The organism is Micromonospora sp. NPDC000121, from assembly GCF_042899165.1.
Lineage (GTDB): Bacteria > Actinomycetota > Actinomycetes > Mycobacteriales > Micromonosporaceae > Micromonospora.
The window spans coordinates 56218-112295 of record NZ_JBIAZP010000011.1; the positions used below are offsets into that span (position 1 = coordinate 56218).

At 73.8% G+C, this 56078-nt stretch carries 54 protein-coding genes (2 of these 54 only partly in view); 18 read left to right on the forward strand and 36 right to left on the reverse strand.

Annotated elements, in window-relative coordinates; genetic code table 11:
• Positions 1-41: the end of a glutamate--cysteine ligase gene (locus ACFY23_RS25950; protein WP_350679202.1), read on the forward strand. Its footprint begins 1096 nt before the window's first position; the window shows 41 of its 1137 coding nt (coding positions 1097-1137); its start codon lies off the left edge, out of view; the stop codon is at positions 39-41.
• Positions 42-326: 285 nt separating this feature from the next.
• On the opposite strand, the gene ACFY23_RS25955 is transcribed toward ACFY23_RS25950, so the two are convergent.
• Complete coding sequence (locus tag ACFY23_RS25955) at positions 327-2111, reverse strand: N-acetylglutaminylglutamine amidotransferase (protein ID WP_350679200.1); 1785 nt, start codon at positions 2109-2111, stop codon at positions 327-329.
• 125 nt (positions 2112-2236) lie between these two features.
• Between ACFY23_RS25955 and ACFY23_RS25960 the strand changes: the two genes are divergently transcribed.
• Positions 2237-3457, forward strand: a complete 1221-nt coding sequence (locus ACFY23_RS25960) for an RNA-guided endonuclease InsQ/TnpB family protein (RefSeq protein ID WP_387038129.1) — start codon at positions 2237-2239, stop codon at positions 3455-3457.
• A 149-nt stretch (positions 3458-3606) separates the two neighbouring features.
• Here ACFY23_RS25960 and ACFY23_RS25965 read toward each other — a convergent pair whose 3' ends face one another.
• Positions 3607-4032 (reverse strand): MarR family winged helix-turn-helix transcriptional regulator, encoded by a 426-nt coding sequence (locus ACFY23_RS25965; protein ID WP_350687005.1) that lies wholly within the window; start codon positions 4030-4032, stop codon positions 3607-3609.
• A 78-nt stretch (positions 4033-4110) separates the two neighbouring features.
• Between ACFY23_RS25965 and ACFY23_RS25970 the strand changes: the two genes are divergently transcribed.
• Both ACFY23_RS25970 and ACFY23_RS25975 read left to right on the forward strand, forming a co-directional pair.
• A complete protein-coding gene (locus tag ACFY23_RS25970) occupies positions 4111-5904 on the forward strand; it encodes an ABC transporter ATP-binding protein (protein ID WP_350687009.1) in 1794 nt (597 codons plus the stop codon).
• Positions 5905-5986: 82 nt separating this feature from the next.
• On the forward strand, positions 5987-9103 hold the full coding sequence (locus ACFY23_RS25975) for an NACHT domain-containing protein (RefSeq protein ID WP_350819704.1): 3117 nt from the start codon (positions 5987-5989) through the stop codon (positions 9101-9103).
• 144 nt (positions 9104-9247) lie between these two features.
• Here ACFY23_RS25975 and ACFY23_RS25980 read toward each other — a convergent pair whose 3' ends face one another.
• Complete coding sequence (locus ACFY23_RS25980; protein WP_350687208.1) at positions 9248-9976, reverse strand: TetR family transcriptional regulator; 729 nt, start codon at positions 9974-9976, stop codon at positions 9248-9250.
• 108 nt (positions 9977-10084) lie between these two features.
• Here ACFY23_RS25980 and ACFY23_RS25985 point away from each other — a divergent pair, with 108 nt between their 5' ends.
• Positions 10085-11026, forward strand: a complete 942-nt coding sequence (locus tag ACFY23_RS25985) for an ABC transporter ATP-binding protein (protein ID WP_350687206.1) — start codon at positions 10085-10087, stop codon at positions 11024-11026.
• Positions 11023-12648: an anibiotic ABC transporter gene (locus tag ACFY23_RS25990; protein ID WP_350819705.1), complete on the forward strand. Its 1626-nt coding sequence runs from the start codon at positions 11023-11025 to the stop codon at positions 12646-12648. The genes ACFY23_RS25985 and ACFY23_RS25990 overlap by 4 nt, the downstream gene beginning before the upstream one ends.
• Before the next feature lie 117 nt (positions 12649-12765).
• Here the strand turns inward: ACFY23_RS25990 and ACFY23_RS25995 are convergent, their stop codons facing one another.
• From ACFY23_RS25995 to ACFY23_RS26015, 5 genes are all read right to left on the reverse strand, one after another.
• Positions 12766-13761, reverse strand: a complete 996-nt coding sequence (locus ACFY23_RS25995) for a transketolase C-terminal domain-containing protein (RefSeq protein ID WP_350685222.1) — start codon at positions 13759-13761, stop codon at positions 12766-12768.
• Positions 13758-14651, reverse strand: a complete 894-nt coding sequence (locus ACFY23_RS26000) for a transketolase (protein ID WP_350685223.1) — start codon at positions 14649-14651, stop codon at positions 13758-13760. The genes ACFY23_RS25995 and ACFY23_RS26000 overlap by 4 nt, the downstream gene beginning before the upstream one ends.
• Before the next feature lie 19 nt (positions 14652-14670).
• The gene (locus ACFY23_RS26005; RefSeq protein WP_350685224.1) at positions 14671-15993 is read right to left on the reverse strand and encodes an MFS transporter; all 1323 of its coding nucleotides are present in this window, start codon (positions 15991-15993) and stop codon (positions 14671-14673) included.
• 17 nt (positions 15994-16010) lie between these two features.
• Positions 16011-16985, reverse strand: coding sequence for an NAD(P)-dependent oxidoreductase (locus ACFY23_RS26010; RefSeq protein ID WP_350685225.1), 975 nt, complete (start codon positions 16983-16985; stop codon positions 16011-16013).
• Between the two features lie 61 nt (positions 16986-17046).
• Complete coding sequence (locus ACFY23_RS26015) at positions 17047-17745, reverse strand: FCD domain-containing protein (protein ID WP_350685226.1); 699 nt, start codon at positions 17743-17745, stop codon at positions 17047-17049.
• Positions 17746-17943: 198 nt separating this feature from the next.
• Here ACFY23_RS26015 and ACFY23_RS26020 point away from each other — a divergent pair, with 198 nt between their 5' ends.
• On the forward strand, positions 17944-20280 hold the full coding sequence (locus ACFY23_RS26020; RefSeq protein ID WP_350685227.1) for a hypothetical protein: 2337 nt from the start codon (positions 17944-17946) through the stop codon (positions 20278-20280).
• A gap of 83 nt (positions 20281-20363) precedes the next feature.
• Here ACFY23_RS26020 and ACFY23_RS26025 read toward each other — a convergent pair whose 3' ends face one another.
• The 4 genes from ACFY23_RS26025 to ACFY23_RS26040 are packed head-to-tail and all read right to left on the reverse strand — an operon-like array spanning position 20364 to position 24301.
• A complete protein-coding gene (locus ACFY23_RS26025) occupies positions 20364-21152 on the reverse strand; it encodes a DeoR/GlpR family DNA-binding transcription regulator (RefSeq protein ID WP_350685234.1) in 789 nt (262 codons plus the stop codon).
• Between the two features lie 41 nt (positions 21153-21193).
• Positions 21194-22099: a carbohydrate ABC transporter permease gene (locus ACFY23_RS26030; RefSeq protein ID WP_350685228.1), complete on the reverse strand. Its 906-nt coding sequence runs from the start codon at positions 22097-22099 to the stop codon at positions 21194-21196.
• 5 nt (positions 22100-22104) lie between these two features.
• Positions 22105-23031 (reverse strand): sugar ABC transporter permease, encoded by a 927-nt coding sequence (locus ACFY23_RS26035; protein ID WP_350685229.1) that lies wholly within the window; start codon positions 23029-23031, stop codon positions 22105-22107.
• A gap of 37 nt (positions 23032-23068) precedes the next feature.
• Positions 23069-24301, reverse strand: coding sequence for an extracellular solute-binding protein (locus tag ACFY23_RS26040; RefSeq protein ID WP_350685231.1), 1233 nt, complete (start codon positions 24299-24301; stop codon positions 23069-23071).
• Positions 24302-24882: 581 nt separating this feature from the next.
• Between ACFY23_RS26040 and ACFY23_RS26045 the strand changes: the two genes are divergently transcribed.
• On the forward strand, positions 24883-26331 hold the full coding sequence (locus tag ACFY23_RS26045) for a Gfo/Idh/MocA family oxidoreductase (RefSeq protein ID WP_350819707.1): 1449 nt from the start codon (positions 24883-24885) through the stop codon (positions 26329-26331).
• Positions 26332-26504: 173 nt separating this feature from the next.
• On the opposite strand, the gene ACFY23_RS26050 is transcribed toward ACFY23_RS26045, so the two are convergent.
• The 3 genes from ACFY23_RS26050 to ACFY23_RS26060 form a co-directional block, all read right to left on the reverse strand.
• Positions 26505-27404: a hypothetical protein gene (locus tag ACFY23_RS26050; RefSeq protein WP_350681973.1), complete on the reverse strand. Its 900-nt coding sequence runs from the start codon at positions 27402-27404 to the stop codon at positions 26505-26507.
• 342 nt (positions 27405-27746) lie between these two features.
• Complete coding sequence (locus ACFY23_RS26055) at positions 27747-28787, reverse strand: ADP-ribosylglycohydrolase family protein (RefSeq protein ID WP_350681971.1); 1041 nt, start codon at positions 28785-28787, stop codon at positions 27747-27749.
• Positions 28788-29057: 270 nt separating this feature from the next.
• Positions 29058-29351, reverse strand: a complete 294-nt coding sequence (locus ACFY23_RS26060) for a DivIVA domain-containing protein (protein ID WP_387038017.1) — start codon at positions 29349-29351, stop codon at positions 29058-29060.
• A 319-nt stretch (positions 29352-29670) separates the two neighbouring features.
• Here ACFY23_RS26060 and ACFY23_RS26065 point away from each other — a divergent pair, with 319 nt between their 5' ends.
• The 4 genes from ACFY23_RS26065 to ACFY23_RS26080 all read left to right on the forward strand — a co-directional run bounded on the left by ACFY23_RS26065 (position 29671) and on the right by ACFY23_RS26080 (position 31543).
• Positions 29671-29910, forward strand: coding sequence for a winged helix-turn-helix domain-containing protein (locus ACFY23_RS26065; protein WP_350681969.1), 240 nt, complete (start codon positions 29671-29673; stop codon positions 29908-29910).
• Between the two features lie 182 nt (positions 29911-30092).
• Positions 30093-30764: a restriction endonuclease gene (locus tag ACFY23_RS26070; RefSeq protein WP_350819708.1), complete on the forward strand. Its 672-nt coding sequence runs from the start codon at positions 30093-30095 to the stop codon at positions 30762-30764.
• 175 nt (positions 30765-30939) lie between these two features.
• Entirely contained in the window at positions 30940-31281 is a 342-nt protein-coding gene (locus ACFY23_RS26075) for a hypothetical protein (RefSeq protein WP_350681965.1), read from the forward strand.
• Between the two features lie 76 nt (positions 31282-31357).
• Positions 31358-31543 (forward strand): hypothetical protein, encoded by a 186-nt coding sequence (locus tag ACFY23_RS26080; RefSeq protein ID WP_350681963.1) that lies wholly within the window; start codon positions 31358-31360, stop codon positions 31541-31543.
• Between the two features lie 28 nt (positions 31544-31571).
• Here ACFY23_RS26080 and ACFY23_RS26085 read toward each other — a convergent pair whose 3' ends face one another.
• The 11 genes from ACFY23_RS26085 to ACFY23_RS26135 form a co-directional block, all read right to left on the reverse strand.
• On the reverse strand, positions 31572-32300 hold the full coding sequence (locus ACFY23_RS26085) for an HD domain-containing protein (RefSeq protein WP_350681961.1): 729 nt from the start codon (positions 32298-32300) through the stop codon (positions 31572-31574).
• Positions 32301-32390: 90 nt separating this feature from the next.
• Positions 32391-33164 (reverse strand): hypothetical protein, encoded by a 774-nt coding sequence (locus ACFY23_RS26090; RefSeq protein WP_350681959.1) that lies wholly within the window; start codon positions 33162-33164, stop codon positions 32391-32393.
• Positions 33165-33181: 17 nt separating this feature from the next.
• A complete protein-coding gene (locus tag ACFY23_RS26095; RefSeq protein WP_350681958.1) occupies positions 33182-33640 on the reverse strand; it encodes a hypothetical protein in 459 nt (152 codons plus the stop codon).
• The gene (locus tag ACFY23_RS26100; RefSeq protein ID WP_350681956.1) at positions 33637-34566 is read right to left on the reverse strand and encodes a hypothetical protein; all 930 of its coding nucleotides are present in this window, start codon (positions 34564-34566) and stop codon (positions 33637-33639) included. Before ACFY23_RS26100 ends, ACFY23_RS26095 begins: the two co-directional genes overlap by 4 nt.
• Entirely contained in the window at positions 34563-35078 is a 516-nt protein-coding gene (locus tag ACFY23_RS26105; RefSeq protein WP_350681954.1) for a phage tail protein, read from the reverse strand. The genes ACFY23_RS26100 and ACFY23_RS26105 overlap by 4 nt, the downstream gene beginning before the upstream one ends.
• Positions 35059-37653, reverse strand: a complete 2595-nt coding sequence (locus ACFY23_RS26110; RefSeq protein ID WP_350681952.1) for a putative baseplate assembly protein — start codon at positions 37651-37653, stop codon at positions 35059-35061. The genes ACFY23_RS26105 and ACFY23_RS26110 overlap by 20 nt, the downstream gene beginning before the upstream one ends.
• Positions 37650-38132 (reverse strand): GPW/gp25 family protein, encoded by a 483-nt coding sequence (locus ACFY23_RS26115; RefSeq protein ID WP_350681950.1) that lies wholly within the window; start codon positions 38130-38132, stop codon positions 37650-37652. The genes ACFY23_RS26110 and ACFY23_RS26115 overlap by 4 nt, the downstream gene beginning before the upstream one ends.
• Entirely contained in the window at positions 38129-38467 is a 339-nt protein-coding gene (locus ACFY23_RS26120; RefSeq protein WP_350681948.1) for a hypothetical protein, read from the reverse strand. The genes ACFY23_RS26115 and ACFY23_RS26120 overlap by 4 nt, the downstream gene beginning before the upstream one ends.
• Positions 38467-40056 carry a contractile injection system protein, VgrG/Pvc8 family gene (locus tag ACFY23_RS26125; RefSeq protein ID WP_350681946.1) on the reverse strand — a complete coding sequence of 530 codons (1590 nt, stop codon included), beginning with the start codon at positions 40054-40056 and terminating at the stop codon, positions 38467-38469. The genes ACFY23_RS26120 and ACFY23_RS26125 overlap by 1 nt, the downstream gene beginning before the upstream one ends.
• Positions 40053-40796 (reverse strand): hypothetical protein, encoded by a 744-nt coding sequence (locus tag ACFY23_RS26130; protein ID WP_350681944.1) that lies wholly within the window; start codon positions 40794-40796, stop codon positions 40053-40055. Before ACFY23_RS26130 ends, ACFY23_RS26125 begins: the two co-directional genes overlap by 4 nt.
• Positions 40796-41161, reverse strand: coding sequence for a hypothetical protein (locus tag ACFY23_RS26135; RefSeq protein ID WP_350681942.1), 366 nt, complete (start codon positions 41159-41161; stop codon positions 40796-40798). The genes ACFY23_RS26130 and ACFY23_RS26135 overlap by 1 nt, the downstream gene beginning before the upstream one ends.
• Positions 41162-42148: 987 nt before the next feature.
• On the opposite strand from ACFY23_RS26135, the gene ACFY23_RS26140 reads away from it, so the two are divergent.
• On the forward strand, positions 42149-42343 hold the full coding sequence (locus tag ACFY23_RS26140) for a hypothetical protein (protein ID WP_350681940.1): 195 nt from the start codon (positions 42149-42151) through the stop codon (positions 42341-42343).
• Positions 42344-42470: 127 nt separating this feature from the next.
• Here ACFY23_RS26140 and ACFY23_RS26145 read toward each other — a convergent pair whose 3' ends face one another.
• From ACFY23_RS26145 to ACFY23_RS26175, 7 genes are all read right to left on the reverse strand, one after another.
• Positions 42471-42953 carry a phage tail protein gene (locus tag ACFY23_RS26145; protein WP_350681938.1) on the reverse strand — a complete coding sequence of 161 codons (483 nt, stop codon included), beginning with the start codon at positions 42951-42953 and terminating at the stop codon, positions 42471-42473.
• 1 nt (position 42954) lies between these two features.
• A complete protein-coding gene (locus ACFY23_RS26150; RefSeq protein WP_350681936.1) occupies positions 42955-44178 on the reverse strand; it encodes a phage tail sheath subtilisin-like domain-containing protein in 1224 nt (407 codons plus the stop codon).
• A 56-nt stretch (positions 44179-44234) separates the two neighbouring features.
• A complete protein-coding gene (locus tag ACFY23_RS26155) occupies positions 44235-44930 on the reverse strand; it encodes a carboxypeptidase-like regulatory domain-containing protein (protein WP_350681934.1) in 696 nt (231 codons plus the stop codon).
• Positions 44927-45535 (reverse strand): glycine zipper family protein, encoded by a 609-nt coding sequence (locus ACFY23_RS26160; RefSeq protein ID WP_350681932.1) that lies wholly within the window; start codon positions 45533-45535, stop codon positions 44927-44929. The genes ACFY23_RS26155 and ACFY23_RS26160 overlap by 4 nt, the downstream gene beginning before the upstream one ends.
• A gap of 11 nt (positions 45536-45546) precedes the next feature.
• Positions 45547-45891, reverse strand: a complete 345-nt coding sequence (locus ACFY23_RS26165; protein ID WP_350681930.1) for a hypothetical protein — start codon at positions 45889-45891, stop codon at positions 45547-45549.
• Between the two features lie 129 nt (positions 45892-46020).
• Positions 46021-46860, reverse strand: a complete 840-nt coding sequence (locus ACFY23_RS26170) for an LppM family (lipo)protein (RefSeq protein ID WP_350681928.1) — start codon at positions 46858-46860, stop codon at positions 46021-46023.
• A 155-nt stretch (positions 46861-47015) separates the two neighbouring features.
• Complete coding sequence (locus tag ACFY23_RS26175; protein ID WP_350681926.1) at positions 47016-47948, reverse strand: AraC family transcriptional regulator; 933 nt, start codon at positions 47946-47948, stop codon at positions 47016-47018.
• 130 nt (positions 47949-48078) lie between these two features.
• On the opposite strand from ACFY23_RS26175, the gene ACFY23_RS26180 reads away from it, so the two are divergent.
• A complete protein-coding gene (locus tag ACFY23_RS26180; RefSeq protein WP_350681924.1) occupies positions 48079-49551 on the forward strand; it encodes a multicopper oxidase domain-containing protein in 1473 nt (490 codons plus the stop codon).
• Positions 49552-49578: 27 nt separating this feature from the next.
• Here ACFY23_RS26180 and ACFY23_RS26185 read toward each other — a convergent pair whose 3' ends face one another.
• Positions 49579-50283 carry a phospholipase gene (locus ACFY23_RS26185; RefSeq protein ID WP_350681922.1) on the reverse strand — a complete coding sequence of 235 codons (705 nt, stop codon included), beginning with the start codon at positions 50281-50283 and terminating at the stop codon, positions 49579-49581.
• 259 nt (positions 50284-50542) lie between these two features.
• Between ACFY23_RS26185 and ACFY23_RS26190 the strand changes: the two genes are divergently transcribed.
• Complete coding sequence (locus ACFY23_RS26190) at positions 50543-50878, forward strand: hypothetical protein (RefSeq protein WP_350681920.1); 336 nt, start codon at positions 50543-50545, stop codon at positions 50876-50878.
• Between the two features lie 19 nt (positions 50879-50897).
• Here ACFY23_RS26190 and ACFY23_RS26195 read toward each other — a convergent pair whose 3' ends face one another.
• Positions 50898-51617, reverse strand: a complete 720-nt coding sequence (locus ACFY23_RS26195; protein ID WP_350819377.1) for an MBL fold metallo-hydrolase — start codon at positions 51615-51617, stop codon at positions 50898-50900.
• Between the two features lie 169 nt (positions 51618-51786).
• Between ACFY23_RS26195 and ACFY23_RS26200 the strand changes: the two genes are divergently transcribed.
• Positions 51787-53031: an MFS transporter gene (locus ACFY23_RS26200; protein WP_350681916.1), complete on the forward strand. Its 1245-nt coding sequence runs from the start codon at positions 51787-51789 to the stop codon at positions 53029-53031.
• Positions 53032-53114: 83 nt separating this feature from the next.
• Here ACFY23_RS26200 and ACFY23_RS26205 read toward each other — a convergent pair whose 3' ends face one another.
• Complete coding sequence (locus tag ACFY23_RS26205) at positions 53115-54563, reverse strand: serine hydrolase domain-containing protein (RefSeq protein ID WP_350681914.1); 1449 nt, start codon at positions 54561-54563, stop codon at positions 53115-53117.
• A gap of 109 nt (positions 54564-54672) precedes the next feature.
• On the opposite strand from ACFY23_RS26205, the gene ACFY23_RS26210 reads away from it, so the two are divergent.
• Together ACFY23_RS26210 and ACFY23_RS26215 are read left to right on the forward strand one after the other, a co-directional pair.
• The gene (locus ACFY23_RS26210) at positions 54673-55824 is read left to right on the forward strand and encodes a sensor histidine kinase (RefSeq protein WP_350681912.1); all 1152 of its coding nucleotides are present in this window, start codon (positions 54673-54675) and stop codon (positions 55822-55824) included.
• Positions 55817-56078 carry the beginning of a response regulator transcription factor gene (locus tag ACFY23_RS26215; RefSeq protein ID WP_350681910.1) on the forward strand. The gene runs 395 nt beyond the window's last position, so 262 of the gene's 657 nt are visible here — the first part of the coding sequence; its start codon is at positions 55817-55819; the stop codon falls past the right edge of the window. The genes ACFY23_RS26210 and ACFY23_RS26215 overlap by 8 nt, the downstream gene beginning before the upstream one ends.

Consider the following 56078-nt stretch of genomic DNA (forward strand, 5'->3'; position numbering starts at 1 on the left):
CCGTCCTGGACCACCTGGCCGCCGAGACCCTCACCTGCTGACGCCGCCCGGTGGAACGCCATGGGTGTCACCAGCCGCGGGTGACACCCATGGCGTTCCACTCGTGAACGCACCGCCCTCTTCCCGCCGGCTCAACCGGAGCCGTGGTGGCCGTCGGTGTCGACGCCGTGCTGGCTGCCGGTGTCGGTGCCGTGCTGGCCGCCGGTGTCGGCGCTGTCGGCTGTCTGGGGCGGCGGTGTGACGCTGTGGGGATCGCCGCTACCGAAACCGGGCCGAGGGGTCGGAGGGGTGCGGGTCCGGGCCGGGGCGGAGCGGGGCCGTGCCGGTCAGCGGATGTCGTGGGACTGGAGCCACAGCTCCAGCAGGCCGAGCTGCCACAGCTTGTTGCTGCCGGCGGCGGCCTGCGCCCGGTCCGGCTCGGCGAGCAGGTGGTCGACGTACTCGCGGCGGAACAGGCCGCGTTCCCGCGCGGCGGGAGCGGCGAGGGCCTCGGTCACGAGCTGCCTTACGGGGCCGTCGACGTTGCGCAGCGCCGGCACGGGGAAGTAGCCCTTCGGCCGGTCGACCACCTCGGCCGGCAGCACCTCCCGGGCGATCTCCTTCAGCACGCCCTTGCCGCCGCCGGCCACCTTGTGCTCGGGCGGGCAGGCCGCCGCGAGGGCCACCAGGTCCTGGTCGAGGAACGGCGTACGCACCTCCAGCCCCCACGCCATGCTCATGCTGTCCACCCGCTTCACCGGGTCGTCGGGGAGCATCAGGTGGGTGTCCAGGCGCAGCACCGCGTCCAGCGCGGTGTCCGCCCCGCTCGCCGCGAGGTCCGCGGCGAGCAGTTCCCGGCTGGCGTCGCGGTCGCAGGCGTACGCGGGGCTGACCACCCGGCACAGCTCGGCGTGGTCCCGGTCGAAGAACGCGTTGGCGAACGCGTCCATCGCGCCGTCGCGGGGCACCAGGGCGAGGGGCTGGTGGTAGCCGTAGCCCGCGAAGACCTCGTCGGCGCCCTGCCCGGACTGGGCCACCTTGACGTGCCGCGCGACCTGCTCGGACAGCAGGTGGAAGGCGACCACGTCGTGGCTGCCCATCGGCTCGGTCATCGCGTGGACGGTCCGGCGTACCGCCGGGACCAGGTCGTCGTCGGCGAGCCGGATGCGATGGTGGTCGGTGTCGAAGGCGCGGGCGACGAGGTCGGAGTAGTGGAACTCGTCGCCGGCCTCGCCGCCGCGGCTGTCGAAGCCGATGCTGAAGGTCCGGAGGTGCTGCTGCCCGGCCTCGGCCAGCAGCGCCACGATCATGCTGGAGTCCAGGCCGCCGGAGAGAAGCACACCGACGGGCACGTCGGCGACGAGCCGCCGTCGGACCGCCGTGCGCAGCGCGCCGCCGATCGCTGCCCGCCAGTCCCGCGCGTCCATTTCGCTGTGCGCGGGGTCCCGGGCGTAGTCGGGCCGCCAGTAGACGTGTTCGCGGCTGCGCCCGTCGGCCTCCACGACCCGCACGGTGGCCGGGGGAAGCTTGCGCACGCCGCGCAGCACGGTGCGGGGCGCCGGCACGATCGAGTGCCAGGACAGGTAGTGGTGCAGCGCCACCGGGTCGATCGTGGTGTCCACCCCGCCGGCGCGCAGCAGCGCGGGCAGCGTGGAGGCGAACCGCAGCCGGCCGGGGGACTCGGCCAGGTAGAGGGGCTTGATGCCGAGCCGGTCGCGGGCCAGCACCAGCCGCCGCCGCTGCCGGTCCACCAGGGCGACGGCGAACATGCCGACCATGTGGTCGACGAAGCGTTCGCCCCACTGCGCGTACGCCGCCAGGATCACCTCCGTGTCGCTGGTGGAGTGGAAGGTGTGCCCGGCCGCCCGCAGCTCGTCGCGCAGTTGGGGGTAGTTGTAGACGCAGCCGTTGAAGACCAGCCCCAACCCGAGGTCCTCGCGCACCATCGGCTGGCCGCCCGCCGCGGAGAGGTCGATGATGGTGAGGCGGCGGTGCCCGAGGGTCACCCAGCCGTCGTTCCACAGGCCCTCGCCGTCGGGGCCCCGGGACCGCATCGCCTCGGTCATCCGGGTCACCGCGTCGGCGTCGGGCGGCGACCCGTCGAACCTCGCCTCGCCGCTGATGCCGCACATCGTCAGCGGTCACCGGCTTTCGGGGGAACCGGACCCACCGTCACCGGATCACCGCCAGGGTGCCCCGTCCCTCAGAGCGGGGAGGAATGGCGGACGCGTTGCCAGCCATGACCGTCCTTTCTGGTATGACCGGTCCTGTGCGGACGGCGTACAGGTGTCGGGCGTACCCGACCCCGGAGCAGGCGGCGTTGCTGAACCGCACGTTCGGGTGTGTACGTGTCGTCTGGAACCGCACGCTTGCCGTCCGTCACGTCCGCTGGCACACCGAACGGAAGTCCACGTCCTACGCGGAGACGGATCGGGCGTTGACGGAAATGAAGAGGCAGCCAGATCTGGCGTTCCTGGGCGAGGTGTCGTCGGTGCCGTTGCAGCAGACCCTGCGGCACCAGCACGCCGCGATGACGGCGTTCTTCGCCAAGCGGGCCCGGTACCCGCGTTACAAGTCGCGGCACGGCCGCCAGTCCGCCAGTTTCACCAGGTCGGCGTTCCGGATGCGCGGCGGGAACCTGTCGTTGGGGAAGACACCGGGTGTGCTGCGGTTCGTGTGGTCGTGGCCGAACGTGGACGTGACGGCACTGGATCCGACGATGGTGACGGTGTCGCGTGACCCGGACGGCCGCTGGTTCGTGACCTTCGCCGTCGACGTCGACACACCTACCGCACCCGAACCGACGGGCGGGGTGGTGGGTGTTGACCTCGGCCTGACCGATTTCGCGGTGTTGTCCACCGGCGGGCGCATCCCGCATCCGAGGCATATGGAACGGCGTGAACGCCGACTCAAGCGGTATCAGCGGATGATGGCCCGTCGGCAGAAGGGCTCCGCCAACCGTGCCAAGGCCAAACGGAAGGTGGCCCGGGCGCATTCGCGGGTCCGCGACGCGCGCCGGGACTTCCTCCACCAGCAGTCGACCGCTCTGGTGCGCCGGTTCGCTGCCATCGCGGTGGAGGATCTGGCGGTGGTGAACATGGTCCGCAACCGCTGCCTGGCCAAAGCGATCGGCCGTACCGGCTGGGCCGAGTTCCGTACTTTGCTGACCTACAAGGCGCACCGCGACGGCCGTACCCTCGCGGTGGTGGACCGCTGGTACCCGTCGTCGAAGACCTGCTCGGCGTGCGGGCATTTGCTCGCCGCCCTCTCTCTCGGCACACGTCACTGGGTGTGTCCGGGTTGCGGCACCCGGCACGACCGGGACGTCAACGCCGCCAAGAACATCGCCGTCGCGGCCGGGCTGGTCGAGACGCAAAACGCCTGCGGAGCGGACGTCAGACACGAAGGGCAACCTTCCGTGCGGTCTGCGGTGAACCAGGAAACCCAACCCGTGAGGGTAGGAATCCCCCACCTTTAGACGGGGGAGCATGTCAACACTCCCGTCGGCGTCGGTGGCGGACCACCCGCTCGCAGGGGCCCGGTCCCGTCGCCAATACGGGCGGCTGGACTACCCGACCCCGGGCGGGTCAAACCCCCGGGAATGGCCCGGGGCGGGCCGGCGGCCGGTCAGTCGCGCAGCGTACGCAGGATGCGGGCGAGCTGTGCCCGGTCGGCCGGCGAGAGGTCACCGAAGAGGTCCTCGACGGCGGCCCGGCGGGCGGCGTGGATGGCCTGGCCGGCGCGCGTGCCCTCCTCGGTCGGGGCGACCAGGGTGGCGCGCCGGTCCGCGGGGTCGGGCCGGCGTCGCACGAGGCCGCGCGCCTCCAGGTCGTCGACGACCTCGGTGGCCGAGCGCGGGGCGATGCGGAGGTGCTCGGCGAGCGCGCCGGGCCGTAGCGCGCCGTGCCGGATGAGCACGCCGAGCGCCCGGGACTGGCCGGGCGTGACGTCCCAGGGGGCGAGCGCCTCCCGGGTGCGGTGCCGCAGCCGCCGGGTCACCGCCCAGAACGCCTCGGCGAGGCCGTCCTCGGCGTCGTCGGTGTCTGCGGTCACGGGAATACGGTAGCAGGAGGAGCGGTTGTTCCCTCATGTTGAGGTAACCTCAGCATTCCCGACGTGAGGACGTACCCCTTGGAACCCCATCCCCCCGGCCGCGACCGCGGCCCCCGCAAGGTCAGCGCCGCCGAGAAGGCACAGGCCCGCCAGGTGTCGCTGCGGCGCATCGGCCGGCTGTTCGCCCGGCACCGGGGCGCGCTCGCCACGGTCACCGCGATCATCGTGGCGTCGTCGGTGCTCGCCATGGCCTCCCCCTTCCTGCTCCGCGCCGTGATCGACCGGGCCCTGCCGGAACGCGACCTGACGCTGCTCATCTGGCTGGTGGCCGGCATGGTCGCGGTCGCCGCGGTGACCTCGGTGCTCGGCGTCCTCCAGACCTGGATCTCCACCCGGGTCGGGCAGCAGGTCATGCACCGGCTGCGCACTGACGTCTTCACCCACCTGCAACGGCAGTCGCTGTCGTTCTTCACCCGCACCCGCACCGGCGAGGTGCAGTCCCGGATCACCAACGACATCGGCGGCATGCAGAGCGTGGTGACCTCCACCGCCACCTCGATCGCGTCCAACCTGACCACCGTGGTGGCCACCGCGGCGGCGATGGTCGCGCTCTCCTGGCGGCTCTCGCTGGTCTCCCTCGTCGTGCTGCCGCCGGCCGTCTGGCTGACCCGCCGGGTCGCCCACCTGCGCCGCGAGATCACCGCGCGACGCCAGCGTGAACTCGCCGACCTCAACGTCACCGTCGAGGAGGGGCTGTCGGTCAGCGGCGTACACCTGGCGAAGACCCTCGGCACCGGCCCGGCGCTGGCCGCGCGCTTCGCCGCCTCGTCGGCCCGCCTGGTCGACCTGGAGTTGCGCTCCGAACTCGCCGGCCGCTGGCGGATGGCCTCGATGAGCGTCGTCTTCGCCGCCATTCCGGCGGTCATCTACCTCAGCGCCGGCCTGCCCGGCGCCGCCGGCACGCTCAGCATCGGCACCCTGGTCGCCTTCACCGCGTTGCAGGGCGGGCTGTTCCGGCCGCTGATGGGCCTGCTCAACGTGGGCGTCTCGGTGACCGCCTCGCTGGCGCTGTTCGCCCGGATCTTCGAGTACCTGGACCTGCCGGTCGAGGTCGACGACCCCGCCGAGCCGGTCGACGTCGACCCGCGCCGGGTCCGGGGCGACCTGCGGTTCACCGACGTCACCTTCAGCTACCCGGGCAGCGACACCGCCGCCGTCGCCGGGATCACCCTCGACGTGCCGGCCGGCACCGGCCTCGCCCTGGTCGGCGAGACCGGCTCCGGCAAGAGCACCCTGGCCGCGCTGGTCAGCCGCCTGCACGACCCGACGAGCGGTCGGATCACCATCGACGGCGTCGACCTGCGCGACCTGCGCCTGGCCGACCTGGCGGCGATCGTCGGCGTGGTCAGCCAGGAGACCTACCTGCTGCACACCACCGTGCGGGAGAACCTGCGCTACGCCCGCCCGGACGCCACCGACGCCGAGATCGAGGCCGCCGCCCGCGCCGCCCGGATCCACGACCTGATCGCCGGGCTGCCCGACGGCTACGACACGGTCGTCGGCTCGCGGGGGCACCGCTTCTCCGGCGGCGAGAAGCAGCGCCTCGCCATCGCCCGCACCCTGCTGCGCGACCCGCGCATCCTGATCCTCGACGAGGCCACCAGCGCGCTGGACACCGAGACCGAACGCGCCGTGCAGCGGGCGTTCGACGAGGTGGCCCGGGGCCGCACCACCATCACCATCGCCCACCGGCTCTCCACCGTGCGCGACGCGGACCGGATCGCCGTACTCGACCACGGCCGCATCGTCGAGTCCGGCACCCACGACGACCTGATCGAGCGCGCCGGCCGCTACGCGACGCTGGCCGCCTGACGGCCGGGGCCGCCGTCGGCGGTGCGCGCCGGCACCCGACCCCGGGCCGCCGGCGCGGCCGGTAGACGATCACAATCAGGCGGTGCAGCGTCGAGGGTGGACATGGGCCCTGCTCGTCCTCGTGGCCGCTGTCGCGGCGGCCGGGACCGCCTGGGTCTGGTTGCGGTACGACTTCGAGAAGGTCAACTGGGCCTGGGGCGTGATCGCCGGTGTCGTCGCCGTCTACGTGGTGCTGGACCAGTTCCTCGCCAACCGGCAGGCCGCCTCGGCGACGGCGGCGGTGCACCGCCGGGCGGCCGCGGACGAACTGTTCGAACTGGTCCGGCGCGAGCCGAGCGACGAGGCGCTGCTGCGGGCGGTCGACGAGCCGTACCCCCTGCCGGTGACCTGGCGTACCGCCGCCGAGCGGCTCATGCCGTCCTGGCGGGCCATCGGCCGGTCCAGCGAGGCCGGTCCGATGGACCTGTCCGGCCGCCACGGGACACTGTGGAGCCGCTACCGGAGCATCCCGTCCGGGCGGTTGCTGGTGCTGGGGCCGGCCGGCTCCGGTAAGTCGGTCATCGCCCTGCGGATGGCGCGTGAGCTGCCGCCGCACCGGGACCCCGAGGCGCCCGTGCCGGTGCTGCTGCCCGTCGCGTCGTGGGACCCGACCGTGGAGACGTTCCGCGACTGGCTGGTGGACCGTCTCGCCCGGCGGTACACCCAGCTCGCCCCCCGCCATCCCCGTCGCGTCGCGGTGTTGCGGGACCTGGTCGAGACGGACCTCGTCGTGCCCGTGCTCGACGGCCTGGACGAGATGCCCGAGGAGCAGGTGACCGCCTGCCTCGAGGAACTCAACGAGCTGCCCACGCAGCGTTTCGTCCTGACCTGCCGGACGCCGGTGTACGAGAGGTACCTCGCCCAGGGCGAGAAGGTGCGCGGCGCCGCGGTGGTGGTGATCGAGCCGCTGGTTCCGGACGAGGTGGCGGAGTACCTGGTCGACGCCGCGCCCCTGCACCAGGCCGGCAACTGGTCGACCGTCGCGGCGCGCATCGACGGCGACACCGAGCTGAGCGGGGCGCTGTCCACGCCGTTGATGGTGGCGATGGCCCGCAGCGCGTTCGACCAGCCCGGCACCGACCCCCGCGACCTCGTGCCGCTGGCGGCCAGCCGGGGACGGGGCGCCGTGGAGGACGAGCTGCTGTCGCGGGCGGTCGACGTCGCGCTGCGGTCGCGTCGGGGAGCCCAGGGGCTGCGCCGGTGGGAACCGGAGACGGCCCGGCGCTACCTGGCCTTCCTGGCCGCGCACCTGGAGTCGCTCGGTGTCCGCGAGTTCCGCTGGTGGCAGCTGCCGGCAGCGCTGCCCCGGCTGTTCTGGGCCGTCGCCGACGGCCTGCGTACCGGGCTGGCGGTGTGGCTGGCCCTGGCCGTCGCCGGGCAGGCGCTCAGGTCGGTGGCCGGGATCGTCGCCGACCCGAACACCCGCGAGCTGCTCACCACCCTCGCCGACCATCCCGCGGACCTGGGGGTGGCGGCCGCCGCGGTGGCCGTGCCGGCACTTGCGCTGGGCGGCGCCCGTGACCCGGGCAGCCGGCCGAAACGGGTGCAGTTCGTCGGCGGCTGGGGTGCGCTCCGCGACGGCGTGCCCGACGGGCTGATGCTGGGACTGTTCTGGGGCTCCCTGACCTGGTTCGTGCTGTGGCTGTTCACCCCACCGCCCGAGCTGGCCGCCGCGACGGACCGGCTGCCCGCGCCGACCGGGTGGACGGTCGAGCTGCGGGCCGCGGTCGTGGTCGGCGCCGTCTGGTTCGTCCTCGTCGTGCTCCGGGCCGCGCTGCGGGTCGACGTCGCGGCTCCGGCCGCGGAACTCGGGGCCACCGGCGTGGCCGAGACCGTCCGGGCCGACCGCGCGGCGACGATCGCGTCGGTGGTGCCGACCGTGGCCGCCGCGCTCGTCGGTGTGCCGGCCGGCGCGGCGCTGCTGTGGGTGACCGGCCTGCTGCCCCGGCTGCCCTCGCCGCAGGCCCTCGCCTACGCCGGGCTCGGCGCGGGGCTGGGCTGGTGGGTGCACCGGCGCGGGGGCGGCGCGTGGGTCCGGTTCGGCCTGGCCCGGATGGTGCTGGCGGCACGCGGCCGCCTGCCGCACCGGCTGCTGGCGTTCCTCGGCCACGCCGAGACGGTCGGCCTGTTGCGGCACGGCGCCGGGGCGTACCGGTTCCGGCACGGCCGCCTGCAGAGCCGGCTGGCGGCGGGCTCGCTGGCGGGGCGGCGGGGCAGCCGGCCGCGTGAGGAGTTCGGCGTCGAGCTGGCCCGGGCGGGGCTGTGGCCGGAGGCGCTCGGCGTGTTCGCCGCCGTCACGTGGGCCCGCGCGGCGAGCGTCGGGCCGGCCGACGACCTCACCCTGGCCTCGCTGCGCAAGGCGGTGCTGGTGGGCGCCGCCGCCGGGGAGTGGAGCCGGCTGGAGGACCTGTTGGCGCCGATGCCGGCACCGCTCGCGCCCACCGGGGCGACGCCGCCGGCGGCGCAGCGCCGGCGCCTGGCCGAGTTGGTTGCCGCCACCGCGCCGCTGGCCGAGCTGCGGGCCGCCGGCGACGAACTGCTGCGGGTGGAGGACCGGGCAGGCAGGTCCCTCTCCGCCACCCGGGAGTTCCTGGCGGTCGTCCGCTACGCGGAGGGTGACGTCGACGCGGCTCGGGAGGACCTGGAGCGGCTGGTGGCGGCGGAGAGCGCCGGCGACGGCCCGGGGCGGTCGACGCCCCTCGGCGCGGGGATGCTCGCCCGGATCATGCTCGGCGGGAACGGGAACGGGAACGGGGACGGGAACGGGGACGGGAACGGGGACGCTGGCGCAGCCCTCGCCCTCTGCCACGAGCAGCTGCTCCTGGCCGACGACTCCGACGAGCGCACCGACCCGCTGCTGCTCGTGCAGACCTGGAGCTGGTCGGTGGCGGTGATGCGGCGCGTCGTCGACGAGCGGGCGGAGGTGCGCGGCCGGCTCCGCGCCGCGCTCGCCGAACGGCGGGCCCGTGGTCGGCGGATCGAGCTGGGCCGACGGGAGCTGGCCGAGATCGGGCTGCAGGCGTGCCACGCGGTGGTCGGCCACCCGACGCTGGGAGCGCCCGCGGTGGCCGTGGCCCGCAAGCTGGTCGACGTGCTGTCCGCCCCGGACATCGTGGCGCGGACCCTGCGCCGCGGCGCGCCGATGTGGCACGACGGCTGACCGGACGGCCGCCTCCGCCAACGCTGTCAGGGGAGCACGGGCAGTCCCGGGTCGTGCAGGTGCCGGTGCCTCGGGCACATGCACAGGAACGACGACGGGCGGGGACGGGCCTGTCGCAGAACTATCTCATTATGCGTCTCAATATCACGTCTGAGGCAGGCCGAGGTTCCGGTAGACGGTCGCCCGGGACACGCCCAGGGCGGCGGCGATGTCGTCCGCGGAGTGGGTGCCCGCGGCGTACATCTGCCGGGCGTCCTCGACCTGGTCGTGGCTCAGGCTCCGGGGGCGGCCCGGCCGGCGTCGCCGGGGAGCCGCGCCGGCGCCGGGCGGCGCGGCGTCCAGCAGGCGGTGCACGCCGTCGAGCATGTCGGCCCGCAGCACCTCGTCGGGCACGTCGGTGAAGAAGACGACCGGGTCGCTGCACATGGCGACCGCCTGCACCGCCCGGACCCGCTCCCGCCGCCCGGCGTCGGGCCCGGCGATGAGGTCGTTGGCGCGCATGGCGATCCGCATCAGGCGGTGGAACGTGTCGCCGCGCGTGATGAGGGCGATGTCGTGGAAGAGCATGCCGAGCGGGCGGCGGTGGGTCAGCATGGTGTCCACCCAGCCCTCCAGCACCCTCCGGCGGGCCCGCTCGGACGGCAGCGCCTCGGCGGCGTCCAGCAGCGCCTCCAGATCGGCGACCAGCGGCTCGACCAGGGCCGTGAGCAGGTGCTCCTTGGTGGGAAAGTGATAGAGGATCGCGGCCTTGGTCAGCCGCAGCCGCTCGCCGATCTGGCGCAGCGAGGTGCGCTGGTAGCCGTGCTCGGCGAACAGGTCGAGCGCGGCACGCAGGATCCGGGTGCGCGTGTCGTCGGGTGCCTCGACGGTCATGCCGGCAAGCCTAGCCGCGTCTGACCGGTGGGCGGCATCACGATTGATTCGACTGACCGACGGTCAGTACAGTGGGGACGGTCGGCACCACCAGCGGCAGGAGGGGTCATGCCCGTCATCTCCATCGACAACCTCGTCAAGACGTTCGGCAGCGTCAGGGCGCTCGACGGACTGGACCTGCGGGTCGAGGCGGGGGAGGTGCACGGCTTCCTCGGCCCCAACGGCTCCGGCAAGTCCACCACCATCCGCATCCTGCTCGGCCTGCTGCGCGGCGACGCGGGCGACGTGCGGGTGTTCGACGCCGACCCGTGGCGGGACGCGGTCGCCCTGCACCGCCGTCTGGCGTACGTGCCGGGCGACGTCAACCTGTGGCCCAACCTCTCCGGCGGCGAGGCCATCGACCTGTTCGGCGAGCTGCGCGGCGGGCTCGACCGGCGCCGCCGCGACGCCCTGCTGGAACGCTTCGACCTCGACCCGACGCGCAAGTGCCGCACCTACTCCAAGGGCAACCGGCAGAAGGTCGCCATCGTCGCGGCCTTCGCCTCGGACGTCGAGCTCTACGTGCTCGACGAGCCGACCTCCGGGCTGGACCCGCTGATGGAGGCCGTGTTCCAGGACGAGGTCCGCCAGCTCAAGCGCGACGGCGCCACCGTGCTGCTCTCCAGCCACGTGCTGGCCGAGGTCGAGGCGCTCTGCGACCGGGTCAGCATCATCCGCGAGGGCCGCGCCGTCGAGTCCGGCACCCTCGCCGAGCTGCGCCACCTCACCCGTACGGCGGTGACGGTCGAGACCGCGCGCCCGGCGACCGGCCTGGCGGCCCTGCCCGGCGTGCACGAGGTGCGCGAGGTCGACGGGCGTACCCACCTGGAGGTCGAGCCCGCCCACCTCGACGAGCTGCTCGGCCACCTTGTCGGCTTCGGCGTCCGCGCGCTCACCAGCGCCCCGCCCACCCTGGAGGAGTTGTTCCTGCGCCACTACGGCGACGAGCGCGCGGCCGTCGCCGCCAACGGCCACCGGGCGGGCGCCGAGCGGCAGGCGGGCGCCCGATGAGCGCGTTCACCGGCACCGGGCGGCTCGCTCGGCTCGTGCTGCGCCGCGACCGGGTCCGGCTCGCCGTCTGGGTGCTCGGCACGCCCCTGCTCGGCTACGCCCTCGCCGGCAGCGTCAAGGGGTTCTACCCGGACGAGGCGTCCCGGGTCGGCTACGCCACCACGTCGGCGTCCAGCCTGGTCGCCCGCGCGTTCAACGGCCCCATCGCCGGCACCGAACTCGGCGCGGTGGTGGTCGCCGAGACGTACGTGACGCTGGCCCTGCTCGCCGCGCTGCTGAGCACCTTCGCGGTGGTCCGGCACACCCGGCAGAACGAGGAGACCGGCCGGGCGGAGTTGCTGGGCGCCTCCGTCGTCGGCCGGTACGCGCTGCTCACCGCCGCCCTGTTGGTGGTCGTCGCGGCGAACGTGCTGGCCGCGACCCTGCTCGCCGTCGCCCTGGCCGGCGCCGGCCTGCCGCTCGCCGGGTCCGTCGCGGCGGCGGCCGCCGTCGGCGGCGTCGGGGTGGCCTTCACCGGCGTCGCCGCGGTCACCGCCCAGGTGTCGGTCACCTCCCGGGGCGCGAACGCGCTCGCCGCCGCGGCCGTCGGGGTCGCCTTCCTGCTCCGAGCGGCCGGCGACGTGCTCGGCGAGCAGACCGACGGCGGCCTGCGCGTGGTCAGCGCCTGGCCGTCCTGGCTCACCCCGCTGGGCTGGGGCAACCAGGTCCGCGCGTTCGGCGGCGAACGGTGGTGGGTGCTCGCGCTGCCCGTCGCGCTGCTGGTCGCCGGCGTGGCCCTCGCCTACACGCTCGCCGAGCGGCGGGACGTCGGCGCGGGGCTCGTCGCCCCCCGACGGGGGCCGGCGACCGCCTCGCCCCGGCTGCTCGGCCCCGCCGGGCTGGCCTGGCGGCTGCAGCGCGGCACGCTGCTCGGCTGGGCGATCGGGGTGGCGGTGCTCGGGTTCTCGATGGGCATCGCCGGGGACGAGTTCAACGCCATGATCGAGGAGAACCCGGCCGCCGCCGAGGCGATCAGCGCGATGGGCGGCGGCGCGGAACTCATCGACGCGTACCTGGCGGCGATGCTGGGGCTGTTCGCGCTGACCATCGGGGCGTACGTCGTGCAGGCGCTGCTGCGCACGCGCGGCGACGAGACCGACGGCCCGCTGGAGGCGGTCCTGGCCACGGCCGTCAGCCGCACCCGCTGGCTGACCACCCAGGTGGTCGCCGCCACGCTCGGCGCGCTCGCCCTGGTGCTGCTCGGCGGCCTCACCACCGGGCTCGGCTACGGCCTGGTCACCGGCGACCCCCTCGGGCGGACCGCCGAGCTGGGCGGCGCGGCGCTGGTGCGGCTGCCGGCGCTGCTGGTGGTGGCCGGGGTGGTGACGGCGCTGTTCGGGCTGCTGCCGCGCTGGTCGGTGGTGCTGTCCTGGTCGGCGCTGATGGGGTTCCTGCTGCTCGGGCAGCTCGGCGCGGTGCTCGACCTGCCGCAGGCGGCGCTGAACCTGTCCCCGTACACGCACGTGCCCTCGGTGCCGGCGGTCGACCCGGCGGTGCTGCCGCTGGCCGTGCTGACGGCGGTGGCGGTGGCGCTGCTCGCGGCCGGCCTGGCCGGCTTCCGCCGCCGCGACGTCCCGAGCTGACCGTGTGGAAGGAAGGGCCCCCTGTTGACGCCTCCGGTAGTACAAGGGGCCCTTCCTAACACCTCCGGCGGGCGGCGCGACGTGACCGGGGTGCGGGTTCGGGCGCCGTGCCCAGAGTCAGCCCAGCTCAGCGAGGACCTTCTCGACCACGGCGTCGGCGGCCAGGCCGTACCGGTCGTGCAGCGTCGGCAGGGCGCCGGCGTCCAGGAACTCGTCCGGCAGCGCGACCGGCACGATCCGCTTGCCGAGCCCGGCCCGGACCACGGCCGAGGCGACCGTCTCGAAGAGCCCGCCGACCACCGTGTGGTTCTCCAGCGTGAGCACCAGCCGGTCGCTGTCGACCTCGGCGAGGACGGTCTCGCTGTCGAACGGCTTGATCGTGGGCGTGTGGACGACCGCCACGTCGACCTTGTGCCGGGCCAGCCGCTCCGCGGCCTGCAACGCCCGCATGGTCATCAGGCCGCTGGAGACGAGCACCACGTCGGCGCCGCCGCGCAGCACGGCGGCCTTGCCGAGCCGGAACGTGTAGTCGTACTCGTCGAGAACCGTCGGCACCTTGCCGCGCAGCAGGCGCAGGTAGGTCGGCCCGTCGCTCGCGGCGAGCTGGGGCACCGCCTGGGCGATGTCGACCGAGTCGCACGGGTCGACGATCGTCAGGTTCGGCATGCCCCGGAAGATCGCGATGTCCTCGGTGGCCTGGTGGCTGGGGCCGTAGCCGGTGGTGAGGCCGGGCAGGCCCCCGACGATGTTGACGTTCAGGTTCGGCTCGGCGATGTCCAGGCAGAGGAAGTCGTACGCCCGCCGCGCGGCGAACACCGCGTACGTCGAGGCGAACGGCACCAGGCCGACCTCGGCCATGCCCGCCGCCGCGCCCAGCAGCAACTGCTCGGCCATGCCCATCTGGAAGAACCGCTCCGGGTGGGCCTTGGCGAAGATGTGCATGTCGGTGTACTTGCCGAGGTCGGCGGTGAGCCCGACGATCCGCGGGTCCTGCTCGGCGAGGGCGGCCAGGGCGTGACCGAAGGGCGCGTCCGCGGTCTTCTGCCCGGGGTCGGCGAAGGACGCGATCATCGCCGACGTGGTGAGTCGCTTCGGTGCCGTCGCGCTGGTCATCGTGCCTCTCCTGCCTGGTGTCCTGCCGTCAACTGCTGGCGGCACAGCTCCCACTCGTCCGCGTCGATCCGCATGAAGTGGGCCTTCTCGCGGGTCTCCAGCAGCGGCACGCCGCGCCCGATCCGGGTGTCGCAGAGGATCACCGAGGGGCGTCCGTGCCGCTCTGCCTGCGCGGCGACCGCGTCGAAGGCGGCGAGCAGCGCCTCGACGTCGTTGCCGTCGACCCGCTGCGTGAACCAGCCCGACGCCTCCCACTTCCGCTCCGCCGGCTCGATCTGCAGGACGGTCTCCGTCCGGCCGTCGGCCTGGAGGGCGTTCATGTCGACCAGCGCGGTCAGGTGGCCCAGCCGGTGGTGCGTCGCGCCCATGGCGGCCTCCCACGTCGAGCCCTCGTTCAGCTCGCCGTCGGAGAGGAAGTTGATGATCCGGGCGTCGCGGCCCTGGTGGCGCAGGCCGAGCGCCATGCCCACGGCGACGGTCAGCCCGTGCCCCAGCGAGCCGCCGGAGATCTCCATCCCCGGGGTGTACGAGGCCATGCCGGACATCGGCAGCCGCGAGCCGTCCGAGCCGTACGTCTGCAGTTCCTCGACCGGGACGATGCCCGCCTCGGCGAGGGCGGCGTAGAGCGCGATGGCGTAGTGACCGGTGGAGAGCAGGAACCGGTCCCGCTCCGGCCAGTGCACGTCGTCCGGCCGGTGGCGCAGCTGGTCGACGTAGACGGTGGCCAGCACGTCGGCGGCGCCGAGCGCCTGCCCGACGTAGCCCTGCCCCTGCGCCTCGCCCATGTCGAGGATGTGGTGTCGCATCCGGTACGCCGCGTCGCGCACCCGCTCGGCCCGCGCCGGCAGGGCGACCCGGGCGTCGGATCGCGGTTCGCTGATGGTGGTCACGTTGTTCACGTCCTTCGGGTCAGACGAGTGCTGGCTTGGACTGGGTCGGGGCCGCCTTCGGCTCGCCGACCTTGGCCGGTGCCGTCTCCGGGGTGAAGACGGCGGCGGCCGTGGAGACGACGCCGAGCAGGACGAACAGGACCGCCGGCCCGATCCAGCCGATCCAGCCGTAGAGGGCGGTCGCCGCGAAGGGCAGCAGGCCGGCCACCAGGGAGGCGCCGTTGTAGCCGAGCGAGATGCCGGACGAGCGGACGTCGCGGGGGAACTGCTCGGAGAACCAGGAGGACTCGACGGCGAAGATCGGGTCGTGGCTGAGCAGCAGCCCCAGGGCCACGGCGACGATCACCATGATGACGGCCCCGGTGTTGATGAGCAGGAACATCGGGATGCCGAAGGCGATGGTGAAGACCGACCCGATCAGGAAGACGGGCTTGCGCCCGATGCGGTCGGAGAGCGCGCCGAACAGCAGGTGGCTGCCGAGGCCGAGGGCGGAGCCGACCATGGTCCCGATCAGCACGTTCTGCTTGTCGGTCAGCTCGGCCAGCACGACGTACGAGAGCATGAAGCTGGTGGTGACGTAGTAGCCGCCGGTCTCGGCCAGGCGCAGGGTGACGATCTTGAGGATGACCCGCCAGTCCCGCCGGATGACCTCCAGCGCCGGGGCCTTGCGGATCTCGTTGTTCGCCTTCATCTCGGTGAAGTCGGGGGACTCGGCGACCCGCATCCGGATGAACAGGCCGACGGCGACCATCACGATGGAGAACAGGAACGGCGCGCGCCACACCCAGCTGCCCTCGAACAGCGCCTCGCTGGCCAGGAAGGCGCCGTTGGCCAGCAGCAGCCCGGCGGGGATGCCGATCTGCGGCACCGCCCCGAAGAAGCCGCGGCGCCGGGCGGGGGCGTGCTCGACGGCCATCAGGACCGCGCCGCCCCACTCGGCGCCGAAGCCGATGCCCTGGACGATCCGCAGCAGGATCAGCAGGATCGGTGCGATCACGCCCGCCTGGGCGTACGTCGGCAGCACGCCGACCAGGACGGTCGCCACGCCCATGACGACCAGCGACCACATCAGGATGGTCTTGCGGCCCAGCCGGTCACCGTAGTGCCCGGCGAGGTAGCCGCCCAGCGGGCGGAAGAGGAAGCCGATGGCCAGCGTCGCGAACGACGCGAGCACGCCGACGAGCTTCTCCTCGGTATGGAAGAAGACCGTGCCGAAGTACGCCGCCGAGGCGGTGCCGTAGATGAAGAAGTCGTAGCTCTCGACGGCCGTGCCGATCATCGAGGCGAAGGAAACCTTGCCGGGGTTGTCCTGGCGTGTGGCCACGCCGGTGGCAGCACTCATTGTCCTGCTCCTTGCTGTTACCGATGGGGGTCGGCGGGGGACGGGTATGTCTCGATGACGCGCGAGTCGTCGCGCGTCGCCAGGCCGGCGTCGGCGGCCTGCTGGTAGCGCGCCCGGGCGATGTCCAGTAGCGGGGTGTCCGCGTCGGCGGCCCGGGCGGCGGCGGCCACGAGGCCGCTGTCCTTGACGAAGATGTTGATCGTGCTGGTGACCTCGACGTCGGTGCCCCGCAGCATCCGGGGCCCGCGGTCGGAGAGCATCCAGGAGCCGGCCGCGCCCTGCTCGATCAGGGAGAGCACCTGCTCCCGGTCGAGCCCGAGCTGCCCGGCAAGGGCGAGCGCCTCGGCGGCCGCCACGATGTGCACCGCGCAGAGGTGCTGGTTGACCACCTTGATGGCCTGACCGTCGCCGACGGTCTCGCCCACCGGGCGGACGGTGCCGAACCGGTCGAGCACGGCCCGGGCGGCGTCGACGTCGGCCGCCGCGCCCGAGGCGAACAGGGTCAGCTCGCCGGTGCGCGCCCGCGCCACCCCGCCGGTCACGGGCACGTCGACGACCCGCGCGCCGGCCGCCGCGAGCCGGTCGGCCTGCTCGCGTACGGCGTCCGGGCCCACCGTGCTCATCACGATCCACCGCTGCCCGGTCAGGTCCGTGGCCACCGCCTCGGTGACGAGGTCGGCGAGCTGGGCCGGGGTGGCGACCATGACCACGACGAAGTCCGCCCGGGGCGCGGCGGCGAACCGGTCGACGGCGCTCAGGCCGGCGGATTCGGCCCGTTCCCGGGCGGCCGGCACCGGGTCCACGCCCGTCACGGGGTGGCCGGCGGCGACCAGTCGGCTCGCCATCGGCAGGCCGATGGCGCCGATGCCGACGAAGACGACGCTGGGGTTGCTCATCGCTGTCCCTCCGGTCCGGCGCCGGGTGGCGCCCTCTGCGGTCAGGCTGTTTTCGGGTAGCAGCCACCCGGTGCGCGGCTGGGAGCGCCGCGTCACGGGTGGCGGTGATGTTCTGTGGCGGGCGTGCCGGCGGGGTTCGCGGCCGGCAGGCCGGTTGTCAGGTGGAGCTGGTGAGGGACGACCAGACCGTGAAGTGCCGGCGCATCGCGATCCGGGCGCCCTCGCCGTCCCGCTCGCCGATCGCCTCCACGATCCCGTAGTGCACGGTGTCGATCACCCGGGTCTTGCCCGCCTGCAGGGGCTCCCGCTCGACGGCGCGCCGGCGGCGCTCGACCACCTCGCTGCGCAGCGCGTGGCTCAGGCCGTCGTGCAGCAGCGTGAAGATCGGGTTGTCGACGATCCGGTAGAGCCGGCGGTGGAACTCCAGGTCCGCCTCCAGGGCGCGGTCGTCCTCACCGGCGGCGCTGGCCTGGACCATCTCGTCGACCAGGCCCCGCAGGGCGTCGACGTCGTCGGCCGTGGCCATCCGGGCGGCGGCCTCCGCGACCGACACCTCCAGCATCTCCCGTGCCGAGCTGAACTGGTCGTGGCTCAGGTGACCGAGCTGGCGGCAGAGGTCGAAGTAGAGCTGGATGAAGCTGGCGTCCGGCACGTCGAGGTAGGAACCCCGGCCCTGCGTACGGTCGAGGAAGCCGAGGATCTCCAGCATCGACAGCTGCTCCCGCAGCGTTCCCCGGCTGACGTCCAGCGAGGTGACCAGCTCGCGCTCGGTGGGCAGCCGGAGGCGGCCGGTCTGCGGCTCCGGGGTCGCCCGCTCGGCGAGGCTCTGCACCAGCAGCGCCAGGTCAATGCCCACCTGCCCACCTCCCTGTGAGATTGGTCGTACCAATGCCCCGAGATTATGTCGGCGTTACGTGCAGGTCAACAAATTGGTCGGACCTTTTTCGCGGGAGGTGGAGGGTGCGCCATCGCGGCATCGCCGGTCGCGGGCGGGATTAATGCGTAGAGTGAAGTGTCCGTGACTTGATGTAGTTGCCGTTGGGGTCGGTGCGAGATGCCGGTGCAGAGGCACGACGACCGTCCGGTGGAGCGGCCGTCGGGTCTGGTCCCACCGGCCGTCGCGCTCGACCGCGTGACGGAGTTGCGGCTGCACGGGGTCGGCGGCACGACACCGGAGAACCTGCTCGCCGACGTGGCGCCGCAGCTCGTCTCCGGCGACGGGACGGCCGGCTTCTTCCGCACCGCCGACGTCAAGGGGCGGCACGTCGAGGCGTACTCCTGGGGTGGGCTGACCTCGCGCAGCGCCACCCGCGCGCTGTGGCTGTTGCTGCTGCCGTTCACGCTGGTCAACGTCGCGGGCTGGATGTGCACGCCGGCGGCGTGGCGCGGCACGCTCCGGTTCCGGGTGCACCGCGCGGTCGTCCGCTGGGCGGCGCTGGGCCTGACGGTCAACCTGCTGCTGCTCGTCGCGATGACCACCATGGACGTCGTCGCCTACCAGTGCGGCGTCCGGGCCGCCTGCGCAGACCGGTGGTGGCTGCGGTGGCTGCACACCGACGGATTCGTCGACCATCCGGCGCGCCGCGTTCTCGTCGGCGCTCTGGTGCCGTTGCTGGTCGCGATCGGGCTGCTGGCCCTCAGCGGCCGTTCGCTGTCCCGCTACGAGCAGGTGCCGCCACCGCAGCGGGGCGAGTCGCTGCGGGCGATGAGCGACGTGACGCCGGCCCGGCCCGGGGTGGGCCTGACCGACCCCGACTTCTGGAACGGCGGCGGCAGCGTCGCCCGGCTCGCGCTGCTGCACCTGGGCGCGGCCTGCGGTTTCATCGGCTGGATCACCGCGTACACCGCCCGGTCGATCCCCCTGGCGGCGGGTGCGGTGCCGGCGTACGACGGATTGGCCATCGTCGTGACCTGGCTCGCCGCGGCGGCCGGCCTGGGCGCGGTGCTGCTGCTGACGCCGTCCCGGATCGGGCGGGCGGCGGCGCTCTCCGTCGCCGGGCTCGGTCTGCTGGCGATTGTCGGAGGGGCGGTCGTCGCGCTGGCGCAGCCGGCGGTCGCCCCGCCGGGGGCCGGCCGGTGGGCGCCGCTACCCGGCATGCAGACGGCGGTGAACTGGACGTACGCCCTCTGCCTCGGCGCGACGGCGGCGGTGCTCGCGTCGGCCGCCGTCAACGGGCACCGGCGCGGGGCGTTCCGCTACGCCGGCCCGTTCGCGCTGACCGTGCTGGCCGCGGTGGTGCTCAACGCGGTCGGGGTCGGCACGATGATCCGCGTCGCGGACCTGCTCGGCACGGTGTCCAACCCCGGCGCCGGCGACGGCCGCCCCGACCGGCTCTACGTCTACGACATGGTCTACGCCCTCACGCCCTACCTGACGCTGCTGCCGATCGCGATCGTGGTGGGCTTCGTGCTGGTGCAGGCCGTGGTGCTGTGGCGGGCGGCCGGACCCGACCGCCGCCGGCGGATCCACGACGAGTACGCCGCCCTGACGACGCCGCAGCCGTCGAGCGCCTGGGACGCGTCCGCCCTGGCCGAGTCGACGGGGCTGGCCCGGGCGCTGCGCGGCGGCTGGACGGCGCGGATCGCCCGGGGCCGGCAGTTGGCGGTGCTGGCCCGGGACGTCGACCTGCTGTTCAGCCTCCTGACCGTCGCCGCCCTCGCCGTCTTCGGGTACGTGCTCGTCGTCGCCGGGGTTCACCACGCATTGCCGTGGGCGCCGCGCGGCGCGCTCACCGTGTCGACCTGGCTCGCCGCCGGAGCGCCGGTGGCGGTGCTGACCCTGATGCTGCGGGGCTGGCGCGGGCTGGCGGACCGCCGCCACCTCGGCGTGCTGTGGGACATCGGCACCTTCTGGCCCCGCGCCTACCACCCGCTCGCCCCACCGTCGTACAGCGAACGCGCCGTGCCGGACCTGCAGCGCCGGCTGTGGCGCATCCACGACCACGGCGGCGCGGTGGTGCTCGCCGCGCACAGCCAGGGCACCGTCATGGCGGTCGCCGCGCTCCTGCAGGAGAAGAGCCGGCCGCGGCGCGGGGGCCGGCCCGCCGGTCACGTCGCGCTGGTCACCTTCGGCAGCCCGCTGACCAAGCTGTACGCCTGGGGCTTCCCCGCCTACTTCGCCGACGGCGCCCTGGGCGCGGGCCGGCCCACGGTGTGGCGGTGGCGGAACTTCTACTACGAGACCGACTTCATCGGCGGCCCGATCTTCCCGGACGACCCCGGGAACGACGTCGACCAACTGCTCACCGATCCACCGACCGCCTGGTACGTGCACGGCCAGCAGCCACCCGTCCTCGGCCGCCACTCCGGCTACTGGACCGACCCCCGCGTCTGGGACCTGGTCGACCGCTACGCCGCAGAACTGCCCCTCCCGCCCGCGCGGTCGCGGTAGCCCCGGCCGGCGTCGCCCCGTGGCCGCGCCGCCCCGCCGGACCGGCTGACGCGGCGCCGGTGCGCGCACCGGACGTCGGCGGGTCAGGTCAGGTGCACGGTGACACCTGCTGTCCGCAGATCCGCCACGATCTTCTCGTCCGCGGCGCCGTCGGTCACCAGCGTGTCCACCGCGGCGGCGTCACAGATCTTCGCGAAGGAGTGGCGGCCGAGCTTCTCGGAGCCGGCGACGACCACCACCTGCCGCGCCCGGTTGACCATCAACGCGTCGATGCCCGCCTCGCTCTCGTCATGGCAGGACGTCCCCTCGGTGGAGAACCCGTCCACCCCCAGAAAGAGGACGTCCAACCACAGGGACTGCATCACCATGCTGGTCAGCGGCCCGGTCAGCTCGTACGACTGGGGCAGGGCGACCCCGCCGAGGATGACGGTGCGCAGGTACGGCCGCAGCACCATCTCGGTGGCGATGTTCAGCGCGTTGGTCACCACGGTCAGGGCCGGCCGGTGGGTGGCCTGGGTCAGGTCGGGTCGCGCGGCGAGATGACGGGCGGTGGCCGACGTCGTGGTGCCGCCGTTCAACCCGACGACGCTGCCCGGTTCGACGAGTTCGGCGGCGGCTGCGGCGATGCGTTCCTTGGTGCTGTCGTCGCCGCGGTAGCGGTAGCGGACGGGCAGGTCGTAGGCGACGGAGCTGGCCACGATGCCACCGTGGGTACGGGTCACCAGCTGCTGCTCGGCCAGAGCGGTGAAATCACGGCGGACGGTCGCCTCGGAGACCTGCAGCGCGTTGGCGGCCTCGACGACGGAGAGCCGCCCGCCCTGCGCGGCCAGGATCTCCAGCAACGCCTGCAGCCGGCGGGAGCGGTCCGCCATCCCGCCCGACGCGGTGGCCCCCGTCGTGGTGTCGGTGGAGGTCACTTGACGGCTCCCGCCGTGAGACCGGCGACCAGGCGCTTCTCGACCGCGGCGAAGAGGAGGACCACGGGAATGATGCTGACGACCGAGACGCCGAAGACGTAGTGCCAGGCGGAGTCGTACTGGCCGACGAACTTTGTGATCGCCACCGACAGGGGCTGGTTCTCCGCCGTGGTCAGGACGACCAGGCTCGCCGCGAACTCGTTCCAGCAGGCGACGAAGGTGAAGATGATGGCGGTGACGATGCCGGGCCACACCAGGGGCAGGGTCACCCGGCGCAGCGTCTGCAGTTTGCCCGCGCCGTCCATCATCGCCGCCTCGTCGATCTCCTTGGGTATGCCGGAGAAGAAGCTGTGCATGATCCACACGGCGAAGCTCAGGTTGAAGGCGGCGTTGACGAGGATCATCGCCAGCCAGGTGTCGTCCAGGCCGACCATCAGGAACTGCCGGAACAGTCCCGGCGCCAGCACGGTCGGCTGGAGCATCTGCGTGGCCAGTACCAGCAGGAGGAAGGCGCCGCGGCCGGGGAACCGGTGCTTGGCCGTGTAGTAGGCGGCGGGCAGGGCGACCGCGAGCACCAGCAGGGTGCCGCAGACGGAGATGACGAGTGTGGAGACGAGGTTGTACGGCAGCGGCGTCTCCGGCGTGGACCACATGGTGGCGTAGTTGGACGGGATCCACTCCGTCGGCAGGTAGGTGGGCGGGATGCGCAGGATCTCCGCGTGCCGCTTGAAGGACCCGACGAGCATCACCAGGTACGGCGCGAGGAACACCAGCGCCACCACCGCGCCCGCCGCCGTTTTGAGCCACCGCCGGCCGCCGCGCCTCCGGGGTCGGTTGCCCCGGCGCGCGCCCGCGGCGCCCGCGCCTACCTGCCGGTCGGTCGTGTCTGGGGTCGTCGTCACCACGGCTACTCGTCTCTCATCGGCCGCAGAGCCGCCAGGTAGATGCCGATCACCGCGAGGACGATCAGGAAGTTCACCACGCTGAGCGCGCTGGCGAGGTCGACCTGACGGTCCTGCTGGATGTACTTGAAGATCAGCGTCGTGGTGGTGTCCGCGTCGTACCCGGGGATGCTGCCAGTCATCGTGCGCAGGATGGGCAGGGAGTTGAACACGTTGATGATGTTGATGAGCACCGCGACGGCGATCGCGGGCCGCAGGGCGGGCAGGATGATGCTGCGGTAGACGCGGCCGGGCCCGGCGCCGTCCATCCGGGCCGCCTCGACCACGTCCTCGGGCACCATCTGCAACCCGGCGAGGAGGGTGTAGGTGGTGAACGGAAGGGACACGAAGACGGCCACCACCATGGACACCACGAACGCGGGCACCGTTCGACGGGTGAACCCGAACCCGGCGTCGAGGATGCCGAGGTCCACCAGGAACTGGTTGACGATCCCGTAGAACGGGTCGAGGGCGTAGTAGAAGACGGTGGAGGTCATGACGACGCTGGCCGCCCACGGCACGATCACCGCCAGCCGGACCAGGCGCCGGCCGGGGAAGGCGTGGTTCAGGAACTGGGCCAGGGCCAGGGAGATCAGCAGCGTCACCACGACCACACCGATCACCCAGATCACGGTGTTGCCGAACACCCGCCCCAGCGCGGGGGCGTTCAGCAGCGCGGCGTAGTTGTCCAGCCCCGCCGGGCCGCGGTCGACTCCGGCCTGCGAGACGTCCCGCGAGGACGTCCACACCATGTAGGCGGCGGGGAACAGGACGACCGTGACGATCAGGCCCAGCGCGGGCAGCAGCCAGGGCAGGGCCGTCGCCAACTGCCGGTGGGCCGCTCGCGCGGACCTGCCGGTCGGCGCTGGCGCCTGCCTGGTCTGCTCGCTCATCGTGTCCTCGATCGGAATGCGTACGGGCACCGCACCGTCAGGCGTCGGCCTTGGCCTGGATGTCGCTCAGTACCGCCTGCGGATCCTTGCCCTGCCCGATCTGGCCGATCTGGCTCTGAATCGCGCCCTGCGTGGCCGCCCAGCGGGAGTTGGTGCTCGGGTAGAACCGGGCGCCCGGCAGGACCTGCAGGAAGCTGGCGATCTCCTTCTTGTCCTTCAGCGCCTCGGCCCCCGACCTGGTGGTGGGCAGGAAGCCCTCGGTGTCGACGAACTTCTTGTAGACCTCGGCGCTGAAGAAGTGGTCCAGGAACGCCTTGACCGCCTCCCGCTTGCTGCCGTCGTTCTTGAACGCCATGAGGTGGTCGGCCACCCCGAGGGTCATCGGCTGCCCGTCGCGGGTCGGAATCGGCGCGGTCCCGTACTTGAGGCTCGGGTTCTTCTGCGCGATCTGCCCCACCGTGGGCGGCAGCCCCACGGCCATGGCGATCTTGCCCTGGATGAACACGTCCAGCATCGGGGTGCGGTCGCTCGCGCCGGGGTCGGGCTGGGTCAGCCCCGCGTCGATCATCCGCTTCATGAACTGCACCGCCTCGAGGTTGCGGGGGCTGTTCGCGGTGATCTTGTCGCCCTCGTTCCACGAGCCGCCGTTGCCGTAGACCCAGATCGACGTCTCCGCCTGGGCCTCCTCGCTGCCCAGCGGCATGCCGTAGCCGTAGACGCCGGCGTTGAGCCCCTTGATCTTCTGCGCCGCGTCGTACAGTTCCTGCCAGGTCGCCGGGGGCTTGGCCACGCCGGCCCTGGTGAACACGTCCTGGTTGTAGAAGAGGGTGCGGGCCGAGGCGATCATCGGCAGGCCGTACATGGTGCCGTCGATCGAGGCGTTCTTGGCGAAGGAGTCCTGGAAGTCGCTCAGGGTCTCGGGGGAGAGGACCTCGCTGGCCGGGTAGAGCAGGTCGTCGGCGGCGTAGCCGGAGAACGCGTCGATGTTGAGGATGTCCGGCGCGGAGTTCGCCTGCACCTTGGTGCGGATGACGTCGTTGATGTTGTCCCAGGACTGGATCTCGAGGTCGACGGTGATGCCCTGGTTCTTGGCCTGGAAGTCGGCGATGATGCCCTCCCAGAGGGCCTTGGTGCCGGTGCTGTAGCTGGGTACCAGCAGCGACACCGTCTTGCTGTCACCGCTCGCCTCGTCGTTGCCGCCGAACCCGCAGGCGGTCAGGGCCAGGCCGGTGATCGCGAGCGCCGCCGTCGTGCGCAGGAATCGTTTCACTTCTGCCTCCATAAGGGACGGAACGTGAACAGCCGTGATCAGACGCGCGCGGTCGCTGCTCGTTCCTGACTGGTTAGCCCATGAACCTTCCACGATCGTGCTGTAGCAGGGATTCTGCGATGCTCGTCGATGAGCGTCAAGGCCAACCGCTCACGATTCGGTCACGGTCGATGCGCTACGGACACCGACGCCTGTGGATCCCGCTCGCCGGCCACGACCCGGCAGAAGTTCGCGACCGTGACGGCCATCGCCTCCCTGTGCCGGTGCCAGACAACGGCGCGGGCCGACCAGTTCCGGCTGACTTCGGTACGACGCTGAACGTCGCCTTCACCGCCAGTGTGCGTGGCACCCTGGCGGGGCAGCCCACGACGCACCTCGTCCGCGCGAAACCGCGCGGTCTGGCAGGGATCCGAGCATAAATGGTCGCCTCCCCGTTCGGCAATGCTGGCCGCACGATCCGCGCATGGCCGCCCAGACATGGCGGACAGCCCTTGCCATCGATGAACGTTTGATTGACACTGCTCAACAGTCATGGCAAGTAGGCAAGTTCGATCAGGCTCCGTCATCGAGGAGTGATCACTGTGGTCCCAACGCCTGAGTTCAGTCCGTCCCGTCGTGACCTGCTCCGATCCGGTGTCGTGCTCGGCGCCGCCGCCGGCCTCGGCGGCGCCGTCGGCGCCCCCGCCGCGGCCGACCCCGGCGACGCCGCGCCCGAGCGCGGCAACGGCGAAAAGAGCATGACCAATGTGCCGTTCGAAGGCTTCGACCAGGTCCGCGTCGGGCTCATCGGTCTCGGCGAACGCGGCGGCGGCCAGGACCTGCGGTTCGCCGCCGTCTCGACGATCACCGCCGTCTGCGACATCCGCCCCGAGCGGGTCAACCGCACCGTCGGCCGGATCATGCGGCAGGGTTTCCAGGACACCGCGCCGGTCGGCTACTCCGCCGGCGAGGAGGACTACCTCAACCTCCTCCGCCGCGACGACATCGACCTCGTCTACATCGCCACCCCCTGGGAGTGGCACTACCCGATGGCGAAGGCGGCCATGGAGCACGGCAAGCACGTCGCCGTCGAACTGCCGATCGCGCCGTACCTGGACCAGATCTGGGACCTCGTCCGCACCTCGGAACGGACCAGGAAGCACTGCATCCTGCTGGAGAACGTCAACTACTTCCGGCCCGAGATGGCCATGTTCAACATGGCCATCCGGGGGCTGTTCGGCGACCTGCAGCACGCCTCCGGCGGGTACGTCCACGACCTGCGCTGGCCGTACCTGTTCGGCGGCGCCTACCACCCGGAGCACTGGCGGCGCCGGTGGCAGACCAGGATGAACGCCTCGCACTACCCGACCCACGGCCTGGGGCCGGTGTCGGCCACCCTGGGCATCAACCGCGGCGACCGGTTCGAGGAACTGATCGCGGTCGCGTCCCTGCCCAAGGCGTTGGCCCTCTTCCGCGAGGAGGACCCCCGGATCGGCTCCGACCACTCGTCGTGGGACGACGCCCCCTACATCTCCGGCGACCGGCACACCTGTTTCGTCACCACCACCAGTGGTCGCTTCATCCGGATCGAGCACGACGTCAACTCGCCGCACCCGTACAGCCGGGAGACCACGCTCACCGGCACCCGAGGGTCCATCGAGGTCGACAACGCCCGGATCTACCTCGAGTCGCTCGGCCACAAGAACCACACCTGGCGGAGCGGCACCGAGTACAACACCATCCTGCGCCAGCACGACCACTGGTTGTGGCCGACGCTGGAGCAGTTGGCCAGCCAGTACGGCGGCCACGGCGGCGGCGACTTCATCTCCATCTGGCGCCTGGTCCAGACGATGCGGCTCGGCATGACCCCCGACATCGACGTCTACGACTCGGCGGCCTGGTGTTCGGTGATCCCGCTCAGCCACGAGTCGTTGAAGACCGGCCGGATGCACCCGGTCAAGGTGCCCGACTTCACCCGCGGGCACTGGCAGGAGGCGCGGCCCACGTTCGACCGGCCGAGGCCCGCGGACCCCTGGCTCGACAAGGACTAGCTCCTTCGACGCAACCGGCGCCGCGCCGGCCGATCACCGGCCGGCGCGGCGCCGACGAGCGTGAACGGCCCGGACCCGTGCCCCACCCGTGCCCACCGGCCCAGCACGCGCTGGCCGGCGCCGGCGAACCGGCAGGACGAACTGGGCCACAACGACAGTTGACGACTTGGCGGTCAGCCGGCGCCGGCGGTCGGCGGATCGCTCGGCGGTTCGCTCCGCGGCACGGGAGGCCCCTGGCCCTGACGGTCCTTCGCGCCGCCCGAACCGCCTTCCTCGTGGCGGGTGTCGTCGTGGCGCAACCGGTGGCCGAGCAGCTCCTCGATCCACTGGGCGGCCGCCTTCCGCATCGCCGTGATCTCCTGAAGCGCCCTCGCCAGCTCGTCCTCCCTTCCCTGCGCCGCCTGGTCGGCGGGGAGGCCCTCGACGTGCCGCTGCAGGATCGTCATCCACCTCTGGCTGAGTTGCTCGGCGCTGCGGGCCTGTCTGAGGTGCACGTCGAGTTCGTGCTCCAGTTTCAGTCGTGCCTCCGCGTACGGCAGGAGGGCGGCCTTGACGCGGTCGTCGAGCTGCACCCAGGCGTCGGGCTGACACGTGAGCTCCTTGCCGTTCCGGGTGTAAGGCCACGGCTCCATCGTGCGCAGCCTCTGCTGCAGCTCCTCTTCCAGTTCCCTCGCGGCGTGGGGTGGGAAGCTGCGGGAACGCTCGGCCGCGAACCGTTCCAGTCTCTGGGTCGCGTGCGGCATGAAGGACTGGGTGTGCCAGCTCAACAACTCGGGATGCAGTCCCTCCGACGACCACGTGAGGGTGGCGTGCACGGTGAAGGTGAACACGTAGCCTCGGGCCGGCACCACGATCGGCTCCGCCCTCCGTTGTACGACGACCCGGCCGGGCGCGGGCGAATCCGGCGCCCGGACGAGTTCCAGTTGCTGGAGTGTGGCGTGCAGGCTCTTCCAGCGCTTCTTCGACCACTCGCCGACGTCCTTGCCCGCGTCCCGCGCGGCCTTCAGCGCTCGGCTGCCGCGTTGTTTCCAGCCTTCCGGAGGTGTCGACTCGGTGCCGGGGGTGTCGGTCATGTCAGCCCTCCCTCGTCGCGGATTCCCTCTGAGCGGGTGGCCAGGCTGGACGGCTCCTTCGGTGTGCTCGCTGGGCGGGGCAGGCTCTGACCGACGAGTGTCATGCCACGGAGCGGCATCACTTCGTCGCCGGTGACGTCTCGATGATCCGTCCTGAAGCTAACAAGGCGACGGTGTGACTCGCCGCCGTCACGCCGAGGTGACGACGACCGATCCAGATATTTTGACATGTACGACTGTCCGGTCATTTCCCCATACGGCTCTGCCCGATGGAGGATCCGGCAGCAGAGATGACGGTTACCGCCGCTGTCCACGCCCCCGGCCGCGGACAGCGGGAATGGGTTACCAGCCCGGATAACGCTCCCACCAGTGCGGATCGGTCTCGTCGCCGTAGCCGCTGCCGGACGGGCCGTCCGCGAATTCGGTGAGGAGGTCCCGGGCCAGGACGTCGGCGACCCACACCAACTCGACTCGGGAGACCAAGTCGACGGGAAGCGCATTGACGCCGTGCGCGGCACCGAGGAACGCCCCGGCGGCAGCGGCCACGTGCTCGCCGTGCGGAACGGATGCGGCAAAGAGTAGGGCGTCGCGTAGCTGCGAGCGGTCGGGAAAGGAGAGCGCGACGTAGACGGCTCCGGCCAGTGCCGATGCCGCACGAGCGTCCGGCGCGAGCTGCGTCAGGACCTCTGCTTGGCGTGGACGTGTCCGCCCGGCGTGCAGGGCCGGTGCGAGTGGCAGCCCGGTCAGGACCGTCACGATCGACTGGCACTCCCGCTGCGCGAGTTCCGTTGCCTTCTCGACGTCCTGACGTTTGACGACGTTCGCTATCACCGTGGCGCCCAGCGCTGCGGCATCGGCCGCTGCTGGGCCGTGGGTGGTGGCTGCGATTTCCGCCGCAAAACGCCCGGGTTGCGGCCCCCACCCTTGAATGAGCCCGGCGGGCAGGCTCCGGGTGAGCCCATGGGCCCCGACGCTGGTCCAGTCAGCTTTCCCGGCCGCGTACGTGGGGTGGCTCTGCAGCGCGGAGACGGTGGCGGGAGCCGATCCACGCCGGGCTGCCAACGCCGGCACCTGAGCAAGCCAGCCGTCCGGCCAGTCCTGCTCCTTCCAGCGCTTGATCCCAGGGATGCCCTGCATCGCGGCCCACCTGGTGTAGGCGTGGCGCACCACGCTCGGTGGATGGCAGATGCCCTTGTGGGTCCCCCGGATGTTTGCCCGGATGATGCCCTCGATGGTGAAGCAGGCGAGCTGGCCGGCGCTGGTGGCCGGCAGGGTTCCGCCCGCCGGTACCTTGCCGCCCGTCGCGCCGATCGCGTCACCGAGCATCAGCCCGAGCACGCAGCCCCGAGCGGTCGCGAGCTGCTCCGCCGTCACCTTGGTCACCCTGAAAAGCATAGGAGCGGGTGGCACGCGGGCGTTGCGGGGTCGTGTGGCTGGCGACGGGGCGGAGGCCGGCGAGCTGGACGTAGACCTCGCGCTTGGCGATCGCCTGGCCCCGTCGATTCAGGACGTAGCCGGTCAGCCAGATCCAACCGTGGTACGTCGGTTGGTCGGACACCGAGACGACTCGGAAGGTCAGGGCGCGATCCCCGGCGAACTGCACCGAGGCACGGCCGTCGACGACGAGCAGGTCGCCGGGAGAGGGTCGCGCGGTCACCAGTGGCCGGAGTTGTGGTGGTACTCCTGCGGCGGCCGGCACTCCCGCGCGTGCATGGTCTGCCAGTCGCGCAGCGCCCGCTTGATCCGGTCGTTCTCCTGGCTGAGCAGCCGGACCGCCTCGTTGAGCATGGCCAGCTCGTCGGCCACCCGGGCCTGGAACTCGCGTACCTCCACGGGGTCGACGCCGCGCCGGCGCGCGGCGAACTCGCGGGTCCGCACCTCGTGCGGCGTCAACCGGCCCGGGTAACCGGCCGGGTAGGGCAGGCCACCTCGATACACCTGAGCCACGACGATCCTCTCCAGGGCGGGCGGGAGCGCGAAAGGGTCCCGGCGGTGGGTGTGGAAGGGCGGGTCGCCCGCGTGGGGGCCGCGGACGACCCGCCCGCTCCGCCGCCGCAGCCCGATTCAGCGGTACGACAGCAGAGCAGTCCGGTGGGTCGGGACGGGCACGGGCACCCGCCCCGACCAGGGGGATGCCTCTGCTCCTTGTTGCCACGCAAGGGGAGAGGCGGACATCAACTTAGCTGTCCCAGTCGCCTGAGTCAAACGGTGAGTTGTTGCAGGGTGTCGTTACGTGATCGAATTGGCGTGCCACGCAGGGGGAGTCATGCCGATCACCGCCGACTACATCCGCATCGCCGACGAGATCGTCGCCGACATCAGAGCCAAGAAGCTCAAGCCGGGCGACAAGTTGCCCTCAATTACGCAGCTCGCTGCAAGACACAAGGTCAGCCCGTCCACCGTCAAGCAGGTCTACGTGCGGCTCGAAGCGCTGCGGGTGATCTGGCGACACCAGGGCAAGGGCGTCTTCGTGAACGATCCCAAGCTCTGGATGCGGGAGCCGTAGGGAGCGGGCCGGCTGGCGCTCGACAGTGGATCTCCCGGCTCCTCGCGGAAGTGACGGGTAGCCGACAGTGGCGAGGTGGGTGCGCCGTGTGTGTCACACCGGGGCGGGAAGCTGGATGTCCGACCCCTCGGAGGTGCCACATGCCGTACGTGAGGCCTCATGTCCGACGGAACGGGTCCCGGGTGCGGGGCCACAACCGCAGGCGGCGGCGCGCCGGTGGCGGAAGGCCCGCGCGGCGTGGTCGTTCCGGGGGCGGCTCGGGGAACAGTTGGGGTCTCGCCCTCGGCGGAGCGGCCGTCCTCGCCGCCGTCATCCTGATCGTTGACTTCGTCCAGCGGCACCCCTACTGGTCGGCCTTCCTGGCTGTCGCCGCCATCGCGGCCGCCACCGTCCTGTTGTCGGTCAGGGCCAAACAGTCGGCACGCCGGCGCGCCGAGCAGGCCGAGCGCGACCGGGCCGTCGCGGTCACCGACGCGATGAGCGGGGCCGAGTTCGAGCAGTGGTTCGCCAGACTGCTCGACGCGTCCGGGTTCCGGCACGTCCGGGTCCGGGGCGGCTCCGGGGACCGGGGAGCCGACGTCACGGCGGTCGCCCCGGACGGTCGGCGCGTCGTGGTGCAGTGTAAGCGGCAGAGCCCTACGAACCGGGTCGGCAGCGCCGCCATCCAGCGGTTCGCGGGCACCTGTCGCGAGGTGCACGGCGGCGAGCTGTGCATGATCGTCACCAACGGGTCCTTCACCGCCGGTGACGGCGTGCAGCTCGCCCGGCAACTCGACATCGTCCTGGTCGACCGGCGGAAACTGGAGGCCTGGGCCTGGAAGCGGACGCCACCGCCGGGCCTGATCGGCGGGTGACCATTGACCCTGATCGAAGCAGACCTCACCGCAACTGGCAGTCGGCAGCTCTGCCCGGGCCGGAGGTCGGCACGCGGAAGCGCAATCCCACGGCCGGCTGACTTCGTGATGGCGGGCAGTTGGTGCCGCCCTGCAAAATGATGACTCCAACAGGCGGCCCGGTAAGGAGCCACTTATGACGAGCGGCGACAACCAGTGGGTGGCGAGCGTGCCGTTCTCTTCGGGTACTTCGTTCGCGGGACGGCTTGCCCTGCTCGGCGGGACGCTCGCGCTCACCGACGAGGAAGTGACGTTCACGCCAGTAGCAGGGTTCGGCCGTGTCCGTCGGATCGCGTTGGTGGACATCGAGAGCGTCACCGCCCATGCCGATACGCCGCCACGGCTGCGTATCACCACCAGCACAGGCAGCCGGGTGGTCTTCATGGTTCTTCCGAGCCGGGCCGCGACGATGTGGTCGTCGGACCCCTCGGCGCGGGACGAGGCGGTAGCCAGGATCAACGCTCGCCTCGTGCAATGACCGACGTCCCCGCACCCAGTGGATCTTGTTTCGATGGACCAGTGGCGACCTCGACCGGCATGTGGTGCGGGCGGCCATGGCAGACGCCGTCGGGCGGGTCTGCCCGCCGGACGCCACCAAGAAAGCCCTCGCCGGTCTCAAGTTCAGCGCCGCGTTGGCCGAACGACTGGCGGTGGCGACCCTGGCCGCGCGGCTGGCCGACCTGCCGGCGGCACGCGCGGTGCTCGTCGAGCCCGCCCGGGTGGCGCATCTGACGGCCTGACCAGGACCGGATCGGGCTGGGGAACCGGTCAGTTCGGGTGGGCGGGTTGGTCGAGGATGGCGCTGAAGCGCTCCTCGGCCAGGTCGAGCTGGTCGAGGATGTGCCGCTTCACCGGCGCCGACAGGGGAGTGTCCGGCCGGGTGACGAGGTCCCGGTAGACCGGCACCAGCGGCCGGTACTTCGCCGCCGACGAGGCCACCTTCGGCCCGACGGTGTGGATGACGCCCACCCCGTTGTCGGTGAAGTCGGAGATCTTGATGACCCGCGCCCACGGCTCCCGGGCCAGGCTGGACGCCACGTGCTCCCGGTACTGGACGTGCTTGTCGCGCCCCGGGTCGTACGCCGGGTTGGTGACCGCGCCGACCAGGCGGGCCACGCGCGGGCCGAACCGCTGCGCCAGGACGGCCAGCGCCGCGGCGGTGCGGTCGTCGCCGGCGTGCTCCCCGGCCAGCTCGTCGGGGTGGTCCTCCACCGCGTCGTGCAGCAGACCGGCGACGATCACGTCGACGTCGCGGACCTGGTAGTGGTGCATCATCCGGATCGCCACCCGCAGCAGGTGGTTCAGGTAGGGCTCGCGTACCCGCCGGTCGTCGCGGTGCAGCTCGGCGGCCAGGTCGAGGGCCTCGGTGAGCCGCTCCCGGGCGGCCTCGTCGAACGCGCGCAGCTCCAGCCGGAACCGGGCCAGCAGGCCGGGCTCGCCGTGGATCTCGGTGATCGCGTGCATCGGCATGGTGGCCAGGTAGGCGGGAAACTCCATGCGCCACTTATAGCCGATCTTCACCATGTCGTGGACCCCTGGCGTCGGGTGCCCGACGCACCGCCCCGCGCACCAGGGCCGGCGCGGGGCTCAGGCCCGGCCACCGCCGGAGCGTCCGGCGGCGGCGCCGCTGACCCGGACCGCCTTGACGATGGCCGGGATCGACCCGATCAACAGCACCAGCCCCCAGACGACGGCGACCACGGCGAAGACCAGCGCCCCGAGGTCGTCGACGATGCTGACCAGGATCACCGGCACCAGCCGGTGCAGGAACTCCAGCAAGACGGTGCACAGCAGCGTGGTGAGGGCGAGCAGCACCAGGCCCTTGTTCTGGGCGAAGCGGGGCTGGGCGGCCAGCAGCAGCCCCGCCCAGGCGAGCTTGAGCAGCAGCACCAGCCCGAGCAGCACCGACGCGTCGCCGACCGGGAAGAACCCCCACAGGGCCAGGTAGGCCAGCGTGCCGAACGGCGGCGCCAGGAACAGCGACACCATGACGGTCAGCTCGACGAAGGCGACCAGCAGCGCGACGAACGCCGCGATGATCAGCACGATCGAGAAGACCAGCGTCGCGACGCCCTGCACCCGGCCCTGGACGCGGTCCGGCAGCACCAGGCTCAGGCAGAACAGCCCGGTGGTCCAGACGGCGACCGCGTCGACGAGCGCCAGGTAGCCGGTGCCCCGGCCGGACGGCTCGCTGACCCCGGACACGTCGGCGACCTCCACGTCGAGCGTCCCGGCGCTGTCCCGCAGCGCCGCGCCGGCGTCCCCGCCGCCGACGAGCAGCCCGGCGCCGAGCTCGACGCCGAGCGCCAGGCCGACCGCGAGCATCGCCAGCAACAGGAACGGCTTCCGCAGCTCACCCATGTCGGGCCCCTCGATGGTCAGGACGTGGTGATCGTGACGGCGCAGCCGCCGACGCCGGGGCAGCGCAGCAGCACGTCGGTGGCGCGGTCGACGGCGATCCGGGCGACCGCCCCGCTGCCGTCGGCGGCCGGCGTCACCTCGTCGCGGACGGTGAACTCGGCGTCCCCCGGCGCCGGCGCCTCGACCGTGAACGGGGCCGCGCTGCGCAGGACCAGCGTCCGCAGCCCGCCGGGGTCGGCCACGCGCAGCACGCAGCCGCCCGTGAAGACCAGCCGGCCGGCCTCGGCGCAGTCGGCGCGTACCGTCGCCGGATCCACCGCGGCGCGGTCGCCGCCGAGCCGGCCGAGCCGCTCCACCAGCCCGGAGGGGGCGCCGGGGTCGCCCGTGTCGTCCCGGCCGGCGCCGACGGCGACCGCGAACAGCGCCACCAGCAGCACGCCCAGCGCCGCGAGCAGCGCCTTCTGCCCGCCGCTCATCGGGCGCCGGCCGGCGCGGGAACCTCGGTGAACCGGATCGCGTCCACGCCGGCGAAGTAGCGGTCCGTGCCCTGGGTCTTGCCGACCACGACGAGCGTGACCCGGTGCGGTCCCCGGTTCAGCGCGACCGTGCCGACGTCGAGCCAGTCCGTCTTCGTCACCTCGGGGGTGAAGCCGAGGAAGGCGCCGCCCACCTGGGCGCCGTCGATGGTGAAGACCGTGTTGGCGTAGTCGAACGAGGTGGTGCGGACGGTGGCGAACCGCCAGGTGCCGTCGGCGGGGATGTCCACCGTCACGCTCACCTGGTCGCCGACCGCGCGGCCCTGGAAGAACAGCTGCGCGCCCTCCGACCAGGTCACCCCGCAGCAGTCGGGCTGGACCTCCACCGCCACCGACGAGCCCTTCGGCGGCCCCAGCACCGCGCCGGCCACCAGACTCTCCGCCTCGACGGTGACCACCCGGGGCTCGCCCGGCGCCGGTTCCCCGTCGCGGGCCACCAGCCACGCCACCGCCGCGCCGACGACGAGGACCAGCGCCGCCGCGGCGGCGATCCACGGCCACGGCGTACGCCGGGGCGCGGCGACCGCCCGGACCTCGTAGGTGACCCGACCGCTGGAGCGGGAACTCTCCTCCGGCGCGGTGTTCGCCGAGTACGCGAACCCGGTCACGTCGTAGCGCCGGGGCGCGGTGCCCGGCGGCACGGTCAGCCGGACCAGGAAGGAGACCGAGCCCTGCCCGGGCACCACCCGCTGCGGCTCGGTGACGGTGAACCAGGACCGCTGCGATCCCTCGCCGGGCGCCACGTCGAAGACGACGGTGTCCGGGGCCGTGCCCGGGTTGGAGACGGTGAACGTCAGCTCGCCGGTGTTGCGGGCGTCCAGGGTGAACTGCTCGGCGGCGGCGACGACCGCCCACTCGGTGGTCATGGTGGCTCCTCTGCGACGACGATCTCGGCGGTGGTCGACGCGGGCTTCTCCGCCTCGACGATGCGGGTGATCACGGCGAGCTGCCCGGCCGCGGCCGGCGGCACGGTGACCACGACGTGGAACGGCCGGTCCCGGGGCTCGTCGATGGCGAAGCCGCCCGTCCCGGTCGCCACCTCCAGGGCCCTGCGCATGCCGTACGGGGTGCCGCGCCAGCGGGCCAGCAGCGCGCCGTGGGACACCAGGTCCCGCAGCCGGCCCAGCGGCAACGGCGGCGGACCGTCCGGCCGGGGCGGGGCGACCACGTGGTCCATCGCCACCCAGCGGGCCAGGTACGCCACCATCCCGTCCGGGGCCCGGTACGGGTCGAACAGCGCGTCGACGTCGGCGAGCACCGCCTCGTCCGGGGCGTGCAGCGCCTCCATGACGTCCAGCAGCGCCCACAGCACGCTGCCCGGCACGCAGGCCCGCTGGTACGCCGCGGGCAGCAGCCGCTCAATCGCCGCGCGTCGCATCCTGCCGCACCACCTCGATGTCGTGCTCGCCGGAGCAGAGCAGCCACGTGTCCGGAACGGTCACCACGTCGGCGGTGGCCTGGTTGGCGCTGGCCGCCCAGTCGACCGCGTCGGTGCTGCGGTGCACCCCGCGCTCGCCGCCGGCCAGGATCAGCCGGTCCGGGCCGCCGGTCGCGGCGACGGCGTCCACCGGCACGAATCGGGTGCGGTCCCGCAGCGGCAGCCCGCAGTTGACCGACACCGGCGCCCACTGCGGCGCGGCGGCTAGGGTGTCCAGCCGCAGCACCCCGCCGCTCTGCGTCGCCGCGACGGCGAGCGGGCCGGAGAACGCGAGGTCCCGGCAGGTGCCGCCGATCCAGCCGGACTGCACCGCCTGCCACTGCACGTCGGACTCGAACAGCCGCGCCCGCCGGCAGCCCTGCCCCGGCTTCTTCGGGTCCGGCTCACCCGCGCCGCTCCACAGCAGGGTGGCCGGGCCGTCGTACTGGACGGCGAGGACCCGGTTGTCGACGTTGGCCAGCCCGACGTGGGCGAAGCTGCCCGGACGGCCGGCCTGGGTGGACAGGTAGACCCCGAACCCGGCCTGCGCGGCCACCGCGACGCCCGGCGCGCCCCGCTCGGAGACGAACGCGCGGACGGCGTAGAAGCCCCGGTCGGCGTCGCCGGGGTCGACCAGGATCTGCAACGGCACCGCGCCGGGCAGCAGGGAGACCTCGTACAGGCCGGTGTCGGTGGCGACCAGCAGCGCGCCCGCGCCGTCCCGGTCGATCCAGGCCAGGTCGGAGACCCGCGAGTCCAGGTCGGTCAGCAGCGACCAGGTCTCGCCGAGGTCGGTGCTCAGGTGCACCCGGGACCCGCCGTCGGCGCCGACGGTGGCGACCGCCACCGAGCCGGGCCGGGGCACGATGCCGGGGCGCACCGGGGCGGGGGCGGGGGTCACCCGCAGCACCGTCTCGCCGTCGGCGAACCGGCCGGCGGGCTCCCAGCCGGCGCCGGCGTTGGTGGAGCGGAACAGCACCGGCCCGCGCCCGGCGTACCAGGTCCGTGGCTGGTACTGGTCCACGGCGAGGGTACGCACCTGCGCGTCGGGCGCCTCGTCGACGACGAAGCGGACCGACTCGACGTAGCGCACCCCCGGCTCGGCGTGCTCCAGCAGCCGGTACACGTTGGACGCGCGCAGCGGCTCGCCGAACGCCCAGCCGGCCGGGTTGAGCGGGGTCGGCAGCGGGCTGAGCGTGGAGTGCAGCCGGTCGTGGATGCGCCGCCGGACCGCCTCGACGTCCTCCTCCCGGCGCACCACCACGCGGGCGCGGACCGAGACCGCCTTGTAGCGGGCCCAGGTCGCGCGGCACGAGGTGCCCAGGGCTCGGCGGCGCTCCAGGTCCGCCTCGACCCGGGCCCGGGCCTGGTCCACCTCGTGCTCCCGCAGCACCGCCACCGGCAGCCGCCCGCCCGGCCGGGCCGCCTCCGGCACGTACGGCACCAGCACCACCTCCACCTCGCCGGGGCGGGCGAAGCTGTAGACGGCGGCGCGGGTGAACGCCCGCGCCCGGGCCACGGCCCCGGAGCCGGTCGCGAGCACCTCGAAGTCCCGCGCGGTGACCGCCCGCTGCTGGGCGAAGAACTCGTACGGGCCGCGCAGCAGCGCCGACTCCATGGACTCCATCTCCCGCCCGCCGGCCGCCGGCGCGGGGTTGTCGACGCGGACCCCGGGCAGCGGGTCGCGCAGGCTGGTCAGCGTGCCGGCCGCCACGTTGCCCGCCGGTCCGCCACCGGCCCGGTACCACAGCCGCACCTGCCGTCCGGCCGGCGGCACGGCGGCCACGGTCACGGGATTCCCCACCGGGTCGGCCGGGTCGCGCAGGTCCAGGGCGGGGGCGAAGGTGACCGTCCCCGAGCAGCGGTCGACCAGGTAGACCCGGTCCTGCGGGCCGAGCCCGGCGAAGCTGTCCACCGGCCGCCAGATCTCGAACGTGCGGCCGTCGTGCTCCCGGGCGGCGGCGCCCAGCTCCACCGTCCCGGCCGGCACCTCGACGCCCAGCAGCAGGTCCAGCGGCTCGGCGGTGCGCGCCAGCGGCGCCCGGGCGGCGCGCAGCACCTGGCCGGGCTGGCCGGTGCCGACCCCGATCAGTTCCGCCTCCACCGGCTCGCAGTGGTGCATCCGGACCGTGACGTCGCCCTGCCCGGCCGGCAGCAGCGCCGGCTCGGTGGTGACGAAGACGACCGGCCGCGGGTCGGCCCCGCGCGCGGCGGCCACCCGGGTGCCGGCCGGGATCGGGATCGCGCCGCCGTCGCCGCCGGCCCGGGTGAACCGGACGTCCGCCCAGGCCACCGTGGGGGCGTGCCGGGTCACCCCGAGCAGGTTGAGGAACGCCACGTACGCCTTCTCGGGCAACTGGTTGAGCCGGTAGATCATCACCTCGGTGAGGTGCGCGAACGCCTCCAGCAGCGCGATGCCCGGATCGTGCGCCGACAGGTCGGTCCAGGCCGGGCAGGACTGGCGGATCCGCTCCCGGGCCTCGGTGACGAGGTCCAGGAAGGCGCGGTCGTCGAGGTGCGGCACGGGCAGCGTCATGACGCTCCTCCCTCCGGTGGCGCCCCGCCGGCCGGGCCGTGACCGGCGTCGGGGGCCTCCCGCTCCGGGTCGTCGGCGGGCAGCAGGTCGACGGAGAACACCAACCGCCCCGGCGCGAGGCTGGCCCGGATCCGGTAGTCGAGCCGGATCACCAGCCGCCACGGGTCGTCGGGGTCGGGGCCCGCGTCGACGTCGAGGACCTCCACCCGGGGCTCCCACCGGGCGACGGCCGCCCGGACGTAGTGGATGGCCAGCCCGGCCGTGGTGTCGTCGTTCGGCGCGAAGACGAGGCGGTGCAGCCGGGAGCCGTACCCGGGGCGCATCAGCCGCTCGCCCGGGGTGGTGGACAGCAGCAGGAACAGCGCCTGGCGTACGGTCTCGTCGCCCTCGGTCATGGCGAGGCCGCCGGCGGCGGTCAGCGCGAGCCCGCCGCCCCGCCCGGGGTCGAAGCCGGCGCCGACGAACCGGAAGGCCCTCACCGGTCCGCCCCCAGGAAGCCCTGCCGGGGGTCGCGCACCCGGTGGTGCACCAGGCCGGGCGGGGTGCCGTCGGTGAACCCGTCGAGGTGGGACAGGACCACCCGCCGGCCGCCGACGCGCACCCAGTCGCTGTAGCCGACCCGCACCCGCAGGGTCTTCCCGCACGGCTTGATCGTCGGCCCGTAGTTCGGGCAGGCGGTGATCTCCCGGCCCTCCGGGTCGTCGTCCACCAGCACCGGCACGCCGGCGACGGTCACCCAGTCCTGCGAGGCCCGGTTGCCGACCCGCCCGTCGTGGTCACACCTGATCACCGAGTCGCGGTGGATCCAGCGCATCAGCCGCCTCCTTCGTGGTGGGCGCGGGCCAGCGTCCGGGCCCGCTGCGTGGCGGTGGCCGGGTCCTCGGTCGCCTCCGCGTGCAGGAAGTCCACGCTGCGGGCGCGCACGACCATGGCCCGGCCGGGCGCGGAGAGCACCAGGTCGGTCGCCGCGTGCAGGGTGGTCAGCTCCGGGGTCAGCTCCAGCCAGCTGCCCCCCTCCGTGCCCAGCCGCAGGCTCCGCGCGACGTCGTCGACCACGATCGACTGGCCGCCCGCCGTCCGCAGCGACCAGCGCCGCGCCCGCCCGTCGTCGATCCCCGCGTCGTACGCCCCGGCGGCGCCGAACAGCGCGCCGAGCACGATCCCGGACGCCGGCTCGCCCCCGGGCAGCACCACCAGCACGGAGTCCTCCGGGTCGGGCAGCGCCACCAGGCCCTTGCCCGGGCCGGCGCCCGGGCAGAGCACCGCCAGCCACCCCGCGTCGAGCCCCCCGTACGCGGGCAGTTCGACCCGGGCCCGGCCCAGCCCCTCGGGGTCGGCCACATCGGTGACCCGGCCGAGGGTGACCACGGCCGGGGCGGGCGGCCCGGCCGGCGGGGCCGGGGGAGGGGCGGTGGAGAACCGGGTCAGCTGGCCGGCGGCGTCGACGGTGTGCACCACCTCGGTGAGCACGTACGTCCCCGCCACCGCCGCGGGCACGCCGGTGAGCGCGATCCGCCGGCCGGGCCGCAGCGCGGGGTCGGCCTCGGCCACCCCCTCGGCGGTGACCAGGGCGGCGACCCGCGCGTCCAGCCGCGCCTGGGCGAGCGCGGCCAGCTCGTCGTCGCCCCGCCCGGGCTGGTCGACGGCGGTCCGTACGCCGTCCGCGCCCACGTCGGCCGGGTCGGGGTCGGCGGCGATCCGCCGGCCGCTGCGGGCCGTGGCCACCTGCTGGCTGATCGGCTCGGCCCGCTGCGGGTGCCAGCCCAGCGCGCTGCTCTCCCCGCCGGCCGTGTCGAGGTTGGTCGACAGCCGCAGCGAGTGCAGCCCCCGGCCCAGCTCCAGGCCGACCGGCTCGCCGTGGCCCTCCAGGGTCAGCAGGCGCAGCCGGTCGCCGTCGGCGACCATGTGCAGGCCGGCCCGCCCCGTCACCTCCCGCAGCAGCTCCAGGTCGCTGTGCCGGTGCTGGGACAGCCGCTCCAACCGGGGGCCGTCCGCCTCGGCGTGCACGGTCAGCCCCACGTCCCGGCACAGCTCGCGGGCCAGGTCGGCGGCGGTCACCGCCTCGAACACCCGCAGCCGCTGCCGCCGGCGCAGCCGGTGCAGCGCGTCGTACGCCCGCACCCGCAGCAGCGCCGCGCCGTCGGCCGCGTATTCGACCTCGACGCAGGTGACCTCGCCGGCGAAGAGCGCGTCGGGGTGGCCGTCCAGGCGCAGCTCCAGGCTCGCCCCGGTGCGCACCGGCGGGGTGAGCGCGGCGGCGCCGGGCGCGGTGGTCAGCGCCACCTCGCACTGCGTCGGCCGGTCGAGCCGGGCCGCCACCCGGGCCGACACCAGCCGGCGGGCCGCCCCGTCCGGCAGCGGCACCCCGTCGAGCAGCACGGCGAGGGCGCGCGGGGCGGTCACGGCGCACCCGCCGGGTGGGCGGCCGGGCCCGGCTGCGGCGGCACCGCCAGCGGCGTACCGGGCGGCACGGCGAGCGGGTCGGTGATCCGGTTGTGCTCGGCCAGCAGCCGCCACCGCAGCGGCGAGCCGAGCGCGTCGTGGGCGAGCAGGTCGAAGCGTACGCCCGAATGGTCGGGCCCGGTCGCGCCGTCGCCGGCGGCCACCACGGCGCTGCCCGGCGCGGCGGTCGGGGTGCTCGCCGCGGCGAGTTCCTCCGCGAAGCCCTCCCGCGCCCGGTCGGCGTCCTCCGCCACCCGGACCAGCTTCAGCCGCAGCCAGGACCGGTGCGGCGAGCCGGTGGCGGTGAACGCGTCGAAGCGCTCCGCCACCGCGACGACGACGCCCGGCACGTTCCAGGTCTTGCCCCAGACCAGCCGGACCAGCGGCGGCCGCACCCAGCCGTGCTCGGCGGCGGAGTTCTCGGCGAGCATCCACAGCGGCCGGGTGAGCGCCCGCACGTCGGTCGGTCGGACCTGCCCCTCGGCGAAGTCCACGTCGAACAGCAGGTCCAGCACCAGCTCGGTGCGGCCCCCGCCGGTGAAGACCAGCGGGTCGTCGGCGAGCCCGGCGCCGGTGAGCTGCCCGCCCGCGACGCCCCGGTGGCGCACCCCCGCCAGCCGCGTCACCTGCACCGTCTCCGGGTTGAGCAGGCAGTCCACCCGCTCGCCGGTGGCGTCGATGAGGAAGGCGACGCGTTCCATCAGCCACCCGCCTGTTCCCGGTCCAGCCGGCGGACGCGCTCGTCGTCGAGGGCGGACGCGGCGACCGTCCACAGCGGCCGGTCGTCCGGCAGCGCCGGCCACGGCCCGCCGGCCCGCTCCGACCCACCGACGGGCGCTGGCCCCGCACCGTCGGAGTCGGGCAGCGCCGGCCAGGGCGCGGCCGCGTCCGGCCACCCCGACGGGGGTACGCCGACCTCTTCGCCGCCGTCCCGCCGGCCGCTGGTGCCGTCCCGCCGGCCTGCCCGGCCCTCCCACCGCGCCGATCCCGGCCAGGCGGCACCGACCGGCTCGGGGCCTCCTCCGGTGGTCGCCGGCCAGTGCCGATGCCCGGATGCGGGTCGCAACCGTTCGGCCCCCGCGTGTCCCGTCCTGTCGTACGACAGCGGAACCCGTGCCCCCGCCCCGGCTCCTGCCGCCGATTCTCCGTCCGGGGACGCCTCCCGCGCCCCGACGTACGCGGCCGCCCCGGTCGTGTCTCCGGACGCCGCAGATCCTGGTGTGGAGCGGCCCCTCCAGGGGCCATTTCGTGCCAGGATCTCGGGCGGCAGCCCGTTGGCGTCGGGTGACCCGGCTGTGCGGGGGTGGGACGGAACGGCGTGTCCGGCCGTCGTGACGTCAGCCGCGCCCGGTCGCGGGCGGTCGGCCGGTGTCGGGTCCGCGGCGTCCGTCAGGGGCCGGTTCCTTCGCCTCTCCGCCGCGCCGACGGCGGGTCGCGTGGGCGTCACGTCCGCCGAGCCCGTCGTCTCCCGGTCGGGTGCCGCGCCCGACGGGCCGTGGGCGCGTCGGTCGCCGGCCAACCACGGGCCCGTGCTGCTGCCGGCCGGGCGGCTGGCGGCCGGTGTGCCGGGGTGTGTCACCGCGGCGGGCGGGGGAACCGCCGGTCGGAGCACGGGCCGGCCGGCCACCGTCGACGGCTGGCCGACCGGTCCACCGCCTCGTCGACCTGCCCGGCCCCCAGCTGTCGTCGGGGTGCCCGGGCGTCCGTCGCCGCTTGTCCGCCCGTCGTCGCCCGGCCCGCCGCCCCGCCTTGCCGGGCGGCCGTCGTCGCCCGCCGAGCCGGTGCCGGCCGGCCAGCCCTCTCCGGTCGGCCGGTCCTGGTCGCTCGGCGGCACGTCTCCTCCCGACCAGAGGTCTCCGAACGACCGTTGGTCGCCGCTGTGCCAGCTGCCACCCGCCGGCGGGGTGTCCTCGTCACGCCGGCCCGACTCGGCGGGGTACGAGCCGGCGCCGCTGGCCCACGTCGGTCCCCACCCGGGTGGCACGGCGGGCGGTCGCGGGTCGGCCGTCCGGGGTGGCGCGTCGCCTGGCGGATGGTCGGCGGGACGGGTCGCGTGGTCCGCACCAACGGGACGGGTCGCGTCGTGGTCCGCGCCGACGGGCGGGAAAGCGGAATCGGCCGGGCCGAGGTCGAGGTCGAGGTCGCGCAGCAGGCCCGGGGCATGGGCGGACACCACCCGCAGCCAGTGCTCCGGGGGCTGGCCGGGCCGGCGCGCCGGTGCCTCCGTCGCCGTCGCGGCGGCCGGTGAGCGGTCAGGCGGGTACCGGTCCTCGGGCGGGGACGGCGGGCCGGGTGTGGCCGGCCCGGCGGAGTCGACCAGCCGGGCCAGCTCGTCGACCGCCGTGGCCGCCGCGCGCAGCCGGGCGGCCAGCCAGCTACGCGGTGGTCGGCGCGGCGGCACCGCCGGTCTCCAGTTCCAGGCTCTCGTAGCGCAGGGTGAGCGCCGCGATCGCGAGCTCCTGGCCGAGGGTGTTCAGGTGGGCGCCCCGCCACCTCGTCGGCCACGCGTTGATCAGGTTCCAGCGCAGCACCTCCGCCGTGCCGGCCGCGTCCAGCAGCACGATCGAGACGTTGCGCCGGCTCACCGTGCCCCGGGCCACCGCGTACGTCCAGTCCCACAGCTCGCGGGAGGCGGTGAGCCCGAAGTGCAGGGTCACCGGCGCGTACTCCACCTGGCCGGGGACCATCCGGATCCGGTCGTTGCCCTGTTCCCGGTACGCCACGCCGGGGATGGTCATCTCCAGGCCGCTGACCTCGGTGAAGTGGCCGTTGGTCACGCCGTTGACGAGAAGCTTGAAGTTGTAGGCCCGGTACGGGTCGACCGGGGCGCCCGGCTGCGGGGTGGCGGTGGTCGGCATGTCAGCCTCCGATCGTCTCGGTCTCGGCGCCGCCGGCCCACTGGCTCAGCTTGAACACCACGAACTCCGCCGGCTTGACCACCGCGATGCCGATGTGGGCGACGACCATGCCCGCGTCGCGGACGTCCGACGGGTTGGTCTCCTCGTCGCACTTGACGAAGAACGCCTCCTCGGGCGTACGCCCCAGCAGGGCGCCGTCGCGCCAGACGCGGGTGAGGAAGGCGCCGATGTCGCGGCGGATGGACCGCCAGAGGGTGAAGTCGTTCGGTTCGAAGACCATCCACCGGGTGCCGTTGGCGATCGCCTGCTCGATGGCGATGCAGAGCCGGCGGACGTTGAGGTAGCGCCACTCGCTGGCCTCGGCGGCCAGGGTGCGGGCGCCCCAGACCCGGATGCCCTCGCCCGGGAAGTAGCGGATGACGTTGACGCCCTTGGGGTTGAGGACGTCGTGCTCGGGGCGGGTGACCAGGTGGGCGAGGTCGACGGCGCCGCGTACGGGCTCGTTGGCCGGTGCCTTGTGCACCCCGCGCAGGGCGTCGGTGCGGGCCCAGATGCCGGCCATGTGCCCGCTCGGCGGGGTGAGCACCAGCTCGCCGCTGAGCGGGTCGCGTACCCGCAGCCAGGGGTGGTAGAGCGCGCCGAAGTCGGACAGCCGCGGCCGGCACGCCGTCGGCGGCTCGTCCGCCGAGCCGGGCCCGCCGGAGCCCTCGGCCGGCTTGGGCGGCTTGCCGGTGGACGGCGTCGCCACCCTGGTCAGCGCCGAGATGTCCGTGACGTCCGGGGGCGGGTCGCAGATCGCCACCATCGTGCGCGTCCGCTCGGCCATGCTCAGCAGCGCCTCGTGCGAGACCGGGTCGTGGAAGCCGGGCGCGGCCAGGATCGAGACCTCGTCGACGGCCTCCAGCAGTTGCAGGCCGCCGCGCCGCTGTCCCGTGCCGGTGATCTCGCCGCCCTCGCCGACGTTGACGACCCAGCAGCGGCTGCCGCCGTTGTCGAGGAAACCGAAGACGGCCCGGGCCAGCGGGGTGCTCTCCAGGCGGTCCCCGGCGGCGTAGAGCCGCAGGAACTCCGTCCAGTTGTTGACCGCGACGGCTCTGCCGAGCTGCGCGGTGGGGTCCGGGGCGATCCCGACGAAGGCGGCCGTGCTGGTGCTGGCCGGTCCGATCGGGCGGGCGCCGCCGGGAACCTCCTCGACGTAGATGCCGGGCGAGAAGTAGGTGGGCATCGGTCCTCCCGGTGCGGTTCGCGGCCGGCGGCGTGGGACGTCCGCCGGAACGGGGGTCAGCGGGGCGGGGGTGCGCAGACGATGACGATGTCGGGCTCGGTCGGGTCGACCTCGGCGGTGAGGACGCGTCCCCGGGCGGTGAGCCGCAGCCGTACCGGACCGGGGTGGGCGGGGTCGTGCGGCACCCCGACGACGCGGAACCGGCCGGCGGGGTCGGTCGTGGTGACGTACGCCGTGCCCACGACCTCGATCCGCACGGCCGCGAGGGGCTGCTGCTCGGGCCCGAGCACCCGGCCGTCGAAGGCCAACAGCTCCAGTTGCCGCAGCCGCAGCGGACGCAGCACCGGCGGCGCCGGCGGCATCGGGTGGGTGACCTGGGCCGGCACGTCGATGAGCAGGGCCGGGCGGGGGCCGGTGCCGAACGCCGCCCAGAGCCGCGGGTCGCCGGCCTCCAGCACGACGGTGCGCTCCCCGCCGGCGGTCGCGGCGGCGAGCACCCGGTCCAGTCCGGGCAGCGCCGCCGGCCCGCCGGCGCAGAGCAGGTATCGGACGGTGAAGCGGTACGGCTCGCGGCCGCCGCTGCCCCGGGTCTGCCGGGCCGGGCGCAGCTCCATCGGCCAGAGCGTGAGCCGGGCGGGGTCGTCGTCGGGGCGCGGCGGGCCGACCGGGACGGCTTCCCCCGCCGCCCCGGCCAGCCAGCCGGCCAGCTCGGCGGTCGCCGTCTCGATCGGGCCGCGCCCCGGCGTGGTCATCGCGGCGGCGTTCCCTGGACGCGGTACGCGATGGCCTCGTTCCACACGTGCGGGTAGACGCCGATCTCGAAGTACCGGGTGAAGCGGTTGATGGGTGCGTTGGTGTGGTCGTGGTAGAGCAGCCAGACCGGGGCGATGGTGAACAGCACGTAGTTGGCGAGCACCAGCGGGATGTAGAGCGGGCCGAGGATGCGTGCCTGGAGGATGTGCACGTCCTCGTGCCGCTGGATGCCCGGCCCGGAGCCGGCGCAGACGGTGCCGATGGTGGTGGCGTACCGGGGGGAGACGCCCTCGACCACGTTGACCCGGCAGGTGTGCTGCGAGGTGGCCCGGTCCAGCGAGTGCCCGACGAGCACGTGCGCGGCGAGGTAGACCGCGCCGACGACGGTGTTGAGCAGGCTCCACGTGTGGTCGACGACGAAGAGGAGGACGCCCTTCGCGTCCGGGCCGTAGACCCGGGCCGAGGCGACCGCCCAGCCGAAGACCCCGCCGACGAGCAGGCCGGCGACCGCGCCGATCAGCAGCCCCACCGTGCCGCCGGCCAGTTGCCCGAGGACCGCGCCGGTGGCCACGTGTGCGACGGCGCTGAGGATTCCGTAGATCATGATGGCTCCCCTCATACCCAGGAGCGGAGGATGCGGGGCTCGCGTCCCTGCGCGAGCTGGGTCGGCGACGCCTGGGTCGCCTGCCGGTTGCCGGGCGGGAGCTGGTTGATGCCCAACGCGGCGGAGAAGATGACCAGCCCGTTGAAGAACGCGATGATCCACTTCTCGGCGCCGGCGTCCGTGGCGAACGCCGCGGTGAGGTAGGACAGCGCGAGCGCGATGCCCAGCGCGATCCACTTGCGGGCCTTGTCGCCGCTCGGGCCGATCAGCCCGCCGATGACGTTGGTGGCGAGCAGCGTCGCGGCGCTCGCGCCGGTGAGGCTGCCCAGGGCGGCCCAGGTGAAGAGATCGTTCATCGCCGATCTCCCTTCGGTTGTGCGGTGGTGCGACCGGGGTGTGGTGGTGGTGAGGCCGGCGGCTCCGGGGAGTCTCCGACGGGCCCGGTCCGCCGCCGACGGGCGGCGGGCGGGAGCGGGTGGGGGCCTTCAGGCGGGCCCCGGTGGGCCGGTGGACGTCGGACCGGCCGCCGTCGGGTTGCCGGGAGCCGGGCCCGGCGCGGTCGTCGGGCCGGTCGCCTGGCCCGGCGCGACGGGGCCGCCGGCCGCCGGCGTCGTCCGGCGCGAACGCCGCAGCAGTAGTACGACCACGACGGCGACGAGCAGCAGGAGCACCGCCGCGCCGGCGACCAGCAGCCAGGGGAACCCGCCGCCGTCGTCGTCGCCCGCCGCCGGGGCGGCCGACGGCCTCGGCGGGGCCTCGGCGACCGCCCGCAGTTCGGTCGGCTTCTCCTGGTTGCTGCCGACCTGCCAACTGACCGACCGGCCGTTGACCGTGCCATTGGTGTCGAGGACCCGGCCGGGGAAGGTCACCGATATCTCGAACGACATCAACCGCATGAACGCCTGCTGATTCTGCGGATTCTGTTCCGCCACCTTGCCGCCGTATTTCTTCGGGTCGAGGGGAAGGGTGAAGCGGTAGAGGTCGTCGTCCCGGACGAGCCGAACGCTCTCGCTGTTGAAATCGCGCAGCGGGGTGTTCCGATAGGTGATCTGGGAACCGAAGAGCTTGGCGTCCTCGTAGCGGGTCTCCTCGCCCGGCGGCAGGGCGGGAATGTTCTGCCGCAGCTCGGCGAAGCCGGCCTCGACGGTGCGGTTGCCCGAGGTCAGCACGGTCTTCTGAGCGGTCAGCAGGAGTTGTCCGTCGACCGTGTCGTCGGCGTTGACGGTCAGCCCGAGATTCAGTTGCATGCAGCCGGTCAGCGCGGCCGCCAGAACGAGACACGCCGCGACGCGGAGTGTCCTGCCGCGGATGAGTCCCGTATTCATGGGCACAGTGTGTGTGATCCAGATCACTACCATCAGTCAGCGATCAGTCACAACGGAGTCACCGATCTTACCGGCCCGCTGTCCCCTTCGGCTGAGGTCGGAAATCGCCGAAATCGATATCCTGAAGGTTTGGCCCGAGCTGCCGTTTCTGGGGGTCAGGAGGTGGCGAGGCGGTGGTCGCGCGGCGTGACGCCGCGGACCCGGCGGAACGCGGTGCTCAGCGCGTACGGGCTGCCGTAGCCGACCTTCCGGGCGACCGCGCCGAGGGTCGCGTCCGGCTCGCGGAGCAGGTCGGCGGCGAGGGCCAGCCGCCATCCGGTCAGGAACGTCATCGGCGGCTCGCCGACCAGCTCCGTGAACCGGCGGGCCAGCGCCGCCCGGGACACCCCCACCTCGGCCGCGAGCGAGGCGACCGTCCACGCGTGGGCCGGGTCGTTCTGGAGCAGCCGCAGCGCCGGGCCGACCACCGGGTCGGCGGCGGCGACGTACCAGGCGGGCGCGGCGCCCGGGCGGGCGAACCAGGTGCGCAGCGCGGCGATCAGCAGCAGGTCGAGCAGCCGGTCGAGGACGGCCTCCTGGCCGGGCGCGTCCCGGGTGACCTCCTCGGCGAGCAGGGGCACCAGCGGGCCGCACCACTCCTCGCCGCCCACCGTCAGCAGCGGCGGCAGGGCGGTGAGCAGCCGCCGGCTCAGCTCCCCCGGAAGCTGGTAGGTCCCCGTCAGCAGCACGGTCGCGCCGTCCGTGCCCGCGCCCCAGGTGCGCACGCCCAGCGCCATCGTCTCGGCCAGCGGCTCCCCGCGCAGGGTCGTGCACCGCTGTCCGGGGTGGATGACCACCTGCGGCGGGGTGGCCGGGTCGTCCGCCACCAGATAGCCGTCGGGCCCGCGCAGCACCGCCACGTCGCCCGGCCCGAGCGCGGCGGGCGCGCCGTCGTCGGGCACCACCCAGGCCGCGCCGCGGACCAGGGCGACCACGGTCAGCGGGGCCCGGTCCTCGATGCGCAGCGCGAACGGCGGCTCCAGCACCGACCGGAGCAGGAAGGCGCCCCGGGCCCGCGGCCCTTCGAGCAGTCCGGTGAGCGGATCCACGCGGCCGAGCGTAGACGAACGCGTATGCCGGCTGGCCGCCCGGCAAGGGTTCCCCCTCGTCGGCCTGTCCGGGTTCGCTCCGGGTCGGCCCCCGATGTCGCGCAGCGCGGTCGCAGCGATGATCGTCACCGTGAAACGTCGTGATCTTCTTGTGCTCGCCGGTCTGGCCGCCCTCACCGGATGCGGGAGCCCCGGCTCGGAGTCGAAGGGAAACTCCGGCACCCTGAGCTTCGCCAACCGGCTGAGGGTGCCACCGTTGCTGGAACCGACCACGGCGAAGGACGGGACGAAGCAGTTCTCGTTGCGGATGCAGACGGGCCAGACCGAGCTGCTGCCCGGCAAGCGGACCGCGACGTGGGGATTCAACGGCGCCTTCCTCGGCCCGACCGTACGGGCGAGGCGGGGCGACCGCGTCGCGATGCGCGTGCACAACCAGCTCGGTGAACCGAGCACGGTGCACTGGCACGGCATGCGGCTGCCCGCCGCGATGGACGGTGGCCCCCACCAGATGATCGAGCCGGGCCGTACCTGGTCCCCACACTGGACCATCGACCAGCCGGCCGCCACCTCCTGGTACCACCCGCACCTGCACGGCAGCACCGCCAAGCACGTCTACCGCGGACTGGCCGGCCTCTTTCTCGTCGACGACCCGGAGGCGGCCGCGCTGGGACTACCCTCCACCTACGGCGTGGACGACGTCCCGCTCATCCTTCAGGACAAGATCCTCGACCCGGGCGGCGCGCTGCTGGAGGACCCCAAGCCGACGTGGGGCTTCATCGGCGACCAGATCCTGGTCAACGGGGTCTACGACCCCTTCTTCGAAGTCACCACCACGATGCTGCGGCTGCGCATCCTCAACGGCTCCAACGCGCGGATGTACAACGTCGAGTTCGCCGACCGGCGGCGCTTCCAGGTGGTCGGCACCGACGCGGGCCTGCTGGCGGCTCCGGTGACGGTCGACCGCGTGCAGCTGAGCCCGGGCGAGCGGCTGGAGATCGTGGTCGAGTTCGCCCCGCGGGACCAGGTCGTGCTGCGCAGCGTCGCCGGCGACCACGGCATCGACGAGGGCGACTACGATCTGCTGAAGTTCGTCGCGGCGGACACGCTCGCGCCGCGGCCGGCGGTGCCGCGGCGGCTGGCCACGACGCCGCGAATCGAGGTGCCCGCCGGCGCCCGGGAGCGCAGGTTCCGGCTCAGCGGCAGCGACGAGATCAACGGGCGGGAGATGGACATGGCCCGCATCGACGAGGTCGTGCCCGCCGGGGCGCGGGAGATCTGGCACGTCGAGAACACCGTGTACGCCCACAACTTCCACATCCACGAGGTGGCGTTCCGGGTCCTGGACATCGACGGGAAGGAGCCGCCGGAATACCTGCAGGGCCCGAAGGACACGGTGTTCGTCCCCGGCAAGTCGACGGTGCGGCTCGCCGTCCACTTCGGACACTTCACCGACCCGAAGACGCCCTACATGTACCACTGCCACATCCTTCGGCACGAGGACGAGGGCATGATGGGCCAGTTCGTGATCGTGAAGCCCGGCAGCGAGGCGTCGGTGGCCCGTACGCTGCCGATTCACCACGGCCACCACGGCCACCACGGCTGAGCCGTCGCTGTCGGCGGGAGGGGCGGGTCAATCGGGGATCGTCAGCCAGTCGGCGGCCCGGTGGCGGATGTCCGCGGGCACCTCGTGCGGGCCGGGGAACTCGTCGTAGGTGACGTCGTAGCCGAGCGAGCGCAGCCGGGGCACCAGGCGGCGGCTGCACACGTCGACCGGAAGGACCGGGTCGTCGGCGCCGTGCGAGACGTAGACGCGGGGCTGGCCGTGGGTGACCAGCGGCGCGGCGAAGCCGGGGGAGAAGGCCACCACCGCGTCGACCAGGTCGCCGTTGGTCAGGCCCAGCGAGAGGGCGTACGAGGCGCCGTCGGAGAACCCGCCGAACGCCACCTGCCCGACGGGATAACCGGCGAACGTCGTGGCCAGCAGCCCGTCGATCCGCCGCACGTCCACCCCGAAGCCCTCCACGATCAGGTCCCAGCTGCTCGACGCCGCCTGCGGGGCCACCAGCAGCAGCCGGTGCGCGTCGGCGACCGGCAGCAGCAGGTCCAGGCCCTGCCGGGCCGAGCCGCCGGCCCCGTGCAGCAGCAGCACCAACCGGTACGGCCGGTCGGCGACCGGCTCCGGGGCGTACACCATCGCCAGCGGCCCGCCGTCGGCGTCGGTCAGCGACACCAGTCCGGTCGCCGCCCGGGTGACCGGCGGCGTCGGACGCACGGTGAGCCGGCCGTGCCGCGGGTTCTCCTCCGGCTGCCGGTGCGGCGGCGCGGGTTCGGCCACGGGATCACCGCTCCTCGTCCTCGGCGGGCATGCGCCGGCCGGTTACCCCGCTGTCCGCCGGTTAACCCCGCCGGGGCCCCGTCCCACCCGCCGACCCGGCGGACCAGCCGGGACGGCTACGGCGTCGCCGGCGGCACCCGCCACCCGCCCGCCGTCGCGCCGACACCGCCGCCGCTGCGCAGGGCACTCACACCCGGCTTGCAGCCGCCTCCCAGGAAGCGGTGCTGCACTGGGAGGACGCCGAGGAGAGGAGCGGGGGATGGGCTGGTTCCGTCGACGGCCGCGCGGCACCGACGCGGCCCCCACGAAGCTCGACCGGGAGGCGACCCGCGAGGACCTGGCCGCGCTGGAGGCGTTCGTGACCAGCCGCCGGGGCGTGGAGTTCTACCTGGAGCCGGAGACCACGGCGACCGACACCACCGTGGTGGCGATCGCCCACGACGGCGAGTGGATCCGCCGCCGCACCGGCTCGCCGCGCGCCGCCGGGTCGATCGCCCGCAAGCACGCGGTGCCGCTGTACGAGGCCGCCCGCACCGGCTACCCGGAGCGGATGCGGGCCTGGAACCGGGCCCACCCGGAGCGCCGCGCCCGCTGAGCGTGGCGCCGCCGTGGCGTCACCGCGCGGCGGCGACCGCCGCGCGTGCCTCGTCGAGCGTCATCGGCGGCTGGTGGCTCGCGACGTACCAGTGGATGTCGTCGCCGAGCAGTCGGCGCAGCAGGGCGAGGTCGGGCCGGTCCTCGGGAGTGCGCAGGTGCGCCGGCGGCGGATAGAAGCAGTCGCCGAGCAGCAGCACGCCCGAGTCCGGCACCGCCACCACCGTCGAGTCCGGCGCGTGGGCGCCCCCGACGTGCCGCACCCGTACGCCGACCGGCAACTCCAACTCGTCGGTGAAGGTCCGGGTCGGCGGCAGCACCGCGAAGCCGTCCCACGAGTCGACCGCCAGTGCCCGGGCCCGGAAACTCGGGCCGAGCCGGGGGTTCTCCCGCACCTGCTCCCGCAGGTACCGGTGGCTCCACGGCCGGGCCGTTTCCGCACGCAGCAGCCGCTCGCCGGCGACGTGGCCGACGATCTCCACGCCGGGCCAGGCGCAGGCGCCCCACACGTGGTCCCAGTGGTGGTGCGTGTAGACCAGCCAGCGGGGCGGGGGCAACCCGGCGGCGGCCAGCGCGGACCGGATCTCCCGGGCGTGCGCGGGGCTCTGCCCCGCGTCGATCAGCACGCTGCCCCGGTCGTCGGCGACCAGGGCGACGCCGGCCTGGACGGCCTCAGGGTCCGGATCACCGGGGCAGAGCCAGACCCGACCGGCGAGGTGCTGGAACGTCACGGCGGCCATGGCGCACGCCCCCCTGGGTGATCGACAACGCGTCGGACTGCCGTCCGATCGTAGGTGCTGGAACCTCGCCCAGCCGTCCCGGGCCCCGGGGAGCGCGCGTCCCGCCCGTCCGCGCGGGGCGGCTGTCGTCGACCGCGCCCCTGACAGCCAGGGCGGTAGGGTGTCCGGCATGGCTGACCGGTCGTCGGCCCTGGGCCGTCCCTTCTGGACATTCTGGGGCGCCGCCGCCCTGGCCAACCTGGGCGACGGCATCCGCGTGGCGGCGTTCCCGCTGCTCGCCGCCGCGCTGAGCGACGACCCGGTGGCGGTGGCCGCCGTGGCCGCGGCGCAGCTCCTGCCCTGGCTCGTCACCGGCCTGTTCGCGGGAGCGCTCGCGGACCGCAGGGGAGCCCGGGGGATCATCGCCGCCGCCGACGTTGGCCGGGTCCTGGTCCTGTCGGCGTTGGCCGTGGCCGTCGCGACGGGCACGGCGCCGATCGGCCTCGTGGTCGTCGCCGCGTTCCTGCTCGGCGTCGGCGAGACCCTGCGCGACACCGCCGCCCAGACCGCCGTTCCCCGGCTGGTCGACGACGCGCTGCTCGAGAAGGCCAACGGTCGTCTCGTGGCGGGCGAGATCGTGGGCAACGAGTTCGTCGGCCCGCCGGTCGGCGCGCTGCTGTTCGTCGCGGGCGCGGCACTGCCGTTCGCCGTCAACGGCGCCTCCCTCGCGTTGGCCGTCATGCTCGTGCTGTCCCTGCCGCTGACCCTGGCCCGCCCGGGCAGGTCGCAAGCCGGTGTCGACGGAACGTCCGGCGGCACGGGCGCGCCCGCGCGGGACGGGGCGCTCGCCGGGCTGCGGTGGCTGGCCCGACAGCCCGTGCTCCGTACGCTCGTGCTCGTCGGCGCGGCTGTCGCCGCCGCGGACAGCGCCTGGTTCGCGATCTTCGTGCTGTACGCGCGGGAGAGCCTCGGCCTCGGCGCGTTCGGGTTCGGCCTGCTGCTGGCGACCGGCGCGGCCGGCGGGCTCGCCGGCTCCCTCGTCGCCGACCGGCTGATCGGCCGGTTCCGGCACCGCCACGTGCTGACGTGGTCGATGGCGGTCACCGCCGGAGCGCCGATGCTGCTGGTCGTGGCGCCGCACCGAGCCGCCGCCGTGGCCGTCGTCGTCACGACCAGCGCGTCGTTCGCCGTCCTCAACGTGGCGGCGCTGTCGCTGCGGCACCGCCTCGTGCCCGGCGACCTGCTCGGCCGGGTGGTCGCCGCGTCCCGGGTCCTCACCTACGGCTGCACCGCGCTGGGGGCCCTCGCCGGCGGCGCGTTGGCCGCCGGCCTGGGCCTGGACGCGCCTTTCCTGCTCAGCGGCGCCGTCGCGGTGGCCGCGACCGTCGCCTGGTGCGTCGCGTCCCGCCCGTCCGCGCCGGGCGACCCGGCCTGACGGAGGCGGTGGCCCCGGCCGCCTGGGCGACCCGCGGGCCGCCGGGCGCGGGCGGTCGGCTCACCGGCCGGGTCGGGCCGTCGTCAGCCGCGCCCGGGACGCCCGAGTCGGACGAGCCGGGCCACGAGGACGGCGGCGCAGCCGAGCGTCGCGGTGACGAGCAGCACCATGAACGTCGGATAGATGTACGCCACCTGGATCCAGGCGACGTCGCGACCCCGGTAGAGCCAACCGACCACCCGGTGGATCGAGGCGAGCAGCACCAGCGGCGCGAGCAGCGGGAGCAGCGGCACCAGCGTCCAGGGGCGCACCGCCCGGCCGGCGGCCCAGCGGTGCGACCGGAGCACACCCCGGCCGGCGAGTGCCGCGGCGGCGACCGCGAGCGCCAGCAGCACCGCGTCGACGGCCACGAGCGGCGTGCCCGCCGAAGGCGCCGGCGTTCCCTCGATCAGCGCGATGAGGCGCTCGGCGAGAGCCGAGGCGTGGCCGTACGCCAGTCCGGTGTTCGCCATGACCGCGATCCCGTAGCCGGACGCGGGCAGCAGCGCCTGGTACGCGGTCGAGGTGAACAGGTCACCGCTGTGTGCGATCAACGGCGCCCCGGACGCGGTCGCCTCGACGGACCAGCCGAGGGCGTAGGAGTCCGACACCGCGGACGGGCTGTGCAGCGTGGCGATGCCCGAGGGGGAGAGGATCGCCGTGCCGTCCGGGCCGCGCCCCTGGTTGCCCTGCGCGATCAGCCACGCCGCCATGTCGTGCGCCGAGCTGAGCACCCCGCCCGAACCGTTGCCGAAGGCCGGCGGCTCGGGCACGGCGACGGCCGCGCCGAGGATCATCAGGTGGCCGCGTGCGCTCGGCGGCAGCTCGCGGGCGACGTCGAGGGTGCGGCTGTCGGCCATGCCGAGCGGGTCGAAGACGTACGTCCGCAGGTAGTCGTCGAACGGGCGGCCGCTGACCACCTCCACCAGGCGGGCGGCCACCTGGAAGTTCGGGTTGTGGTACTCCCACCTTGTGCCGGGGTCGGCCGCCAACCGGGCCGTACGCATCCCCGCCACGGCCTCCCGCAGCGAACCCGGCTGCCGCCTGCTGAACGCGGGAAACGTCGTGTCGGACATGCCGGAGGTCTGGTCCAGCAACTGCCGTACGGTGATCCGGCTCGCCCGGGGATCGGCCATCGTGAACTCCGGCAGGTGCCGGTGGACCGGGCCGTCGAGCTGGACCCGACCCGCCTCCACCAGCTGCATCACGGCGAGGGCGGTGAACGACTTGCTCACCGACGCCACGGCCATCGGGGTGTGCGCGGTGACCGGGTCGCCGGCCGGGGTGTGGCCGTACCCGGCGGCGTGCACCACCCCGGTCCCCCGGGTGACGGCCACCGCGGCGCCGGGCAGGCCGGTGGCGTCGCGGTACTGGCGCACGACGGCGTCGACGGCGGCGGCGTCGACCCCGGCCGGCGGCGCGGCCGGGGTTGCCGGGGCAGGCGACGCGGCGAGCGCCACCGAACCGGCCAGGACGAGAAGGCGCGTGATCATGGTCGGAGTCTCGGCCGGTCGGGGAGCCGGCACATCGGATCGTGGTCCGAACCCGGGATCGGCCCGTGGTCCGACGCCCCGGCGGCCGGCCGGTGGATACCGTTGCCCGGTGGTCACCTCGGGGCGGCTCGGGCCGCGACAGTTGATGGCGATCGACGCGCTGGTGGGCGCCGCCCTGATGTTCCTCACGGTGTTCCGGACGCCCGACGCCCCGGCGCTCGCCGGGGTCCTGGCGGTGCTGTTCGGGCCTCCGCTCGCCGTCCGCCGGCGCTGGCCGGCGCCGGTGCTCACCGTCGTGGTGCTGGCCGGGGCGGTGGCGGTCGCCGTCGGGGTCGCCGGCGACGCGGTGGTGTTCGCGGTCGCGTTCGCGCTCTACCCGGTCGCCCTGTCCACCTCGACCCGGAGCGGCGGGTGGGCGCTGGTCGGGGCGCTGGCTGCCCTCACGGCCGGGGGGTTGGCGGGCGGCACGGTCCCCGGGCTGCCGATCGTCCCGATCCGGGCGGGGGAGGAGTCGTTCGCCGCCACGCCGGTCCCGGTCCTCCTCTACGCCGCGACCGTCGTCGCCGCTTCGTGGGCGCTCGCCCGCGCGGTACGCGCCCGACGACGGCACGTCGCCCAACTCGCCGCGTCGCGCGCCGACCAGGCGGTGGCCGAGGAACGGTTGCGCATCGCCCGGGACATCCACGACGTGGTCGGGCACAGCCTCAGCCTGATCGCCATGAAGGCGGCCGTCGCCAACCATCTCGCGGGCAGCCATCCCGAGCAGGGCCGGGCCGCCCTGGGCACGATCGAGCGGGTCAGCCGGAGCGCGCTCGACGACATCCGGGTCGTGCTCGGCGCGCTGCGCGACCCAGCCGACACCGCGCCGAGCTTCGCCGAACTCGACCGGCTGGTCGAGACCGTCCGGTCCGCCGGTGTCACCGTCGACGTCGATCGGGCGGCCGACCTGACTCGGGTGCCCGCGGCCGTGCAGGCCTCGGCGTACCGCATCGTGCAGGAGGCGCTCACCAACGTGCTGCGCCACGCCGGCCCGACCCGCTGTCGGCTCACCGTCACGGTCGAGCCCGGGGCGCTGGCCGTCGCCGTGGTCGACGACGCGGGGCGGGGGCGTGCCGTCGGGCCGCCCGGCCACGGGCTGCGGGGGATGCACGAGCGGGCCGTGATGCACGGCGGCACCCTGGAGGCCGGCGTCGAGCCTGGCGGCGGCTTCGCCGTCCGCGCCCGGCTGCCGTTCACCCCGGCGGTGTCGGACGATGGGTGAGCCCGTACGTGTGCTCCTGGCCGACGACGACGCGCTGCTGCGCGGCACCCTCCGGCTGCTGGTCGACGCCACCCCGGGAATGACCGTGGTGGCCGAGGCGGGCACCGGGCGCGCGGCCGTCGAACTCACGAGGACACACGCGCCCGAGGTGGTCCTGATGGACGTCCGGATGCCCGAGATGGACGGTATCGCCGCCACCGCGCAGGTCACCGCCGGCCGGGACGCGCCCCGGGTGCTCGTGCTCACCACGTTCG

Excerpts from the sequence above, each read along its gene's own strand:
- ACFY23_RS26150 (WP_350681936.1), bottom strand. The coding sequence starts at position 44,178 with ATGCCCACCTACTTCTCGCCCGGCATCTACGTCGAGGAGGTTCCCGGC.
- ACFY23_RS26025 (WP_350685234.1), bottom strand. The coding sequence starts at position 21,152 with ATGGCGGACCGCTCCCGCCGGCTGCAGGCGTTGCTGGAGATCCTGGCC.
- ACFY23_RS26160 (WP_350681932.1), bottom strand. The coding sequence starts at position 45,535 with ATGATCTACGGAATCCTCAGCGCCGTCGCACACGTGGCCACCGGCGCG.
- ACFY23_RS26190 (WP_350681920.1), top strand. The coding sequence starts at position 50,543 with ATGGGCTGGTTCCGTCGACGGCCGCGCGGCACCGACGCGGCCCCCACG.
- ACFY23_RS26100 (WP_350681956.1), bottom strand. The coding sequence starts at position 34,566 with ATGACCACCGAGTGGGCGGTCGTCGCCGCCGCCGAGCAGTTCACCCTG.
- ACFY23_RS26110 (WP_350681952.1), bottom strand. The coding sequence starts at position 37,653 with ATGACGCTGCCCGTGCCGCACCTCGACGACCGCGCCTTCCTGGACCTC.
- ACFY23_RS25980 (WP_350687208.1), bottom strand. The coding sequence starts at position 9,976 with ATGACCGTCGAGGCACCCGACGACACGCGCACCCGGATCCTGCGTGCC.
- ACFY23_RS26195 (WP_350819377.1), bottom strand. The coding sequence starts at position 51,617 with ATGGCCGCCGTGACGTTCCAGCACCTCGCCGGTCGGGTCTGGCTCTGC.
- ACFY23_RS25985 (WP_350687206.1), top strand. The coding sequence starts at position 10,085 with ATGCCCGTCATCTCCATCGACAACCTCGTCAAGACGTTCGGCAGCGTC.
- ACFY23_RS26085 (WP_350681961.1), bottom strand. The coding sequence starts at position 32,300 with ATGGAGTTTCCCGCCTACCTGGCCACCATGCCGATGCACGCGATCACC.
- ACFY23_RS26035 (WP_350685229.1), bottom strand. The coding sequence starts at position 23,031 with ATGAGCGAGCAGACCAGGCAGGCGCCAGCGCCGACCGGCAGGTCCGCG.
- ACFY23_RS26205 (WP_350681914.1), bottom strand. The coding sequence starts at position 54,563 with ATGATCACGCGCCTTCTCGTCCTGGCCGGTTCGGTGGCGCTCGCCGCG.
- ACFY23_RS26145 (WP_350681938.1), bottom strand. The coding sequence starts at position 42,953 with ATGCCGACCACCGCCACCCCGCAGCCGGGCGCCCCGGTCGACCCGTAC.
- ACFY23_RS26090 (WP_350681959.1), bottom strand. The coding sequence starts at position 33,164 with ATGGGTGAGCTGCGGAAGCCGTTCCTGTTGCTGGCGATGCTCGCGGTC.
- ACFY23_RS25995 (WP_350685222.1), bottom strand. The coding sequence starts at position 13,761 with ATGACCAGCGCGACGGCACCGAAGCGACTCACCACGTCGGCGATGATC.
- ACFY23_RS26075 (WP_350681965.1), top strand. The coding sequence starts at position 30,940 with ATGACGAGCGGCGACAACCAGTGGGTGGCGAGCGTGCCGTTCTCTTCG.
- ACFY23_RS25960 (WP_387038129.1), top strand. The coding sequence starts at position 2,237 with ATGACCGGTCCTGTGCGGACGGCGTACAGGTGTCGGGCGTACCCGACC.
- ACFY23_RS26005 (WP_350685224.1), bottom strand. The coding sequence starts at position 15,993 with ATGAGTGCTGCCACCGGCGTGGCCACACGCCAGGACAACCCCGGCAAG.
- ACFY23_RS26155 (WP_350681934.1), bottom strand. The coding sequence starts at position 44,930 with ATGACCACGCCGGGGCGCGGCCCGATCGAGACGGCGACCGCCGAGCTG.
- ACFY23_RS26020 (WP_350685227.1), top strand. The coding sequence starts at position 17,944 with ATGCCGGTGCAGAGGCACGACGACCGTCCGGTGGAGCGGCCGTCGGGT.
- ACFY23_RS26105 (WP_350681954.1), bottom strand. The coding sequence starts at position 35,078 with ATGCGACGCGCGGCGATTGAGCGGCTGCTGCCCGCGGCGTACCAGCGG.
- ACFY23_RS26200 (WP_350681916.1), top strand. The coding sequence starts at position 51,787 with ATGGCTGACCGGTCGTCGGCCCTGGGCCGTCCCTTCTGGACATTCTGG.
- ACFY23_RS26065 (WP_350681969.1), top strand. The coding sequence starts at position 29,671 with ATGCCGATCACCGCCGACTACATCCGCATCGCCGACGAGATCGTCGCC.
- ACFY23_RS25955 (WP_350679200.1), bottom strand. The coding sequence starts at position 2,111 with ATGTGCGGCATCAGCGGCGAGGCGAGGTTCGACGGGTCGCCGCCCGAC.
- ACFY23_RS26130 (WP_350681944.1), bottom strand. The coding sequence starts at position 40,796 with ATGGAACGCGTCGCCTTCCTCATCGACGCCACCGGCGAGCGGGTGGAC.
- ACFY23_RS25990 (WP_350819705.1), top strand. The coding sequence starts at position 11,023 with ATGAGCGCGTTCACCGGCACCGGGCGGCTCGCTCGGCTCGTGCTGCGC.
- ACFY23_RS26080 (WP_350681963.1), top strand. The coding sequence starts at position 31,358 with ATGGCAGACGCCGTCGGGCGGGTCTGCCCGCCGGACGCCACCAAGAAA.
- ACFY23_RS26165 (WP_350681930.1), bottom strand. The coding sequence starts at position 45,891 with ATGAACGATCTCTTCACCTGGGCCGCCCTGGGCAGCCTCACCGGCGCG.
- ACFY23_RS26095 (WP_350681958.1), bottom strand. The coding sequence starts at position 33,640 with ATGAGCGGCGGGCAGAAGGCGCTGCTCGCGGCGCTGGGCGTGCTGCTG.
- ACFY23_RS26050 (WP_350681973.1), bottom strand. The coding sequence starts at position 27,404 with ATGACCGACACCCCCGGCACCGAGTCGACACCTCCGGAAGGCTGGAAA.
- ACFY23_RS26120 (WP_350681948.1), bottom strand. The coding sequence starts at position 38,467 with ATGCGCTGGATCCACCGCGACTCGGTGATCAGGTGTGACCACGACGGG.
- ACFY23_RS26170 (WP_350681928.1), bottom strand. The coding sequence starts at position 46,860 with ATGAATACGGGACTCATCCGCGGCAGGACACTCCGCGTCGCGGCGTGT.